Annotated in this window: 45 protein-coding genes (1 of these 45 running past the window's edge); 24 read left to right on the forward strand and 21 right to left on the reverse strand. The window is 60.2% G+C overall.

Annotated elements, in window-relative coordinates:
* Positions 1-108: 108 nt before the first annotated feature.
* From gyrA to DWV48_RS06595, 7 genes are all read right to left on the reverse strand, one after another.
* Positions 109-2,874, reverse strand: coding sequence for a DNA gyrase subunit A (gyrA, locus tag DWV48_RS06565; RefSeq protein WP_118654075.1), 2,766 nt, complete (start codon positions 2,872-2,874; stop codon positions 109-111).
* 21 nt (positions 2,875-2,895) lie between these two features.
* Positions 2,896-4,920: a DNA topoisomerase (ATP-hydrolyzing) subunit B gene (gene gyrB, locus DWV48_RS06570; protein WP_118654022.1), complete on the reverse strand. Its 2,025-nt coding sequence runs from the start codon at positions 4,918-4,920 to the stop codon at positions 2,896-2,898.
* Between the two features lie 237 nt (positions 4,921-5,157).
* Positions 5,158-5,529 (reverse strand): DciA family protein, encoded by a 372-nt coding sequence (locus DWV48_RS06575; protein WP_118654023.1) that lies wholly within the window; start codon positions 5,527-5,529, stop codon positions 5,158-5,160.
* Positions 5,530-5,604: 75 nt separating this feature from the next.
* Positions 5,605-6,690 (reverse strand): DNA replication/repair protein RecF, encoded by a 1,086-nt coding sequence (locus DWV48_RS06580; RefSeq protein ID WP_118654024.1) that lies wholly within the window; start codon positions 6,688-6,690, stop codon positions 5,605-5,607.
* Positions 6,691-6,854: 164 nt separating this feature from the next.
* Complete coding sequence (gene dnaN / locus DWV48_RS06585) at positions 6,855-7,958, reverse strand: DNA polymerase III subunit beta (RefSeq protein ID WP_118654025.1); 1,104 nt, start codon at positions 7,956-7,958, stop codon at positions 6,855-6,857.
* A 232-nt stretch (positions 7,959-8,190) separates the two neighbouring features.
* Positions 8,191-9,957, reverse strand: a complete 1,767-nt coding sequence (locus DWV48_RS06590) for a DnaA ATPase domain-containing protein (RefSeq protein WP_118654026.1) — start codon at positions 9,955-9,957, stop codon at positions 8,191-8,193.
* A gap of 53 nt (positions 9,958-10,010) precedes the next feature.
* Complete coding sequence (locus DWV48_RS06595) at positions 10,011-11,342, reverse strand: HAMP domain-containing sensor histidine kinase (RefSeq protein WP_118654027.1); 1,332 nt, start codon at positions 11,340-11,342, stop codon at positions 10,011-10,013.
* A gap of 334 nt (positions 11,343-11,676) precedes the next feature.
* Here DWV48_RS06595 and rpmH point away from each other — a divergent pair, with 334 nt between their 5' ends.
* The 9 genes from rpmH to DWV48_RS09110 all read left to right on the forward strand — a co-directional run bounded on the left by rpmH (position 11,677) and on the right by DWV48_RS09110 (position 17,312).
* Positions 11,677-11,820 (forward strand): 50S ribosomal protein L34, encoded by a 144-nt coding sequence (gene rpmH, locus DWV48_RS06600; RefSeq protein ID WP_039910401.1) that lies wholly within the window; start codon positions 11,677-11,679, stop codon positions 11,818-11,820.
* A 6-nt stretch (positions 11,821-11,826) separates the two neighbouring features.
* Positions 11,827-12,162 carry a ribonuclease P protein component gene (gene rnpA, locus DWV48_RS06605; protein ID WP_118654028.1) on the forward strand — a complete coding sequence of 112 codons (336 nt, stop codon included), beginning with the start codon at positions 11,827-11,829 and terminating at the stop codon, positions 12,160-12,162.
* Between the two features lie 20 nt (positions 12,163-12,182).
* A complete protein-coding gene (gene yidD / locus DWV48_RS06610) occupies positions 12,183-12,395 on the forward strand; it encodes a membrane protein insertion efficiency factor YidD (protein WP_233546205.1) in 213 nt (70 codons plus the stop codon).
* A gap of 30 nt (positions 12,396-12,425) precedes the next feature.
* Positions 12,426-13,205 (forward strand): YidC/Oxa1 family membrane protein insertase, encoded by a 780-nt coding sequence (locus DWV48_RS06615; protein ID WP_118654030.1) that lies wholly within the window; start codon positions 12,426-12,428, stop codon positions 13,203-13,205.
* 60 nt (positions 13,206-13,265) lie between these two features.
* On the forward strand, positions 13,266-13,847 hold the full coding sequence (locus DWV48_RS06620; RefSeq protein ID WP_199588913.1) for a R3H domain-containing nucleic acid-binding protein: 582 nt from the start codon (positions 13,266-13,268) through the stop codon (positions 13,845-13,847).
* Between the two features lie 102 nt (positions 13,848-13,949).
* On the forward strand, positions 13,950-14,723 hold the full coding sequence (rsmG, locus tag DWV48_RS06625) for a 16S rRNA (guanine(527)-N(7))-methyltransferase RsmG (protein WP_118654032.1): 774 nt from the start codon (positions 13,950-13,952) through the stop codon (positions 14,721-14,723).
* A 666-nt stretch (positions 14,724-15,389) separates the two neighbouring features.
* Positions 15,390-16,190: a ParA family protein gene (locus DWV48_RS06630; RefSeq protein ID WP_118654033.1), complete on the forward strand. Its 801-nt coding sequence runs from the start codon at positions 15,390-15,392 to the stop codon at positions 16,188-16,190.
* A 43-nt stretch (positions 16,191-16,233) separates the two neighbouring features.
* Complete coding sequence (locus DWV48_RS06635) at positions 16,234-17,052, forward strand: ParB/RepB/Spo0J family partition protein (protein ID WP_118654034.1); 819 nt, start codon at positions 16,234-16,236, stop codon at positions 17,050-17,052.
* An 8-nt stretch (positions 17,053-17,060) separates the two neighbouring features.
* Entirely contained in the window at positions 17,061-17,312 is a 252-nt protein-coding gene (locus DWV48_RS09110) for a hypothetical protein (RefSeq protein ID WP_147352852.1), read from the forward strand.
* A 311-nt stretch (positions 17,313-17,623) separates the two neighbouring features.
* On the opposite strand, the gene rlmN is transcribed toward DWV48_RS09110, so the two are convergent.
* Positions 17,624-18,670 (reverse strand): 23S rRNA (adenine(2503)-C(2))-methyltransferase RlmN, encoded by a 1,047-nt coding sequence (gene rlmN, locus DWV48_RS06640; protein WP_118654035.1) that lies wholly within the window; start codon positions 18,668-18,670, stop codon positions 17,624-17,626.
* A 170-nt stretch (positions 18,671-18,840) separates the two neighbouring features.
* Between rlmN and DWV48_RS06645 the strand changes: the two genes are divergently transcribed.
* Together DWV48_RS06645 and DWV48_RS06650 are read left to right on the forward strand one after the other, a co-directional pair.
* On the forward strand, positions 18,841-19,800 hold the full coding sequence (locus DWV48_RS06645) for a D-alanine--D-alanine ligase (RefSeq protein WP_118654036.1): 960 nt from the start codon (positions 18,841-18,843) through the stop codon (positions 19,798-19,800).
* Positions 19,797-22,724: a helicase C-terminal domain-containing protein gene (locus DWV48_RS06650; protein ID WP_118654037.1), complete on the forward strand. Its 2,928-nt coding sequence runs from the start codon at positions 19,797-19,799 to the stop codon at positions 22,722-22,724. The genes DWV48_RS06645 and DWV48_RS06650 overlap by 4 nt, the downstream gene beginning before the upstream one ends.
* A 21-nt stretch (positions 22,725-22,745) precedes the next feature.
* Here the strand turns inward: DWV48_RS06650 and DWV48_RS06655 are convergent, their stop codons facing one another.
* Both DWV48_RS06655 and DWV48_RS06660 read right to left on the reverse strand, forming a co-directional pair.
* On the reverse strand, positions 22,746-23,666 hold the full coding sequence (locus DWV48_RS06655; RefSeq protein ID WP_118654038.1) for a YafY family protein: 921 nt from the start codon (positions 23,664-23,666) through the stop codon (positions 22,746-22,748).
* On the reverse strand, positions 23,653-24,702 hold the full coding sequence (locus DWV48_RS06660; protein ID WP_118654039.1) for a YafY family protein: 1,050 nt from the start codon (positions 24,700-24,702) through the stop codon (positions 23,653-23,655). Before DWV48_RS06660 ends, DWV48_RS06655 begins: the two co-directional genes overlap by 14 nt.
* A 240-nt stretch (positions 24,703-24,942) precedes the next feature.
* Here DWV48_RS06660 and DWV48_RS06665 point away from each other — a divergent pair, with 240 nt between their 5' ends.
* On the forward strand, positions 24,943-27,822 hold the full coding sequence (locus DWV48_RS06665) for a M28 family peptidase (RefSeq protein WP_118654040.1): 2,880 nt from the start codon (positions 24,943-24,945) through the stop codon (positions 27,820-27,822).
* A 326-nt stretch (positions 27,823-28,148) separates the two neighbouring features.
* On the opposite strand, the gene DWV48_RS06675 is transcribed toward DWV48_RS06665, so the two are convergent.
* Both DWV48_RS06675 and DWV48_RS06680 read right to left on the reverse strand, forming a co-directional pair.
* Complete coding sequence (locus tag DWV48_RS06675) at positions 28,149-28,898, reverse strand: class B sortase (protein WP_158574842.1); 750 nt, start codon at positions 28,896-28,898, stop codon at positions 28,149-28,151.
* Positions 28,899-28,939: 41 nt separating this feature from the next.
* Entirely contained in the window at positions 28,940-33,271 is a 4,332-nt protein-coding gene (locus DWV48_RS06680; protein ID WP_118654043.1) for a SpaA isopeptide-forming pilin-related protein, read from the reverse strand.
* Between the two features lie 359 nt (positions 33,272-33,630).
* On the opposite strand from DWV48_RS06680, the gene purE reads away from it, so the two are divergent.
* The 5 genes from purE to DWV48_RS06705 all read left to right on the forward strand — a co-directional run bounded on the left by purE (position 33,631) and on the right by DWV48_RS06705 (position 37,809).
* Positions 33,631-34,104 (forward strand): 5-(carboxyamino)imidazole ribonucleotide mutase, encoded by a 474-nt coding sequence (gene purE / locus DWV48_RS06685; protein WP_118654044.1) that lies wholly within the window; start codon positions 33,631-33,633, stop codon positions 34,102-34,104.
* A gap of 339 nt (positions 34,105-34,443) precedes the next feature.
* Positions 34,444-35,187: a class B sortase gene (locus DWV48_RS06690; RefSeq protein WP_118654045.1), complete on the forward strand. Its 744-nt coding sequence runs from the start codon at positions 34,444-34,446 to the stop codon at positions 35,185-35,187.
* A 442-nt stretch (positions 35,188-35,629) separates the two neighbouring features.
* Positions 35,630-36,391: a type IV toxin-antitoxin system AbiEi family antitoxin domain-containing protein gene (locus DWV48_RS06695; RefSeq protein ID WP_118654046.1), complete on the forward strand. Its 762-nt coding sequence runs from the start codon at positions 35,630-35,632 to the stop codon at positions 36,389-36,391.
* Positions 36,379-37,305, forward strand: a complete 927-nt coding sequence (locus DWV48_RS06700; RefSeq protein ID WP_118654047.1) for a nucleotidyl transferase AbiEii/AbiGii toxin family protein — start codon at positions 36,379-36,381, stop codon at positions 37,303-37,305. The genes DWV48_RS06695 and DWV48_RS06700 overlap by 13 nt, the downstream gene beginning before the upstream one ends.
* A gap of 87 nt (positions 37,306-37,392) precedes the next feature.
* The gene (locus tag DWV48_RS06705; protein WP_118654048.1) at positions 37,393-37,809 is read left to right on the forward strand and encodes a molybdenum cofactor biosynthesis protein MoaE; all 417 of its coding nucleotides are present in this window, start codon (positions 37,393-37,395) and stop codon (positions 37,807-37,809) included.
* A 369-nt stretch (positions 37,810-38,178) separates the two neighbouring features.
* Here DWV48_RS06705 and DWV48_RS06710 read toward each other — a convergent pair whose 3' ends face one another.
* From DWV48_RS06710 to glmU, 7 genes are all read right to left on the reverse strand, one after another.
* Positions 38,179-39,483 (reverse strand): putative ABC transporter permease, encoded by a 1,305-nt coding sequence (locus DWV48_RS06710; protein WP_233546206.1) that lies wholly within the window; start codon positions 39,481-39,483, stop codon positions 38,179-38,181.
* A gap of 263 nt (positions 39,484-39,746) precedes the next feature.
* A complete protein-coding gene (gltA, locus tag DWV48_RS06715; protein WP_118654050.1) occupies positions 39,747-41,153 on the reverse strand; it encodes an NADPH-dependent glutamate synthase in 1,407 nt (468 codons plus the stop codon).
* Positions 41,141-41,977, reverse strand: coding sequence for a sulfide/dihydroorotate dehydrogenase-like FAD/NAD-binding protein (locus DWV48_RS06720; protein ID WP_118654051.1), 837 nt, complete (start codon positions 41,975-41,977; stop codon positions 41,141-41,143). Before DWV48_RS06720 ends, gltA begins: the two co-directional genes overlap by 13 nt.
* A gap of 288 nt (positions 41,978-42,265) precedes the next feature.
* Complete coding sequence (pth, locus tag DWV48_RS06725; protein WP_199588914.1) at positions 42,266-42,895, reverse strand: aminoacyl-tRNA hydrolase; 630 nt, start codon at positions 42,893-42,895, stop codon at positions 42,266-42,268.
* Between the two features lie 115 nt (positions 42,896-43,010).
* On the reverse strand, positions 43,011-43,961 hold the full coding sequence (locus tag DWV48_RS06730) for a hypothetical protein (protein ID WP_118654052.1): 951 nt from the start codon (positions 43,959-43,961) through the stop codon (positions 43,011-43,013).
* Between the two features lie 698 nt (positions 43,962-44,659).
* Positions 44,660-45,646, reverse strand: a complete 987-nt coding sequence (locus DWV48_RS06735) for a ribose-phosphate pyrophosphokinase (RefSeq protein WP_118654053.1) — start codon at positions 45,644-45,646, stop codon at positions 44,660-44,662.
* A 264-nt stretch (positions 45,647-45,910) separates the two neighbouring features.
* Positions 45,911-47,311 (reverse strand): bifunctional UDP-N-acetylglucosamine diphosphorylase/glucosamine-1-phosphate N-acetyltransferase GlmU, encoded by a 1,401-nt coding sequence (gene glmU / locus DWV48_RS06740; RefSeq protein WP_118654054.1) that lies wholly within the window; start codon positions 47,309-47,311, stop codon positions 45,911-45,913.
* Between the two features lie 131 nt (positions 47,312-47,442).
* On the opposite strand from glmU, the gene DWV48_RS06745 reads away from it, so the two are divergent.
* The 4 genes from DWV48_RS06745 (at position 47,443) to DWV48_RS06760 (ending at position 51,960) form a co-directional block, all read left to right on the forward strand.
* Positions 47,443-48,468 (forward strand): energy-coupling factor transporter transmembrane component T, encoded by a 1,026-nt coding sequence (locus tag DWV48_RS06745; RefSeq protein WP_233546207.1) that lies wholly within the window; start codon positions 47,443-47,445, stop codon positions 48,466-48,468.
* A complete protein-coding gene (locus tag DWV48_RS06750; protein ID WP_233546208.1) occupies positions 48,465-50,048 on the forward strand; it encodes an ABC transporter ATP-binding protein in 1,584 nt (527 codons plus the stop codon). Before DWV48_RS06745 ends, DWV48_RS06750 begins: the two co-directional genes overlap by 4 nt.
* The gene (locus tag DWV48_RS06755; protein ID WP_233546213.1) at positions 50,048-50,815 is read left to right on the forward strand and encodes an ECF transporter S component; all 768 of its coding nucleotides are present in this window, start codon (positions 50,048-50,050) and stop codon (positions 50,813-50,815) included. Before DWV48_RS06750 ends, DWV48_RS06755 begins: the two co-directional genes overlap by 1 nt.
* Positions 50,816-50,880: 65 nt before the next feature.
* Positions 50,881-51,960, forward strand: coding sequence for a cation:proton antiporter (locus tag DWV48_RS06760; RefSeq protein ID WP_118654055.1), 1,080 nt, complete (start codon positions 50,881-50,883; stop codon positions 51,958-51,960).
* On the opposite strand, the gene DWV48_RS06765 is transcribed toward DWV48_RS06760, so the two are convergent.
* Positions 51,852-52,694, reverse strand: a complete 843-nt coding sequence (locus DWV48_RS06765) for an exodeoxyribonuclease III (RefSeq protein ID WP_118654056.1) — start codon at positions 52,692-52,694, stop codon at positions 51,852-51,854. The genes DWV48_RS06760 and DWV48_RS06765 overlap by 109 nt on opposite strands.
* 331 nt (positions 52,695-53,025) lie before the next feature.
* On the opposite strand from DWV48_RS06765, the gene folP reads away from it, so the two are divergent.
* Complete coding sequence (gene folP / locus DWV48_RS06770; protein WP_118654057.1) at positions 53,026-54,750, forward strand: dihydropteroate synthase; 1,725 nt, start codon at positions 53,026-53,028, stop codon at positions 54,748-54,750.
* 111 nt (positions 54,751-54,861) lie between these two features.
* On the opposite strand, the gene DWV48_RS06775 is transcribed toward folP, so the two are convergent.
* A complete protein-coding gene (locus tag DWV48_RS06775) occupies positions 54,862-55,626 on the reverse strand; it encodes a type III pantothenate kinase (protein ID WP_118654058.1) in 765 nt (254 codons plus the stop codon).
* A gap of 153 nt (positions 55,627-55,779) precedes the next feature.
* Between DWV48_RS06775 and DWV48_RS06780 the strand changes: the two genes are divergently transcribed.
* On the forward strand, positions 55,780-56,463 hold the full coding sequence (locus tag DWV48_RS06780; RefSeq protein WP_118654059.1) for a cytochrome c maturation protein CcmE: 684 nt from the start codon (positions 55,780-55,782) through the stop codon (positions 56,461-56,463).
* An 81-nt stretch (positions 56,464-56,544) separates the two neighbouring features.
* Positions 56,545-57,671, forward strand: the 5' portion of a protein-coding gene (locus tag DWV48_RS06785) for a heme lyase CcmF/NrfE family subunit (RefSeq protein ID WP_118654060.1). 1,072 nt of this gene lie beyond the right edge of the window; the window shows 1,127 of its 2,199 coding nt (coding positions 1-1,127); it begins with the start codon at positions 56,545-56,547; its stop codon lies beyond the right edge, outside the window.

Here is a 57,671-nt window from a genome sequence, read left to right on the forward strand (position 1 = left end):
TCGAAATTTATCGATGGCCTATTTCAGACTGTAATGGGCGGGCACGCCACCCACCAGAAAGGCCCCTTTACGGGGCCTTTCTGGTGAAGTGCGCTGTGTCAAACGGGACTACTCGTCCATCGTGTCCTCAAGTGGCTCGCTGCCGGATCCGATGTCCACGCGGACCTCGCTGCCGGGAGCCTCGGCATCCGTCTCGCCTTCGGCCACCAAGTCGGATGAATCCCCGCCCTCTGTCTCGTCGGAATCCTCGGCCTCCTTCTTGGCGCTCGTCATGCGAGCCACAGCCGTCACGCGGTCGCCGTCATCCACGCTCATCATCTTCACTCCCTGTGTGGCACGACCGGTCTGGGAAATCTCGGCGGTCTTGACGCGAATGACCGTCGCGCCCTCGGTAATGATAAAGAGCTCATGCTGCGGACCCACGACCTTCATGGCCGCCAGTGCGCCCTTGCGCTCGGTCATCTGAATCGTGTAGACGCCTTGTCCGCCGCGGTTTTGCTCCGGGTAGTCGGAAACCGGGGTGCGCTTGCCGTAACCGCGCTCGGTGATCACGAAAAGCTCGCCCTGGCCGCTGGTGATCTCCATGCCCAGAACCTCGGCGTCGCCCTTCATGCTGATACCGCGCACGCCGCTCGTGTCGCGGCCAGTGGCGCGCACCTGGTCCTCGCAGAACATGATGGCCTTACCGGCGGTGGTCGCCATGATGATCTTGTCGCCAGGCTTCACGCGGCGCACGCCCAGCAGGCGGTCACCGCTCTTGATGTTGATGGCGATAATGCCGTCGCGGCGGGAACGGTCGTAGGCCGCCATAGCCGTCTTCTTTACCATGCCACCCGCCGTGGCGAACATGAGGTACTCGTCCTCAGGGAACTCGCGGCAAGAAATGACAGAAGCGATCTTCTCGCCGTCCTCAAACGGCAGTAGATTCACGATAGCGGTGCCGCGCGCCTGACGCGTGCCCTCGGGCAGCTCGTGCACCTTGAGGCGGTACACCTTGCCACGCGTGGAGAAGAACAGCACGTACTCATGGGTGCTGGCGATGAACATCTCGTCGATGACGTCGTCTTCCTTGAGGCTCACTCCCGAGACGCCCTTGCCGCCGCGTTTCTGCGCGCGATACGCGGCCACCGGGATGCGCTTGACGTAACCGGTGTGGGTGATGGTGACGACCATGTCCTCGTCGGCGATGAGGTCCTCGACATTCAGGTCCTTCTCGGCACCGGTGATCTGGGTGCGGCGCTTGTCGCCGAACTTGCGGGCGATCTCGCGCATCTCTTCCTTGATCACGCCGAGGATCTTCTCCTCGTGCGCGAGCAGGTCCTCGTAGTAGGCGATGGCGCGGCGCAGGCCGGCGAGCTCTTCCTCGATCTTGTCGCGTTCCAGGCCGGTGAGACGGCGGAGCTTCATCTCGAGGATGGCCGTGGTCTGCTCGGGCGTGAAGCCGAAGCGCTCGATGAGGCGCGCGGAGGCCTCCGCGTCCGTCTGCGAGGAGCGGATGATGGAGATGACCTCGTCGATGTGGTCGAGCGCGATGAGGTAGCCCTCGAGAATGTGAGCGCGGGCCTGGGCCTTCTTGAGGTCGAACCGGGTGCGGCGGGTCACGACGTCGACCTGGTGGTCGATGTAGTGCGAGAGCATCTCACGCAGCGACAGGCACTTGGGCACGCCGTTCACGAGCGCAAGGTTGTTTGCGCCGAAGGTCGTCTGCAGGGAGGTGTACTTGTACAGGTTGTTGAGCACGACCTGCGGGATGACGCCCTTCTTGAGCTCGATGACGAGGCGCAGGCCCTTTTGCGTGGACTCATCGCGCATATCGGAAATGCCCTCGATGCGCTTCTCGTTGACGAGGCTCGCGATCTTCTCCTGCAAGGTGCCCTTGTTCACCATGTACGGAATCTCGGTGAAAACGAGGCGACTGCGGCCGGTCTTGGTGGACTCCACATGTGCCTTGGCGCGCACCGTGATGGAGCCGCGTCCGGTCTCGTAGGACTGACGGATGCCGTCGGTACCCATGATGAGGGCGCCGGTGGGGAAGTCGGGGCCGGGCATGATCTGCATGAGCTCGTCGACCGTCGCGTCGGGATGGTCGATAAGGTAGCAGGTCGCCTCGACGGCCTCGTTCAAATTGTGCGGTGCGATGTTGGTCGCCATGCCGACCGCGATGCCCTGACTGCCGTTGACCAGCAAGTTGGGGAAGCGCGCGGGCAGGGCGGTGGGCTCAGCGAGGGACTCATCGTAGTTGGGCTGCCAGTCGACCGTATCCTTCTGCAAGTCGCGTAGGAGCTCCATGGCGGGCTTTGCCAGGCGGGACTCGGTATAACGCATGGCCGCCGCGCCGTCGCCGTCGATGTTGCCGAAATTGCCGTGACCGTCGATGAGCGGCGTGCGCATGGAGAACCACTGGGCAAGGCGAACCATCGTGTCGTAAACCGCGACGTCGCCGTGCGGGTGGTACTTACCGATAACTTCGCCGACCGTCCACGCGGACTTCTTGTGTGGGCGGTTGGGGAAGATGCCGCTCTCGTTCATCGCGTACAGGATGCGGCGATGGACCGGCTTGAGCCCATCGCGCACATCGGGCAGAGCACGGGCGGTAATGACCGACATGGAGTACTCGATGAAGGACTGCTTCATCTCGCGGCCGAACTCGCTGATCTGCAGGGAGCCGCCGTTAACATCGGTGCCGGCGTCCTCGCCGCGGTCGTTGGCGCCAAAGCTCTCCTCGAGCTCCTCGTCGTCGCCCTCTTCCTCGTCGGAGTCGGCATCGGGGTCGTATCCGCCGTCCTCGTCCTCGTTCGCGCGGGCGAGCAGGCGCTTGAGGTCCTCGGGCATGCCCTCGGATGCGCCTTCGAACTCGCGCTCGTCGTTGTTCATATCGTCAGCCACGTGTCCTCCTTAAGCGTCCAAGAATCGAGCATCATGAGCATGCTTTTCGATGTATTCGCGGCGGTACCCGACCTCAGAGCCCATGAGCTCGCGCACGGCGCGGTCGGCCACCACGGCGTCCTCGATGGTGACGCGCTGCAGGATGCGGGTCTTGGGGTCCATCGTGGTGCTCGCCAGCTGCTTGGGGTCCATCTCGCCGAGGCCCTTGTAGCGCTGGACGGTGTAGCCCTTGCGCTTTTTGGTGACCTTTCCGTTTGCCTGCTCGTCATCGCCCTCGTCGGGGTTGAGGCCGAGCGCGGCGATGGACTCGCGCAGAATCTCGTCCTCAGCCTGGCGTCCGTTGGGGTACACGTAGTGGATTTTGTTGCGGACCTTGATGCCGAAGATCGGCGGGCAGGCGACGTACACGTAGCCGGCATCGATGAGCGGGCGCATGTATTTGTAGAAGAACGTGAGCAGCAGGATGCGGATGTGCGCGCCGTCGACGTCGGCGTCGGTCATGATGATGATCTTGTGGTAGCGCGCCTTGGTGATGTCGAAGTCCCCGCCATCGCCGTTGCCGGTGGTCACGCCACAACCAATGGCGGTGATGAGGGACTGGATGGTATCACTCGAGAACGCGCGGTGGTCACCCACGCGCTCGACGTTCAGAATCTTGCCGCGCAGGGGCAGGATCGCTTGGATGTCTCGGCGGCGGCCGTCCTTGGCTGAGCCGCCCGCCGAGTCGCCCTCGACGATGAAGAGCTCGGTCAACTCAGCGTCACGCACCGAGCAGTCGGCGAGCTTGCCGGGCAGGCTCGCGGTCTCGAGCAGGGATTTGCGGCGCGTGGCCTCGCGGGCCTTGCGGGCGGCGTTGCGGGCCTTGCTCGCCTGCTGCGCCTTCTTGATAATCTCGCGCGCCTGCTTGGGGTGTTCTTCCATGTAATCGGTGAACTGCTCGGCCACGATCTTGCGAACGAGGGTGCGCATGAAGGAGCTGCCGAGTTTCGCCTTGGTCTGGCCCTCGAACTGGGGGTCGGCCAGTTTGACGGAGACCACAGCGGTAAGACCCTCGCGAACATCGTCGCCGGTAAGGTTGGCATCCTTCTCCCTGAGGATGTTGTTCTTACGTGCATAATCGTTGATCACGCTGGTGAGGGCGGTGCGGAAGCCCTCCATATGCATGCCGCCCTCGGGCGTGTTGATGTCATTCGCGAAGCTCATGACGGTCTCGGAGTACGAGGTGTTCCACTGCATCGCGATCTCGACCTCACCGGTCTTCTCCACCGGGGCGTCGGGCTCGGATGCGCCGGAAAGGTAGATGGGGTTCTTGAGACCGTCAGGCACGGTTTTGCCGTCGTTCAGGTACTTGACGAAGTCGATAATGCCGCCGGCGTAGCAGAACTCGTCCACCTGGGGGGTCGACGCGCGTTCGTCTTTAAGGACGATCTTGAGGTTCTTGTTGAGGAACGCCGTCTCCTGCAGGCGATCACGCAGGGTGTCGTAGTTGTAGACGGTGGTCTCGAAGATCTCCTCGTCGGGCCAGAAGGTGGTGGTGGTGCCCGTGGTGCCGCAGGTGCCGATCTCGCGCATCTTCTGGGTGGTCTTGCCGCGGCTGAACTCCATCTCGTAGATCTTGCCGTCGCGACGAACCTGAACGTTCATCTTCTTGGAGAGCGCGTTGACGACGGAGACGCCGACGCCGTGCAGGCCGCCGGAGACCTTGTAGGCAGCGTTGTCGAACTTGCCGCCGGCGTGCAGGATCGTCATGACGACCTCGAGCGTCGGAATCTTTTTGACCGGGTGCTCGGCGACAGGAATGCCGCGGCCGTTGTCCACAACGGTGATGGAGTTGTCGGGATGCACCGTGACCTCGATGGTGGTGCAGAAGCCGGCCATGGCCTCGTCCACCGAATTGTCCACGATTTCCCACACCAGATGGTGCAAACCGCTCACCGAGGTCGAACCAATGTACATGCCTGGGCGCTTGCGGACGGCCTCGAGGCCCTCGAGGATCTTAATCTCGCCCGCGCCGTATTCGTTCTGATCCGCCACGTAATCTCCCTCTATGCTGTGAAGTATGGCTAACCTTTACAGTTTATCGCATGAACCAATGGCAAAACGCGATATCGACCACATCACAAATACCCCTAGAAGCCAATGAGGGCTCATTTAGGGCGATAGAGGGCTCTTCTGCGTCCTTCCCGCCTCCTCATGAGAGAAGTGCGCTCAAGGGCGATGTGTCGGCTTGAACCTAAGAGTCCAAAGAGTCTCGCTCGGAGACCCCATGCGCTATGCGCGCTCAAACCCCGGGCGCGACGTCTTGACCACGATGTTGCCCACGGCGCCGCCCAAGCGCTCCATACGCGCGCGGATAATCTCACGCATCATGCTCAGCTCTTGCGTCCAGGAGGCGCCGTCCGTGTACACCACGAGCTCGTCCCGTTCGGGCACGTAATGCAGGCCGGTCACGTGCTTACCCTCGCGGGAGTTGGCGCACACCTGATTCCAGGCATGATAGACCTCATGCCGACGCTCCGCCTGCCGAAACTGCTGCCGGCGCTCGGGGGTCGCGCCGTCAAACAGACGGCTGCGTTCGGAATTGATAAAGTCCCCTAATCCGGCTGTGGCGTTAAGGCGCCCTTTCTCGGTCACACGACCCATCCGCTCCTCCTTCTGCGGGTCCGCACCAAGCTCGCGCGCCAAGGGGAAACACGCCCCCTGGCACGCGGCCACTCATCAATCGATGGACCCCACGCGTACGACCTTTGCGCCGTCGAGCACCTCATCCGAAAAATACCCGAGGTTCGTCGTGGTAATGACCGTTTGGACCTCCTGTGCCACGAATCCCATGATGGCCTCGCGGCGCGTGGCATCCAGCTCGCTCATCACGTCATCCAGCAGCAACAGGGGCGGGCGGCCCAAGATATCGCGCGTCACCTCCACCTCGGCGATCTTCCATGCCAGCACGATGGAGCGCTGCTGGCCTTGGCTCCCAAAGTCGCGCGCCGAGCGCCCATCTATGGTGAAGGATATCTCATCGCGGTGCGGGCCCACGAGCGTGAGCCCCCGGCGCACTTCATCCGTGCGGCGCTCGCGGAGTGCCCCTAGGAACTGGCTGGATACCTCCTCGCGCCCCTCCCCCAGCTCACCTATCGTGGACTCGTAGGCCACATCTGGCTCCTCATGCGGGGCAATGACGCGATAGACGTCAACAAAATGCATTCGAATGCGCGCGAGCAAGGCGCGCCGATGCATGAGAAGCTGAGCCCCGGTCGCCGCCAGGGATTCGTCCCAGGCCTCAAGCAGCTCCGATGCGGGGCAATCGCGCAGCAGGCTGTTTCGCTGCTCGACCGTGCGCTCATATGCCGAGAGCAGCTTGGCGTACTGAGCATTCAGCTGGACACCAAAGGAATCGAGAGCGGCGCGGCGAACCGAGGCCGAGCGTTTGACCATGTCAAGGTCATCCGGGCAAAACAGTACGCTCGGCAAAACGCCGCGCACCCCAGCGGCGGTGGTGCGCTTGCCGTTACGGGTGAATGCGCGCTTACCGTCCGCGAGTTCAAGCCCCATCTCGAGCGCTCTTCCGTCACCCGCAAGCGAGAGCCGAGCGCGGCCCGTCGATGCGCCCTCGCGCAGCAGCTCGGATGGAGACGGCTTGCGGAACGACGAACCGGCAGTGAGTAGCTGCAGCCCCTCGACGAGATTGGTCTTTCCCACGGCATTGCGGCCCACCAGTACCGTCACATGCGGGCTGAGCGCCAACACGCACTCATCGAAGCTGCGGTAATTGACAACGGAGAGCTCCGTCGCGGTGATGCTCATAGAACGAAAAACCTCAGATGGTCGGAATGGCGAAGGGACCGGGAATGTGGTGCGGTTGGTGCAGTTGGGGACGTAGCATGTCAACACAATGGCACGCCGGGTGGGCGCGGTGGGCACGCGCAGCCGGCGGGCGCGACGCGCTCGGCCACCGACCCGCGGCGGCGCTAAATACGCACCGGCATGACGAGGTACAGGTAGTTGATCTTGTCATACGACTTGAACACGCCTGCTTGGTTATAGCTCTGCAGCTCGAGCGTGATCTCCTTTTCGTGCGATAGAACGTTCAGGCAACCAAAGATGTAGTGGTAGTTGAACGCGATGACGCCCGATGCGCCCTCCGCCTCGACCTCGACGGTGGCGGTGGCGGCGTCCTGGTCGTTGGAAATCGCGGAAAGCACCATGGTGCCCGTCTCCGCGGAGATATCGAACTTGACCGCGGAGTTCGCCTGGGCGACAGTCGAAACGCGCTTGAGCGCCGAACTAAGGGCGGCAACGTCGATCTTAACCGTTGTGGCGCAGGCGGCGGGGAGGAGCGCCTTGTAATTGGGGTACGTGCCCTCGATACGACGGGCGACGTAGGTGGTGTTGCCCGCCACGAAGACGACCTGCGTATCGGTCGAGCCGATGAGGATCGAACCCTGGCCGCCGGTGATAGCCAGCGCGTCGTTGAAGGCGTCAGCGGGGACGTTCAGCTCGAAGCTGCCCTCCAGCGTAGAGGTCTCCACCTGCGTGTCGCACACGGCAAGGCGATACGAGTCGGTGGCAACCAGGCGAATCGTGTTGTTTTCAACCGTCATGTAGACGCCGTTGAGCACGGGGCGATTCTTGTCGGTCGAGGTGACGCGCCACACGCGGGAGACCATTTCACTCAAGATGTTCGCGGGGAGCTCGACGGAGCGCTCAAGGGCGAACGTGGGGAACTCGGGGAAATCGCCGGCGTCGAGCGTGTTCAGTCGGAACGTAGAGCGCTCGCACGTAATGCTCACCTGGTGTTCGGTCACATCGAAGGATACGGGCGCATCGGGTAGGGTCTTGCAGATGTTCGAGAGCATCTTGCATGGAATGACGACCTGCCCCTCTTCGTCCACACGCGCGGCGATGCGATGACGGATCGAGATGGTGTAGTTGGACGTCTGGAATTCGAGGACGCCGTCTGCTGCGCGCACGAGCACGCCGGAGAGGATGGGAAGGGTCGATGAGGGGGCAATGCCCTTCATGACGATGGCGATGGCATCAGAGAGCGCAGATTGGCTGACCGTGAACTTCATCTCTTTTTATTCCTCTCTTAAATATATATAAGTAACAACAGTAATAACCCGGTGGATGGTGTGGACTACGCTTGTTTGCCCAGTTACACCTGTTGATTTCTCTCAACAATCCATTGTAGACAACCGTTGAGTTTTGCCCATCGTGAGTCGACCCATATTTTTCTCAACATGGACGGCCGCGTTGTCCCCAACTTCTACCCCCACCTTCCAACAGGTTTTCCACAGGTGTCTTCTACGATTTGAGCATGATCGTGTTCTTGAGGTTTTGGACGTCTTCGTAGATCCGCCGGTCCTCGCGCATCTTGTTTTCCACGACCTTGAGCGAGTTGAGTACGGTTGAATGGTCGCGACCACCGAACTCGGCTCCGATGGCCGGTGTGGTCATCTCGCACAAGTTGTTGGCGAGATAGACCGCGACATGACGCGCGAAGGCGATGGTCGCGGTACGTCGGGGACCTATCAGCTCCTCGTGGCTCACGTGGTAGAACTCCTCGACCACCCGCTGGACCATATCGATGTGGATGATCTTGCGCGCGGTGTTGAAGTAGGTCTTTGCCGTCTCATCGATATCCGACGCCGAGAGTTCGAGCCCTGCCGCCTCGCGCTCGGCAGCGAGCCCCGCGCAGCGTTCGCAGAAACTTTCGAGGTTGCGGATGTTGTTGCCCGAGATCTCCGCCATGTGGCGCAGATGCTCGTCAGTGAGGTGCCCCTCGTGTTCGGGTAGCATTGACAGCAGGGACGTGTCGACGTTGAGTCCGTCGAGATTGCCCGAGCCGTTGATGATGTTCTCGTAATAGCGTTTGAGGATGACGTACTTCATCTCAAATCCCGGCTCGGAGACGAGGCACAGCATGCCGCGGCTAAAACGACTGGTGAGACGTTCGTCCATGGCGAGGTCCTTGGGCGCGCGGTCCGATGCGAACGCGACCTTTTTGCCATCGCGGATGAAGCTGTCGACGAGTTGGAAGAAGAACTCGACCGACGCCTGCTTGCCCACGATGTTCTGCACGTCATCGATGATGAGGATGTCCGCATCGCGATACTCGCGCATGATGAGGCTGCCCGGACCTCTTTGCCCACCGAGTTCGTTCATGTAGTCGTCGAGATATGCTTGGGAATTCGCGTATTTGACGCGGATATAGGGTTTTTCCTTGGCAAGGTAATTGCGCACGGCGAAGAGCAGGTGAGTCTTTCCAAGACCCGAGTTGCCATAGATGAACAGCGAGGGGCATTGCCCCGGCTCCTCGGCAAAGGCCGCGAAGCGCATGGCGCTGTTGAAGGCATGACGGTTCTCGTCGCCCGCGACAAAGCTATCGAACGTGTATTTGGCGTTGATGTCGCCCGCCGGGCCCCTGCCTGGCTGGGAGCCGTCCCCCGCCGCCGCGCGCACCATCGTGGGGTTGTTTCCGCCCGTGGCGGCTTCTCCCGTGGAGGGCTTCTTTGCACCTGGGTCGCCCGCGCGCATCTCCTGCATCATGCGGCGGAAGGTGTCGGGGGACACGGTGTTCACCACGCTGATGCCCGATCGACCGGTCTCGCCGCCCGTGGGAGTCGACGCCGCTGCGTCGAGGGGATGGGTTGCGGCCGGTACTCGCTCCTGGGGAGCCGCGCCGCTCTCGTTGGAGGGGAGGGGATCCTCCCTGCGTATGCTTTCGGTATCTGCGAGTATGCTCGCGAGGGGAGGATCCGCCTGTCGGCGTGGGGCCTCCCGCACACTTGCTGCGGTGGCCCTCGATTCTCCCGCGGCACCTCGTCCGTCGACGACGACCTCGAGCCTCATGGGCATGAAGGAGATCTCCTCGAGGTACGCTTCGATAGACTCGCGCTGTTTAACGAGGTAGGTATAGGCGAACCGGCTTGGCACCTGCACGGTGAGGGACTCGTCGTCGAATGCGACGGCCTGACACTGTTCCAGCATATGTATGAGGCGCGGCTCGCGCTCGTCGCGCCGGCAAAACTCGATGACGTCATCGAGGAGTATGCGCGCTTCGTTATCCATCTTCCCCATTCCTCATCTCTGCATCGAGGGGCGGTCCAACCGTCGTGCGTGGGCTATTGTTGCTGCGCCCATCCTTGACCCAATTCGGTGAGCACGTATTTCTGACCACGTTTATATATGAGCCCCGTCCCCGAGAGGGTGTCGAGCTCGCGCGACCACGTTGCATCTGAATTTCCGTAGGTGCGCGTGAGGTCGGTTGGGCCTCCCTTGCCGTTTTGTGCGATATAACGCAGAGCAAGGGCCCCACGCTCGCTCACATATGGTCTTGGTGCGAGCGAGGGCTGCTGCTCGCCGGGTATGGCATTCGTCGGCATGCCCGGCGTTGGCATTGCTACGGGCATGGCCGCGCCGGGCATGGCTGTCCCGGGTGCCATCGACGCGGGCGCCGTCTCTGCGCCGCCGGTCATGCCGCCGAGATTGGGCATTCCCATCATCTGCCCGCCCATCATCGCTTGATGCGACTGCTGCCCCAGTTGCCCCATCTGCATTGGGTATCCTTGCGGGATACCGCCGTATGGCTGTGTCATGCCGTACGGATTGCCATATGCCGGGTAACCCACACCCGCCCCCGGCGTCCATGGATACCCTTGTGGGTACGGCGGGGCCATCGTCCCCATGGATATCGCCCGCGGATCGGTTTCCGCCTGCATTCCCGTTCCCCAGTTCGGATTCGGACTTGTTTGCGCCCCCACGGCCCCGAATCCACTTGGCTGCGCGCCCGCCTGCATGGGTACCTCATCATGGTGCCCACTGCGCACGGCTGCTCCACGTGAAACGGCCCGCTCGATCTCCTCAACACGCACGGGATTCACGCTCACCGTGACCACCGTCCCCGCGCCCAGGTTATCTTCCACCGAGATGGCGCCCCCGGCGGCCTCGACATATTGCTGCACCATGGGGAGTCCCGCGCCGGTTCCTCGGATGTATCGCTTTTTAAATCGATCCGCACTCGTCACGCCGAATTCAAACGCGCGCTCCTTGTCGTCGATGCCGGGGCCCTGATCCGCAAAGCGAATCGTGTCGCCGTTGTCCAATATGGAAATGACCGGCTCGCTGAACTGCGCGTGTATGAAGTTTTCCACAAGTTCGCGGATGATCATGAGCGAGAGGTGACCGCCCTGTTCCTTCATGGTGCGATGGACGGTGTTGGTCACATCTTCCAGGTACGTACGTACATCCGCCTGTTCGACTACGATGACGCGCGGTGTGGACAACATGTCGTCGTACACCGAGATTCGCGTCGTGTATGCAGATTGCGACCGCTCCGTCGCCCCCGTTGAGGCGCCGCTACGGTTGGCTTCCTGTATTGGCGCTGCTCCCGTGAGGTGGGTGTTGTCCGGAGCCGGATCGCCGGAATCCACAAATGGGTAGAAGTCTTCTGACATGGTGCGTTCTTTCTACGTTTGCCGTGAACCTAGGATAGCAGGTCACGTTGGAAGCTTTCAAAACTTTTCAACAAGTTTTCCCATTGTGTTGAAAAGTGTTGGAAAGAACTGAAAAGTTATCCACATACTGCTAACAACCTGTTGATAAGTGCATGAAAAGTTATGAAAGAAACGGTTCGTGACGGGAGGCGCCAATGCCCTTGATCGCGCACCTTCGAAAAGTATGCGTATTTCATGGTTGCGAGATTGACATTCCCGCACCATATTCCCTACAATCTCTTAGCTCACGCGTATATTTTTCGAGTAGTCGAAACGCACCAGGAGGATGTTAACCATGAAGCGTACTTACCAGCCGAACAAGCGCAAGCGCGCCAAGACCCACGGCTTCCGCGCCCGTATGGCCACCAAGGCCGGTCGCGCCGTTCTCGCCCGTCGTCGCGCTAAGGGCCGCAAGCGTCTCACGGTGAGCGACAACTAAGCTCTCATGCAGACCATCAAGTCCCATCAGGACTTTGAGCGGGTGTTTACTCAGGGGAAGCGGCTCAACCATCCTCTGATTCGCATGGTTATATGTGATTGTGTCAGCGAAGGCGATCCGGCTCGGGTCGCCTTCGCTGCTGCCAAAAGGTTGGGAAATGCCGTGGTCCGCAACCGCTCCAAGCGTGTGCTGCGAGAAGCTGCGCGTTCCTGTGAGCTGCCCATCGAGGGCCACGAGATTATCCTCTTCGCGACGTCCCGCACTCGTACCGCTTCTCCTGAGGAGATGCGGCTGGCCCTGCTCGCTCTTTTGCGTCGGGCTCACGTTGTCCACAACAACTGAGCAGGATGTGGAGTACGGGGATGTTCAAGCGCTTTTGCCTTGCCGCGATTCGCGGGTACCAGCGGTATATTTCGCCCCTTTTACCCGATGCGTGTATATACATCCCCACCTGTTCTCAGTATGCTGTTGAGGCAATAGAGAAATATGGCGTGGTCAAAGGCTGTTGGCTGGGTGTGCGGCGTATTTTGCGCTGTCATCCGTTTCATGCCGGCGGGTATGACCCCGTGCCGTAAGTATTGGTTCCTACTGTAAGGATTATTGGTATGTGGGACTGGATTGTTCAGATTCTCTTCCAGGCGCTTCAGCTCATACAGGGCTTTGCGGGCGACTGGGGTCTTTCCATCATCATCTTGGTGGTGATTATTCGCCTCGCTTTGACGCCCATGATGCTCAAGTCGACCAAATCGACCGCTCGTATGCAGGTGCTGCAGCCTAAGCTCATGGAGATTCAAGAGCGCTACGCGGACGATCCCCAGCGGCAGGCAGAGGAGATGCAGAAGTTCTACTCTGAGAACAAGTTCAACCCCTTTGGCGGGTGCCTGCCCCTGCTCATCCAGATGCCGATCCTGATCGCGTTATTCAACCTCCTGCGCGACCTCGGTCATTACTTCCCCAGTGCTGCTGAGCAGGGCTTCTCCTTTTTCAACATCCTGCCCAACCTCGTCATGTCTCCCTCCCAGGCCTTTGCTGGTGGGTTTGCCGAGGCTCTGCCGTACCTGCTCGCCCTGATCCTGTTCGGTCTGCTGACGTTCATCCCGCAGCTGTACATGACGCGCAACCAGACGGGCGCCCAGGCGCAGAGCACCAAGATGATGATGGTCGTCATGACCGTTATGATGCTCTTCATGGGCTGGGGTCTTCCCGCCGGCGTCCTGTTGTACTATGACGTTTCCTCCGCATGGCAGGTCATCCAGCAGATCTTCGTCACCCAGAAGGTCATCGAGAAGGCCAAGGCCGAGGAGGAGGAGCGCATGGTGAACGCTCCCATCGAGGTCGATGTGGTTCGTCGCGAGCACAGGAAGCGCCCCCATAAAAGCCGCTAATGTCGCTAGCTCACGTAGCGGATTGTAATCTTATTTAGGTACCAAACTATGGAGAAGATCATGGCTGACGAACTTGTTGAAGAGATTATCGACGAGGCTGTAGAGTCTGCTGATGAGCAGATTGTCGGCCAGTATCCCGAGATTGCCGTCCATTATAAAGAAGGCGTCGCCTTAACTGATGAAGAGCTCGACACCATTGCCGATGTCGCCATTTCCGTGGTGCGCTCCATCCTTTCTCATTTCGATGCGGAAGGGTCTTCCATTGACGAGTACGAAGGTGATGAGGGTGAGCTCATTCTGGATATTACTGCCCCCGACTTAGCTGTCCTGATTGGCCGCCATGGTCGCACGCTTGAATCTCTTCAGACGCTTGTCTCCCTGCTTGTGAGTCGTAAGCTTGGATTCCGTTATCCGGTGTCTATTGACGTTGAGGGTTACAAGAGTCGACGCCACGACAAGGTTGTGAGCATGGCAAAGAACGCTGTTTCTCGTGCTGTTTCTCAGGGTCGTTCGGTTAACCTTCCTCCTATGTCGGCATATGAACGCCGTCTTGTTCACATCGCTCTTCGTGAAGACGATCGCATTGATACTCACTCCGAAGGTGTGGAACCTGAGCGTCGCGTGGTCATTACGCTTCGATAAGCTTCAAGGTATTTGCTTGCGAAAGGGCACCTTCGGGTGCCCTTTTCTTATGACTGAACTTCTTGATACACTAACCTCAGTCATTTTGATTGGATGGTGTCTATGTCGCAAGAGACGTCTCGCAGGATTCAACTACATGCACTCGGTGAATCCGAGGAGCAAATTTCAAACCTCGTAAATGAGCTTATCTCCTACTGTTTAGAGCTTGATATTGAGGTCAGTAGGGACGAAGCGGAAATGTGTATCAAGCATCTACTCATGGTCAATCAGGTCAATGAGTATATGAATCTCACAAGGATTCAAGATATTCACGATGCCTTGATTCTGCATATCGTCGATTCCCTTGCCCTTACCAGGGATCTGCCCATTGAACCGGAAAGATTCTTGGATATTGGTACCGGCGCCGGCTTCCCTGGTATTCCGTTCTGTGTTTACACCGGCTGTGATGGTGTGTTACTCGACTCGGTTGGCAAGAAGGTTCAAGCCGTTCAGGCATTTATAGAGGAACTTGGATTAGAAGGTGTCGAGGCTGTTCACGATCGCTGCGAATCATATGCTACCGCGCATCACCACGCTTTCGATATCGTCCTTGCGCGCGCAGTTGGACAGATGAATCTCATTGTTGAATATGCCACTCCATTTCTTGAAGAAGATGGCTATTTGATTGTTGCAAAGGCAAACCCCTCCAAAGATGAATGTCATATTGCAGATCAAACAGCTTCGATATGTGGATTGGAACTCATTGGTTCCGATGAGTTCGAGTTGCCTCGTGGGTTGGGTCATCGCACAGTGTTTCTTTACCAGAAAGTCTCGAATCCAAAGATTCATCTCCCTCGACCTGTTGGTCTTGCTAAGAAACAGCCCTTGGTTTCTTAGTCTCTTTTCCAATTCATGTCTGTTTTATCGTAACCACCTCATGTTTGGGGGTGGTTATTTCTTTATTCGTCTTGTCTTTTACGTTATGCGTTTCTAGTTTTGAGTTATGTTCGAAGTGTTGGTTATTGTGTTTTCCAACTGAACCAATCTAAATAGATCATCCATTCATGTCGAGAATGCTATTAAAAGAAGAAACAGGTATTGAAGGGTAACACAATCGCGTTTACCCTCAGTCTCCCGATCTTGTTTCACGTGAAACTGTGATTCATCTGGCTTGATGTAATGCAGATGATTGTTAAATTTCTAGCTAGTTCATGGCTGTTTGTTTCTTAAGAGATCTAATCCTCTGGCAACTAAGCATATAAGTACTATGTTCAAAACAATCACGAAGCATCGGTATTCAGTGCGCAAATAATGTTCGCTCAATTGGAATGGAAATTTCATTATTGATATCCCAATGTGAAGCCATAAGCAGCTTGAATTGACGGCATAGGTGAATTTAAAAACAAGATATCTCTTACTAGCTGTTTCACGTGAAACATATTAAGATTGTTAATGAGTTATATCGTTGGGACAAAAGGACGTTGTTGTGTCCGCAATGTTTCACGTGAAACTTGATCCCTATGGGAGTAATGCAGCATACATATTGAAGATCCAGGAGGGAATGTGGGATTTCGCGACGTTAAGCGCTCAAAAAGTGCTAAGCCATTGCACACAATTGCAATAATCAATCAAAAAGGTGGCGTCGGAAAATCGACAACAACGGTAAATCTTGCAGCAGCATTAGGAAAGCAGGGACGTAAGGTTCTGATTGTCGACTTTGATCCGCAAGGTAACAGTACGAGCGGAATCGGAGTCGATAAAGAGGAACTTTCGCAATGCATCTACGATGCGCTCCTGCATGATGTTCCCGCAGAACAACTCATTCACGATACGGTTAGTGAACGGGTATTCATCATTCCGGCAACTATTCAACTTGCCGGTGCCGAAATTGAGCTCGTTTCTGCTATGGCCAGAGAGACACGTCTGAAAGATCTTCTGGATCCCGTTAAAGAGGAATTCGATTTTATCCTCATAGATTGTCCACCCTCACTTGGCTTGTTAACGATTAATGCACTTGCTGCCGCAGACAGTGTACTCATTCCGATTCAATGCGAGTATTACGCACTTGAAGGCGTAACGAAACTCTTGGAGTCGATGCGTATGGTTAAAGGTCGCATTAATAAAGACCTTGATACCTATGGTGTGCTAATGACCATGTATGACTCGCGAACTTCTTTGTCGAATCAGGTCGTTGAGGAAGTACAGAACTATTTTGGAGATACCGCCTTCAAAACCTGCATTCCTCGTTCTGTAAAGGTGTCTGAGGCTCCTTCGTACGGTATGCCTGTGATTGAGTACGCGCCACATAACAAGGGCGCAATTGCCTATATGGATCTGGCTAAAGAGGTGATTCGTCGTGCCTAGTCCAAAGAAAAAGCCCGCGCTCGGACGTGGTCTGGGTTCTCTTATGGGGGAAGCTCAGTCTGAGACTGGATTTGCAGCCCCTGAGACGGAGATGCCGTTGGAGCAGATCGTTCCAAACCCCAATCAGCCACGAACTCATTTCAATGAATCTGAACTCGAGGAGTTGAGTGAGTCAATTCGCGAGAATGGTGTCCTGCAACCGCTCCTCGTGCGAAAGAATGGCTCTAAATATGAGATTATTGCCGGTGAACGTCGGTATCAGGCCTCGAAGATAGCGGGACTCGAAAAAGTTCCGGTTATTGTTAGGGACGTTGACGATCAGAAGATGCTCGAACTTGCGTTGATCGAAAATCTTCAGAGATCCGATCTTAACCCCATAGAAGAGGCAAAGGGTTACAAGCAGCTCATCAAGGCGAGTGGAATGACACAGGAGGCTCTCTCGAAAGCTGTCTCTAAGTCTCGTTCAGCGATAACGAATTCACTTCGTCTCCTTGACCTTCCAGAGTCGGTCCAGCAGATGATGTACGAGGGTAAGCTGACTGCTGGTCATGCGCGCGCCATTCTTGCTGTTCCCTTTGAGGATGCAAGGATTAAGCTTGCTGAAAAAGTTATTGCTGAAGGTTTGTCAGTTCGTGCGACTGAAAACCTTGCTCCGTTATTTTCAGTCGGAGATTCGCCGCGTGCACCTCGTCCGGTCACACCGCAGTCGTATAAAAAGGCAGCGCGTGTGCTGCGGCAGATCTTCAATACCAATGTTAAGGTGCGCGCGACACGGGGTAAGAATAAGATTGAAATCGAGTTCAAGGATGAGGATGACCTGCAACGCATCCTTGAATCTATGGTCGATGTAAATAATGATTGAGGTAAACGATGAGCAGGGCATCTGAGATTGCTTTAACTTTGTTGGCAGTGGGACTTGGAGCTGTTGTTGGATTCATTGTTGTGATGCGGCCCGAGTCCATCGAACGAATGAAAAATGGTGTGACCGATATCTTCTCAACTTCGAAAAAGAAGGTAGACGAGATGTCGGAAGAAGTTGCTCTGCGAACAGCACGGTTGACCAAGAATCCTCAAGTCAATCAGGACTGGGTGGAAAGACAGTGGGAGTCAATAGGTTATTAGGTACCTAACAATAAGTAGGTGTGAAATACTCGGGAAGACACCTCAATGCTTTTGATCCACCCAAAGCTAAGCATTAGCCTCGGGCGTTGAATAACACCTCCTTCATGTGGGTTGATGAGAGAGATATAAACATAGGGGTCGCGAACACAATTCGCGACCCCTACTTCGTTTCATGTGAAACACTTCACCCGTGGATTGATGGTCTCCCCTGGGTGGTGCCTCCTGTTCGCCCCATAGGAAGCGCTCTTGGACAGTTCTCCCGGCTGGACCCTTGAGTAACTACCTGGACGACGTCTCCTTGGCAGTGTCCCCTACTGAACGCGGAAGCGGCGCTGCTTGAGCTGGCCGCACGCGGCATCGATATCGCTGCCGCGAGAATTTCGAATAGTCGTCTCGACGCCGTGCATGGTTAAGCGGCGCTGCAGCGTTTCGACCTTCTCGATGGGAGAAGGACGGAACGGACTGTCGGGAATGTTGTTGAGCTGAATGAGATTGACGTGGCAGAGCGTCCCGGCGCAGAAGTCGATCAAAGCCTGCATCTCGGGATTGGTGTCGTTGATGCCGTCGATCATGGCAAACTCGTACGTTGGGCGGCGGCCGGTCTTCTCAACATAGAGCTGGATGGCCTCGTGGAGCCGGGGAAGCGTGTACTTCTTCACGCCGAGCATGAGCTGGTTGCGTGTTCCCTGGACGGCCGAGTGCAGAGAAATCGCAAGCGTAAACTGTTCGGGAAGCTCAGCGAATCTGCGAATGCCGGGGATAACGCCACAGGTGGAGACGGTGAGATGGCGCGCTCCGATGGCGAGTCCATCGGGATCGTTGAGCGCTCGCAACGCGTCGATCGTAGCGTCGAAGTTAGCGAAGGGCTCACCTTGACCCATGAAGACAACGCTCGTAACGCGCTCGCCGAAGTCACGGGAGACATGGAGCACCTGATCGACCATTTCTTGAGCCGTCAAAGAACGGGAAAGGCCGGCAAGGCCGGTCGCACAAAAGGCGCATCCCATGGCGCAGCCCGCCTGAGAAGAAATGCAGACGGCCAGCTTGTTTCGATTAGGCATGCCAACGGTCTCGACGGAGACGCCATCGGCAAATTGCAGGAGGTACTTGCGAGAGCCATCCTTGGAGATCTGTTTAGCAAGCTCAACCGGTACATTGAAGGAAAAGCGCTCTGATAGCTTCTCACGCATTGCCACAGGGAGATTGGTCATCTCATCAAACGAACATACGTTCTTCTCGTGAATCCATTCGTTCAATTGCTTGGCGCGAAAAGCAGGTTGACCGAGTTCTTTGACCAAATTCTGCAGTTCCTCTAAATCGAGGAGACGTATATCGCGTGCACGATCGGTGCGTTCCATTTGTCGCCTTTCGGGTGGTGAGATGCTCGTGCGTCTCAAGGGCATATATACCTATACAATAGGGTATTGTTGGGCATTTGCGATGCAGATGCGCAGCTATTGCGTGAAATGGACACCGCTCCCTCGCCATAACGGGCTTTGAGGGGGATTCGAGCCTGAAAGGTGACATCATGAGCGACAAGACGCGCCAGGACATGAAGATTGCAGTCCTTGCGGGAGGAATCTCGGATGAGCGCGAGATTTCCCTCGCTTCGGGTGCTCATGTCGTACAGGGGCTCGAGGAGGCGGGTTATGGAGCGGTGGAGCTGGTTGATCCCGCCGACCCGTCGTTTCTCAACACCATGTCCACGGGGTCGTTCGATGTGGCGTTTATCGCCCTCCATGGCCGCGGTGGCGAGGATGGCATGACCCAGCACGTGCTGGAATTCATGGGCATCCCTTATACGGCTTCGTCTCCCCTTGCGAGCGGCATCGCCATGGACAAGGACCTTTCCAAGCTGCTCTATCGCCGCGCCGGCCTGCCCGTCGCGCCGAGTGTGACGTTCGGCCGCGCCGATATGCCTTCGATAGAGGAGATCATCGAGGTTGTGGGGCCTCAGAGCTTCGTAAAGCCGGTGGTGAACGGCTCGAGCTACGGTATTTCCCTGGTGAAGGACCCCTCGGAGCTTGCCGCTGCTATTGAGTTCGCATTCGAGCACGGTGAGAAGGTCATGGTGGAGCGTCGGGTCTTTGGTACCGAGTGTTCAGTTGCCGCCGTTGGCGATGGCGACACCCTTCGCGCTCTGCCCGTGGTGGAGATCCTCATGCCCAAGCAGTCGGAGTTTTACGACCTCGAGGTGAAGTACGCCGACCCCGCCGAAATCCATCGGATTCCAGCCCAGCTGCCTGAGGATGTCTACGCACAGGTGCAGGATATCGCCTGTCGCGCGCATGAGGCGTTGGGTCTGTACGGTATCTCGCGTACAGACGTAATTGTCACGGAGGAAGGCCCCGTCATCCTCGAGACTAACAACATTCCCGGCATGACGCCTGAGTCTCTCGTGCCTGATGAGGCACGCCACGCCGGTATCGCGTTTAGCGATCTGTGTGCCGAACTGGTCGATCTGGCCCTCGAGCGAGCCGGTCGATGAGCGCCTCCGCCGCGGCATCACCGCTCGCGATGGCTGCGGCGGTGCTTCCGGGCACTCCGCAGCAGGTTATTGACGCATACGCAACGCTCGCCGCTCGTGCCGAGACGCGTTCGTTTGGCCTGATAGAAGATGACGTGGTGGTGCTCGATACCGAGACCACGGGGCTATCCCATCGTGAGAACGAGCTGATTGAGATCGCCGCCGCCCGTTTGCGCGGTCGCGAGATCGTCGATCGCTTTGATACGTTCGTCAAGCCCTCAGGGCTTATACCAGCCGAGATTACGGAGCTTACGAGTATCACGAATGTCGATGTTGCTCACGCCCCTTCCGCCGAAGGGGCGGTCGCCGCTCTTACGGAGTTCGTGGGTGGCGCGCCGGTGATTGCCCATAACTCAGCCTTCGACCGAGGGTTCATAGAAGCCGTGAGTGGCGGCTCGGAAGTGTCGGACATCTGGATTGATTCGCTCGCCCTCTCGCGCATTGCATTGCCGCGTTTGAGTTCACATAAGCTCGCGTCCATGGCCGAGCTGTTTGGGTGTGCGAGCGTGTCTCATCGTGCGAATGCCGATGTCGAGGCGCTGTGCGGTGTCTGGCGCATCCTGCTTTGCGGGCTTGATGACCTGCCGCTCGGCCTCATGCGCCGTTTGGCGGATATGCACCCCGATGTACCGTGGAGCTACCGGCCGATCTTTAGCTTCTTGGCCGGCAGCCATCCCGATGCGGTGTTTTCGATGGTAAGTGCCAGACATGATATTCTGGCCGCCGATTCTTCGTCTGCGGCGGGATCCTCTGCGCGTATCGATGCTGATGAGCTTCCAGGCCTTAATTTGCCCTCGCGCGAAGAGGTCGAAGCGTGCTTTGAGCCAGACGGGCTCGTCAACCGCATGTACCCTGGTTACGAACCGCGCGTGGAGCAGATGCAGATGGCGGCCGAGGTGCGCGATGCCCTGGCGACTTCTTCGCATCGCGTGATCGAAGCTGGTACCGGTGTGGGCAAGTCAATCGCCTATCTCGTGCCCTTCGCTCAGGCGGCAAAACGCAACAACATCACGGTTGGCATCGCCACGAAGTCGAATAATCTGGCGGATCAGCTGATGTATCACGAGCTGCCCCGTCTGGCCCGTGAAATCGAGGGCGGTCTGACGTATTGTGCCCTCAAGGGCTATGACCACTACCCATGCCTGCGAAAACTTGAGCGCTTGGCGCGCGCCAGCGAGGTCCACACCACGCGCGACCCGGCAGACACGCTCACCGCCATCGCCGTTATCTACGCCTACGCCTGCCAATCGCCCGCTGGCGATCTCGATGGGTTGGGCATTCGCTGGAGGAGTGTGCAAAAGGCAGATCTCACCACCTCCTCTCGCGAATGCGCTCGGCGGCTGTGCCCCTTTTACCCCGACAAATGTATGGTCCACGGATCTCGCCGGCGCGCCGCCCGCGCGGATGTGGTGGTAACCAACCATTCGCTGCTCTTCCGCAATGTCGCGGCGGACGGAAAGATCCTGCCGCCTATTCGTCATTGGGTGGTTGACGAGGCCCATTCGATCGAAGGTGAGGCTCGCAGGCAGTGGGCGGTCACGGTCTCTGCGGACGAGAGCCGATCGATTTTTGAGCGGTTGGGCGGTGCGCGCACCGGTTCGCTGGGGAGGATCACCCGAGACCTCGCAGCTTCTGACGCCGCCACGTTGTTCATGGGTTTGACCGCCAAGGCCACCTCGAGCACGCAACGTGCATCCCTGGCCATGGCCGATCTTTTCGATGCCGTGCGCGATCTCGCGCGATCTGCCCGCTCGGATAGCGGATACGATACCGCCAACATGTGGATTGGCCGCGAGGTGCGGGAAAGTGCCGCATGGGGTGTGTTCGCCGAGGTCGCGAATACGGCCATCGACGCACTCGATGAGGCATCAAAGAACCTCGCCTCACTCGTTGAGACTGTGGCGGAGGAAAAGCCGGAGCTTGTCGCAGACGTCGCAGATGGGCAACGCCGTCTCAAGGAGCTGAACGACGGACTCAAGCTGGTGGTGGAAGGCACCAACGACCGTTATGTCTACTCGTGCCAGGTCAACCGCCGCATCAAGGCGGGTGGGGAGAGCCTAAGCGCCGAGCGCCTTGATATTGGTGAGGCTCTTGCTGAAAATTGGCTGCCCGAGATGCACACGGCGATATTCGCCTCGGCGACCATGACAGTTTCGGGCAGTTTTGATCACTTCACCCATGCCGTGGGGTTGGATCGCTTGGGACGCGAGTCCTTCCAGACTCTACACCTCGATTCGAGCTACGATTTCGAGCGAAATATGGCAGTGGTGGTTGCGGGCGATATCCCCGATCCGCGTAATCGGGCGGCATACCTCGATGCTTTGGAAAACCTGCTGGTAGACGTACATATGGCAATGGGGGGCTCAACGCTCACTCTCTTTACGAATAGGCGTGACATGGAGGAGTTGTTCGACCGCGTGTCTCCCCGCCTGTCAAAGGAGGGCCTCGCTCTCGATTGCCAGAAGAAGAACACGTCCGCCAAGATCCTGCGCGATCGATTCCTCTCCGACGAGACGAGTTCCCTGTTTGCTCTCAAGGCGTTTTGGGAGGGTTTTGACGCCGCCGGTGACACCCTGCGCTGCGTGGTGATTCCCAAGTTGCCGTTCTCGAGCCCGACGGACCCGCTCTCGTGCGAACGCGGTGTGCGCGAGGATCGCGCATGGGCCCGCTACTCGCTGCCCGAGGCGGTGTTGGAGGTCAAACAGGCCGCTGGCAGACTGATTCGCACGTCGACCGACGCCGGCGTTTTGGTGTTGGCGGATTCGCGTTTGGTGACCAAGGGGTATGGCAAGAAGTTCCTCTCGTCTCTGCCCGCCGCGTACCAGCGTATCGAAAGCCCACAGGTAGGTCGCTATCTTGAGCTTTGGCGTGCCAGCCACCGGTAGTTTGGTCGCCGCGCCCCGTGTCTATCGTGCGTAGGTGATGAGAGCAGCTCTGAGCTCATCCGGCGCCTCGATGATGAGCTCTCCACCGGCAGCGAGCACCTGGTCGAAGAGCCATGGCGTTGAGGTATAACTCACGTTCGCCTCGACCGTGCCATCGTCGTTGCGCTTCGCGCTATCGCGGTCGATACCCGCCCATGTGGACGCGTCGAATGCCTCCTGGGTGCTCCACCGCATCTTGGCGGTGTTTCCATGCTTTTGCAGGCTTTCCGCGGCGGAGAGGCGGACAAAGGGATGGTCGATTACGGAATCCTCGGTCAACTCGACTGAATCGATGCGATCGAGCCGGTAGCTGCGCTGCCCACCCTTCACGACATTCCACGCCACGAGGTATGCGGCATCACCCGCGACCTCGATGTACCCGGGGTCGATGATTCGTTCGCACGGGGCATCTTCGGATGCGGCGCGATACTTCATGCGCAGACGCACCCCATAGGCGATTGCCTCGGCGACGGCGGGATAGAATCCGCCGAAGAGGGCATCGCCGGAGAGGAGGCGCTTGCCTGTGGCCTCATGCGTGATGGGGGCGAGTGCCGCCGCGATTCGTTCCCGCACGCGGTTGTCGAGGTTGCAGCGTTCAAGCGCCTGGTTGAGCGCAAGTGCCTCGGGAGCGGTGAGGCGAACGGGTTCTATTGCTCCGGCGTTACCCATGAGGGAGACGCGATCTTCGTCCCGCACGATGGCGATGCGCGCACCCGTGCGTTCGTCGGCGATTGACTGGAGCAGTTCAAAAACGCGCTCGAACTGGGATGAACTGATGCCGAACTTGCGGCAAAAATCCGTGACGCGTATATGGCCTCCTGTCGATGCGGTGAGGGAAGTGAGAAGAATTAAGCACAGATTCGTCATCTCGTCCCTACCCAGGGGCTTATCATTGCTGTTCATGCGCCATTACCGCCTTTTGTTTTATAAGGTTCACGCAGTCGACGAGCACCTTGGGTCCACGAACGGAAAGGCCGATATGAGCGTGCTCGAGGGCAAATCGCGCTGCGGCATCAACGTCCCGTACGTCGACGGACCATTGCGTCGACCCGTCCTCCTCATCGCGTGTCTCTCCCCTGCCTTTGGTGATGAGTTCGATCTCGTGAGCGCCCACGCCGGGCGAAAAGGAGAATTCCGCCAAGACGGGGTTGCATGCGGAGAAGTCAAAGGGGAGGAATTGAGAGCCGGTGATGTCGAACTCGGAGGGAATCGCGTAGGGCCTGCTCGATTCCGGTGAGCTTTTCGCGGAGACAACGCGGTCGGTTCTAAAGGTGCGCAGCCCGTTTGCCCCATGGTCGCGTCCGACAAGATATACGTAGCTCCCCCGTTCAAAAGATCCGTAGAGGTCGACGGTGTGGATGTTCTCGTTTCCGCGTGCATCGCGATAGGTAAACGACGCCGGCCTTCTGCGCGAAAAAGCGTTCCACAAGTTGGTGAGATCGCGCTTGATGTTCAGCGGCTGCGTGCTGGAGCCCTCCGGGGAGATGCCCGCGGTTTCACACAGTTTGGTGCGGGCCATTTGGAGGGGCCAACGCGCTGGATCATCGGCGTGAAGTGCAAATATCTGGTCGATTGCCGCAACTGCCTCCTCCGCATCGTACGGCGAGAGCGCGGCAGTGTCGGCATGCGTGGAAGTTCGGTCTATCTCCCAGCTCCGCTGCTCGTTTTTGGCGTTGTGGGAGTCGGACGCCTCTCGAATATGGACGCCGAGAGAGGCCAAAGATTCGCGATCGCGGGCAAACGCCTTGATGCGCGATTCGCGAGATGGACTGGTGTAGCCGATCTCGGGGTCGTTGATGATGTGCTCAGTGGTGAGGGGTTCTTGTGCCACGCTGAGGGAGAACGTGAGGTTGAGCATGCGCCGCGCGATGTCTTCGGACTTCGTCCACGCACGCGGTTTCACCTCGTCATGTGCGGCATTCGAAGTTCCGTTCTGCATGCGCACCCTCCCGTTTCCCACTTGGTCAACACCTGCTCGTTGGTTACCTCATTCTAGTGTAAGGAGGTGGGGTGTTCTGCTCATGTTCGCCGTGTGTTAATGGGGAATTGCGACTGCAGGAACCATATTGAGGGGTTGAAATTCTGCAGGTAAAGCATAAGTAAGGGTATACTTGCGACTATACATGCGCATCGTGAATTCGATGCGTTTGCACATAAGCGAGTTCGATGTGGAGCCCACATGGCGAATACGAAACAATACCTGAGCCACCTACTGCAGAACACGGGTATCACTCCGGCGTGTAGTGAAGAGGAGCGCGAGGCGGCCAACGTCATCGCGAAGATCTTTGCCGATCACGGATTCACGCCCGAGATGCAAGAGTTCAGCGCGAGTGGCATGACCAAGGTTGCCCAGGCCATCTTGGGTATCGTCGCTTTCGTCGGTGCCGTGCTTTGCGGCATTGGAGGGGCCCTTGGCGTGGTCGGCCTGCTTTTGGCCCTCGCCGCCGCCGTTGTCTACGTGCTCGAGCGCACGGGTCGCCCCGTGATCTCCGGTTTGGGCTCTGGTGGTTTGAGCCAGAATGTCATCGCCTACCATCGTGCTTCCGGCCCGCTCGCCTCGCCCCGCAACCGCCCTGTCGTGGTGGTCGCCCATTACGATTCGCCGCGTGAGGACCTGCTTGCCCGTGAGCCGTTCGCGGCGTACAAGCCCCTCATCGTCAAGTTGCTGCCCTTTGCGATGGTCGCGCCCGCGGTTCTCGCGTTCATTCGCCTGTTCCCCGTTCCGGGTGCCGCCAAAGCGGTGCTTTGGGTTCTCGCCATTCTTGCTGCTTTGGTTCCGCTGGCGAACGGCGTTGCGATTATTGCCAATCGTTTCGTGTTGCCGTATACCACGGGTGCCGTGTCGAACAAGTCTTCCGTTGCCGCGATGCTCGGCGTGATGGATGCCGTTTCGCCGTACGAGCTTGGTGAGGAATTCCCGCATGATACGCCGGCGGACGAGTATTTCGCCGAGCAGCAGCGCATCCTCGAAGACGCGATCGCCGCGGCAGAGGCGGCTGCTGCCGCTGAGGCGGAGGCTGCCATGGCTTACCCCCACGAGGTTGAGGGGCAAGACGAGCAGAATGGCGAGGCGGACGAGGTTACCGAGACCGCCGAGGTTGGTAAGGTTGTCGAGCAGGTTCCCGAGGTGCCTGTGGTGCTCGAGCCCGTCGACGTGCTCGGCGCGACGGCTACCGATCTTCCTGCTGTTGATCTTGGGTCGACGGTGACCATGAATGTCGAGAACGATGTCGCTCCCGCGGAGGATGAGGTCGAGGAGCAGCTCGACGCCGATGCCACGGTCGCCACCATGCCCGCTATTGATAGCGCGCCTGTTGTCGAAGAGGACCTGGAGAGCGAGGAAGAAGATCTCGGTGCCGGGACGCAGTCCGAGCTTGATTTGGATGCCGCCGCCCCCGAGCCCAAGCTTCCCTTCTACTTGAACAGCGCGGGCAACGTTCGTTTTGGCGCTGACGTGATTCGCGGTTTGGGTATGCTTCCCGAGAGCTGCGTCGTGCTGTACGAACCGGGTGATGAGCCCGAGCCCGAGACCCCAACCGCGTTTGAGGTTGAGCATGAGGAGGAGGCTCCCGCCGCCGACGCGTATGACGCATACGACACCTACGACGAGGATGTTGAGCTCGAGCAGGATTATTCCGAAGAGGACACTAACGATGAGAGCGAGCTCGCCGAGGCCTACGATGAGGCTGAGGATGAGGACGGATTTGAAGAAGCGTTCGCCCCTCAGGAAGAGGTCGAGGAAGAAGACGACTTCGACGTCGTGATGGAAGCTGAGTATGAGGTCATCGAGGACGAGGCTGAGGACGAAGCTGCTGAGGAGACGGCCATGGCGGCGAGCGACGAGACTCCTTCTGAGGATGGGAACGCCGCCGTTGACGCTGCTGCAGAGGAGGCCCCTGCGGGGCAGCCCGTTGAGGAAGAGCATCACGTGGAGGAGGATCACGAGGATCAGGACGCAGCTGGCGCTACTGAGGTGTTCGCGATGCCCTCTGCCACGCCTCGCGGAGAAGCCGACATGTCCGGCACGATTGCCATGCCCGTCCAGCCCTCCGTCCAGCCTGTGGAGACGGTTGACTCCCTCATGGCCCAGATAGACTCTGCGGTGCCGGCACGCCCCAAGCGCACCATCAACGTGCCGAGCACGGCGGACGCCCCTGTGCCCCGGGTACCCCAGACGGCGAACCGCGCCTCCTTGTTCGATTTACCTGATCCTTCCGCCGCCCCGGCCGATCCGTTTGGCGTTCAGGGTGTCCCAAATGTTCCGAACCAAAGCGGGACCGCTGATGTCGCCTCCGAGGCCCGCAGTGCCTTTACGGTCATCAGTTCTCCCGAGCCCGTTGCAGCTCCTGAGCAGTCGTTTGAGACCATCAGCGCCCCGGCGCCCGCTCAAGAGAAGCCGCACCGTGGAATCAGCCGCCTCTTTGGACGCAAGAGGAAGAACGATGACAGCATGAGTGAGTGGCTTGGTGTCGATGACTCGTTTGATGCCAAGTCCACGGGGAACGACATCGGTTCCTGGGACAACTTCGACGACGGATGGAAGGGCGGCGCCGCTGGCTACGACGGCGCAACCGAGGAGGAGCTGCGCGAGGCCGTTGCCGACATGGGCGATGACGAGCTTTTGGGACACGACATCTGGTTCGTGGCCACGGGCGCATCCGAAAACGGCAACGCCGGCATCCGCGCCTTCCTCGATGCCCATCGTGACAAGCTTCGCGGTGTGTTCCTCATCAACCTCGAGAGCGTGGGTGCGGGTCAGCTCGCCATGCTCGCCACCGAAGGTGAGCAACGCGTCTTCAAGGGTGACAAGCGCATCATGAAGTTGGTCCAGCAGGTGAGCAGCGACTTCCATCGCGAGTGTGCGACGGTCGACATGCCGTACGTGACAACCGATGCCCATGTCGCCATGGGTATGAGCTTGCGCTCCCTGACCATCGGTGGTGTTGAGGGCACCGGCTTCGCCCTCGCCCATACGGAGGAGGATCAGCCGTACAACGTGGATACGGACAACGTTGCCTTCGTGTCCGATGTGGTCACCGAGGTCATCCGCCGCTCGTAAAAGCGGTACACATGCTATAGGGGAGAGACCGTGTTCAGGTACATCAAGGAACATTGGGTTCAGTATTTGATCGGGGCGACCATCGCCGTCTTGCTCGGGTTGGGCTTGTCGTACTATCTGGGAGAGAAATGGTCTACACCTGATAGCGTGCGCGCTCAGCGAGCTGAGGAGAATCAGGCTGTAACCCAGGAGGACGAGGAGCTAACCGAGTGGGTCTCTAGCTAACCGAGTAGGCCTCTGGCGCCCGCCCTTGTCGTTTGCCCCCGGCCCTAGCGATATGCCTGAACTGCCTCCCATTTCTTGGACACAAGAAATGGGAGGCCCTTTTATGGCTGGAAATGCTTTGTACGAAGTGGTCGCGATCGTGCTTGCAGTTGGACAAAGATCACGATGGTTCTTGTGCACTCTCCTTCATGGGGTGACGGGCAGGTCACCAAGCTGAGTACACGGCGAGCCCGTTCGATAAGTTCCTCCTTGTTTTCGGCGCAGCATGAGGCGTCTTTGGAAAGGGAGCGCAAAAAGGAGCGCAGACCACTGTTGCTGGCGAATCGGAACTGCTGGATGTCTGGGTATAAGGCATCGACGTTGATTGCCATGAGAGGCTTAAACGTTGCATCTCCATGCTCGGTGGTTGACCAATGCGCGTCTCCGATGAGTGAAAAGGTCTGCTGTTCATAGGCGTGCGAAAGCGGCGTGAACATCGAGTCTGGCGCATCCACGGTGTGTCCATAGATGAGGATATGGGAAGCTTCCGTAGTGCAACGGGGGTCGATATAGGGACAGCCCAAGGTGCTTGCCCTCCCCCAGAAATCGTGTTTCAAATACCATCCGCCAGCATGCTCTCCCCGTTCTGATGTAACGGGGTAGCTGATGCTCGTGCCCTCAACCGTTAGCCATCCGACTACATCGGGGTTCTCCTTCCTCAGAGAGGGCCAGTCGATGCCCTCTTTTGCCGCGTTGTTTGGGGAATCGCCAATCACCTCGACCTCAAGCGTGCTATATCGAGATAGTGAGCGTGACGTGCCGGCGGCCATGATGCCCGCCGTCGCGGCGAGCAGCGTTGCAGTGAGCATCATGGCGCGCTTGAAGAGCGGTCGAATACGTCGTCCTCCAACGCTCATGATCGCCGTTTGAGATAAGGGCGCTGCGGCCGAACACGTGCTCTCCTGCCGCAGGCGAGGCCCACACCGCCGGCGGCTAGTGCCCCGGCAAGCAGGAAGGCCGCCGGTGATGCCCACCCCGTTTGGGCGAGCGGGCCCTTGGGTTCATTGCCCGGCGTTTGGGTTACGTAGTCTTCGTCATGGTCTTCGAGTCCGGTACCGCCTCCGTTGCGATACAAATCCACGTGGGCTGAATTAGACAAATCGGTGCCGGCGAGATATTCGCCGGTCGCGCGCATGTGAATGACTGCGGGGGACAACGACTGTTCCGCTGGATTATCCCCCTCGCTCTTTGAGCTTTGCGCGCGCTCGATACGGTCTAGATCATCGTGCGGATCTTTAAGGTCATCACGCTTCCAAGAATCGCGCCGTGACGTAAACGACTGCTCCACTCGACCATACTCAAGGCGAATACCCGTGATGTATTCCCCCTCACCTAGGCCAAGGTCCTTTGCGAACAACATGTGGGCTTCGTCTGCCGGCAGGTCTTGTGTCCACAGGGCCCAGCCCGCATAAGAGACCGCGCGACCATCATCGCCTAGATGCACCGTGGCGGGGTCGGTGAGCCAGGGGTTGTCGTGCCCATCGTCACGCGTCGCGTTTGCACCACTTTCATCCATATGGTCATCATCGATGTTGTTCGTGGTGTACCACACGTTGAGCTTGCCGTCGAAGTCCTCGCGCGCAACCGGCGTCGTGATTCCCTCGAATATCGCCAGCCCCTCGCGCACGGCATCCAGGTCATCGGTGACGGTGAACTCGTCGACCCAGGTGGAGCTTGTGTTTCTAAAGTCGATGCTGTAGTCGAATCGGCCTTCGGGGGAGACCGTGACGTTCGCTTGATTAAGACCGTCTCCGTTTTCGACGGTATCGGGTGCCGTTGGGTCGGCGATTTCCTGACGCTTGTCGATTTCCCCTTGAACGGTAACGGGCTCGTCGTACATGGTGACGGTCTGCACCGCCCCCGTTTCCTCAACGGTGAACGCGACACTCTTGGCCTTGTCGTACCCGCGTGGGGTCATATCCTCAACGAGCGTGTAGGTACCCGGTGCGAGTCGATCGATACGATGGGCCTCACTTCCGCTCGTCCACTGCTCAACGACTTCACCCTTATTGTTGAGGATGCTCAACTTGGCTCCTTCCACCTCCTCTTCGTTGGTGATATCCCTTTTGGAGATCTCGACTTTTGTGTAGTCGTTTTCTACGGTCACGGTGTGGGTTTGCTTACCCTCAATCTGGCCATGTGCGTCGACTGAGAAGAAGATAGGAAGGTATGGGCCAATAAAACCAGGGGGAGCCCCCGTTTCTCGCAGGCCATACGCCCCCTCCTCCAGGTGCTTTACGGTCAGAGTTCCGCTCGCATCCGTGGAGGCGTCGAACGTTGTGGCGCCGCCGGTAAGAAGGATGGGGAGATCTGTCCACGTCCCCGAATCGAACATGGCGTATGAGGCGGTGGTTCCCAAGGTTGCGGTGTGCGCCTCACCTCCATCGACGGTTAGCTCGTAACGCCCGGCAGAAAGATCGCTTGCTGTGTAAGCGTTGTCTTCTTTCCGATACGTGAGCTCAACCGGCTTGCACGCATCTCCCGCATGCGCGAGTGTCGCGCTCGTACCGAACACCCCTTGTGTGATGGAAAGAACATATCTCTGGTTTTCGACGATGTCGAGTTCCTTGAGGTCGATGTCGAGTTGCTTGCCATCGCGAATAACGGAAAGCGCGTATAAGCCGGGCTCGAGGTTGGTTTGGGATGTTGTGAGTTCGAGGGGAGAGCTTCCCTCACGCTGGAGGGAGACGGATATGGCGTCTGGCTTGACGAGCTCGATGACGGCGTAGGGAACGCGCTGCTGGGCGCAGACGGTTGATCCCTCGGGAGCACGCACCGCGATCGCGCCGCCCTCGTTCGGAGAGACGGAGATCTCGTCTCGTCTATCCCACAAGGAGAAGGACGCACCTTCCAAAGGAGCACCGTTGCCCGTGATGTTCTTATCGACTTCAAGATGCGTGGGTTCATTGGCCGCTTCGACATCCGCATACACGAGGTTCGTGGAGCTGTCTTGGTATGTGAGGGTGAATTCGAGCGGCGTCGCGTCAAGAACGTGCCCATCTGGAGCCTTCGTTTCAACGAAGGCATAGCGCGCGCTGCCCATCCCTAAGGGCAGTTCTCTGGACTGTGCCCAGCCGCCTTCCTGCGTCACCACGTGATCGACGATCTGTCCGGCGGTTGCCTGAATGGTTCCATCGGGGCTGATAACGTCATCGAGGGCCACCACATCGAACTCGGCGCCTGCAAGGCCATAGGCTGCATCATATTTGCTCTGGGATGATATTTTCCCTGTTTGAAGCGATTTGCTGGGCTCCTGAAACTCGGTAAGGTGTGGACAATCATCCTTTTCAGAGCAGGTCTTGTGGATGGATGCGACTCCCCGTGCCTGCTCGTCCGCCACACGGACAACAGTCACCGGGCCGGTTTCATGCTCGTCTGAAATGACGACCTTGACATCCTTGTTTGGAAGAAGATATGGCTCCCGCGCCGCCACCTCGCGAAGATAATACGTTCCCGACCTGAGTGCCTCGGGAAACGTGACGGTTCCCGTCTCGTCGGTTTCGAATATGGAGACTTCACTGTGGTTGGGATACCAAACCTCTTGGGTAATAGGCTTGAGATCTTTGTCCAAGAGTTGGAAGGAGAAGCCGGCGAGCGGTACGGTTTGCCCGCTTTCGGCATCGGCCTTGACCACCTGGATGCGCGAGGTGATGAGGTCGTTATCGACGATGTAATGTAGGCTCGCCCCGTCTGCCATGGCGTCCACGCCGATGGTCCAATCGGGACAGGGACGATAGCCCTCAGGTGTGGTGGAAGGATCTTCGCGGACCGTATAGCCCTTGGCATCATAAGGGAGCGCGCCGGATATGCCCTCCACGCGTTTTCCCTCGCCCATCCAGGGTTTCTGCGGGTCATCCGTCTTGTCGGCGGCAATCGCCTCCCGATTCACCGTCTCGGCGCGATCGGTGGACGCTTTGCCGTTCTCGTCGGTGATGAGGGAGCCAACGGTTTTGCCGGTTGTGTTCGAGATGATCTCGAATCGGATGCCCGGCCCGGCATGTTGCAGCCCCGATCCCTCGGCCCCGGTGTCACGGTATTTGACGATGTCGATGTCGAACGCGATGACATGCTCGATGAAATCATCGGGCTCAAGGGTGATGACCTCGGCATCTCCCAGCTGATCGGCGCCGACCGTGTAGGTATGGGCGTTTGGATCAAGCTTGTATCCCGCAGGTGCCTTGGTCTCGGTGACGACGATGTTTCCGAGCGGCACCGCGTCGAACACGACTGACCCCTCTTTGTTTGTGGTTCCCGTTGCGCTCCAGCCGGATGTGGAGGTTGATGTCACGCGAAACTCAGCACCCTCGAGCGATGCTCCCACCTGCGCTTTCCCGCCCGTGGCGGAATCCTTTTTGGCGATGATGAGCCGTACGGTCCCCGCCTTGTCGGAGAGGGGGACCGAGCCCTCGGAATCACCGGTGGAGAATTCGACGCGCTGATTGTTGAGGCTGAACCCTGCCGGCGCTTTGACCTCTATGGCGTAGTATGAGGTGTTGGGCGTGAGCTCGCAGGAGGCGTGCCCATGCTCGTCCGTTGTTATTGAGGTGACTTTTGCCCCATCGGACGCTCGATAGATGTCGTAAACGGCGCCTTTGAGGGAGTACGTCCCGTTTCCCTTGGTGATTTCGACATCCGCCGACGTCTTGGTAAACCGTACTGTTGCCTTGGGGTTGTAGCGCAGGTGAATCTCTCCCATCTGCTGCGTTCCCCACATCTCGCCTTCGAGGAATGTATCGGCGTTTGCGCCGCCGCTCGTATTGGAATGGATGACGATGGAATACGTGCCGTCCTGCTGGAGAGTTCCCACATAGTCATAGGTTCCGTCGTAGGGGACGGCGTAATGAATGCCCGAGATGCAGCGCCCATAGGCGATCTGCGTCGACCCATCGGGAAGATGGATCGTTGCCTTGCATTGGGCCACGGCACCTTCATAGTATGCCTGCTGTTTGTTCGTAATGACGATGTCCGCCTTGCCGGTGATCGTGCTGGGTGCCGCATATGCGGTAGGTGTAGCCTTGCCGCCCTCCATCGTTCCAGCCAGCATGCCCAGCGCGACAACGGCGGCCACGGCGAGCGCGGCGAGTAGCTTGGGAGCGGGACGTCGCGGTTTTGCACGCGGCCCTCTCGATGCGATGAAGTGATCGTGTCGCCGGCGCGCGGCGAGGTGTGTCCGAAAGCGTTTCACCGTTCCTCCCGTTCTCCCGTGTTGTATGGGGAGGAAAGCGTAGGGGACGCTTTTGTCCCTTTTTCCCGCATGATGCCCGGATTGTCTGGCCTGGGCACCGGTAACATCTGACAGCACGCAAAAATTCAAGCTAGGAGGTAATACGCTGCCAAAGGAGCGAAGGCAACGGGGACAACCGCCCTCGGAATCATCGGATAATCTCCCCATATCCGCACGGCCCGTCACCCTTCGGCCAAGGTTTCGACCAGCCGGTGAACGCACATGCGGATACCCGAGAAACAAGTAGGCTAATAGCTGGCATTTCGCCGGTCTCGGCTATACTTTGAAGCGTTGTAGACACAAGACCGAGAGGTACTACCATGGATAACGCTTCCGAGAAGACCCCGCTCGTCGGAATCATCATGGGTTCCAAATCCGATATGCCCGTCATGGAGGGCTGCACGGCCGAGCTCGACGCCCTCGGCGTGCCCTACGAGCTCGTCATTGCGAGCGCCCACCGCAATCCCGCGAAGGTCCACGAGTGGGCGGAGACCGCTGCCGACCGCGGCATCAAGGTCATCGTCGCCGCGGCTGGCAAGGCGGCCCACCTGGGTGGTGTCGTGGCGGCATTCACCCCGTTGCCGGTGATCGGCGTCCCCATGAAGACAAGCGACCTGGGCGGACTCGACTCCCTGCTTTCTATGGTTCAGATGCCTTCCGGCGTGCCGGTTGCCTGCGTGGCCATCAATGGCGCCAAGAACGCCGCAATTTACGCCACGCAGATTCTCGGCGCCACCATGCCCGAGTACCGTGATGCGATCGCGCAGCTCAAGCGCGATATGGCCGAAGCGTAGCCCGGTATGGCAACCGGAGGAAGGCACTTTAAGCCCAGTGGTGCCGCGCCCCAGCCGAATACGACCTCAATGGGAGGCGCCGCCGCCTCTCAGAACCGGGGGTCACATACCGCCTCGCCGCCTCGCCAGATGTCGCACGTCACCGCGCCGCAGAACCGGGCGACGTACAATGCCGCGCCCTCAAGCGGGGCGCGGGTGTCCCAGCCTATTCGGCCGCCCCGCGTAGCTCAGGCTTCTCCTTATGCGCGCCCCCAAGGTTCGACGGGCACGCGCGGCGGTAGGCCCGGGTCGACGTCGAGCGCGCCACGACCCCGCCGTGGTCGCAATATCGCGTCGTACGTGCTCATCGCCATAGGGGTCGTGCTTTTGCTCGTGGCCGGCGGTCTGTTCGTTCATGCGCAGATTGGTTACAAGCAGGCGGCGGATTTTTACGATGGCCTTACCAAAGAGGCGGTTACGCTCTCCGATGAGGGCGGCGATGGTGTGCCGGTCATCGACTTCGATGCGCTCAAAAAGGTGAACGAGGACGTGGTGGGCTGGATCTACATCCCCGGCACGAACATCAACTACGTCGTCGTCCAAGGCAAAACCAATGACACCTATCTGCGTACGCTGATTTCGGGCGACTATAACGCCAACGGCACCGTCTTCCTCGATTCCGAAGGAACCGCGCCGGGTCTTGTTGACCAGCAGACAACGTTGTACGGTCACCACATGAACGACGGCTCGATGTTCACGCAGGTGTACGACTCGCTTGATCAGGAGAAGTTCGACTCGATAGAGAAGGTCTACTACATCACGCCCGAGAAGACCTATGAGCTTACGCCCCTGTTTACGATGCGTGTTGATGATGACTACGTCGAGGCGCGACAGACGACGTTCGCGGGCGATGGCGGCCTGGCTCAGTATCTCTCTGATTCCATTAAGCACGCCGAGGCGAAGGCGACGGACGCCGACACGGAGTTGAGCAACGCAACCAAGGTGCTCACGCTGGTGACCTGCGACGATGCTTTCTTGGCGCAGACCAAGCGCGCCGCAATGGTGTGCACGCTCATCGCCGAGTACGACACCGTCCAGCCCTAAGCGTAAAACCGCGCGCTCCAAAAATCCGTCCCCGCTCCAAAGGGGGTACGTTCCCAAACGCCAAACCGACCGGCGTGCCATTTGGGGACGTACCCCTTTTGGCACGCCGGGACCCTGTTGCGGGTGGAGTGCCACGAATCGGGCGTTTTTGTAACGAGTTTTGAGGCGTGCCGAGTAGAGGGACATTTTTGGCATCATCGCCGCAGATAAAATCTTTTATCATTGTCCCTCTACTCGGGGTGTTCGGAAACTCGTTACAAAATCGGCCGATTCGTGGCTTTAAGAAGTTGAGGAATGGCCTCGGGACGCGTCCGAGGGTCTGCGATAAATCCCACACTTTTTGATTGAGGTACTCGTTTCTGGAGGCTGTTAATATGGAATACTGACAATAATCACTAGAAAAGTATACAAAGTGTAGTTGTTTCTACTATAATTTGTCAGTATGAAGTTCAGAGACTACATAGAAAGAAATCAAGTCTTCACCGTTGAGCAGCTTATGTCGGAGTCTGGTATGTCTGCCGCATCGGTGAGGACAACTTTGGATCGCGCGATAAAGCATGGAAGCATCGAGAGAATTCGACGCGGCGCATACGTTTCAAAGATTGGCGATTATTCTGGCGCGGGCGTGAGTGCGCTGGATGTCCTTGCGGCGATCGATTTAGATGCAGTCATTTCTTTTCACTCTGCCCTTGAGGTCCACGGCGTTGCTCATAATGTATCAAGCATGTGTCAGTTTAGGTCGAGAACAATAAAGACCAAGTTCTCCTATGGCGGTGTTTTGTATGTACCATACGCTTGCGACAGATCGATTCGCTATCAGTTGATAGGAGCGGTTGGCGCTAATGGGGCCGGAGTTACCACGCGCGAGCAAACGCTAGTCGATTGTTTGCGCTATACAGATAGGGCGGGTGGCGTAGAGGAGGCGCTGCGATCCCTTTCGCTTTTTCCCTACCTTGATGTTGATGAGCTGCTTGCTCTTGTGGAGCAAGGGTCAGCCTCGCTTGCTGCGAGGGTTGGCTGGTTGTTAGAGCAAAAGCAGCGCGATTGGCGTGTGCTAGATGAGCAGCTCGACCGACTAGAGACCATGGTGACGGGCGGACCATACAGGTTGGACAAAAGACAAACGCGAAGCCCGGGTTGGTCAAAACGCTGGAACCTGTGTTTGCCTGCGGATCAAGAGGAGCTGCGCTCATGGGTCCTATAGATATTGAAAGCTTCCGACCGGAAACGCTCGACAAGGTCAACCGCCTTTTGGAGCTGCTGGCAGAAATGGGTCGCCACCCAGATTTAAAGGGCAAGCTTGCGATGCATGGTGGTACAGCGATCAACCTGTTCATGTTTGGTCTTCCGCGTTTGTCGGTTGATATAGACATGTCGTACGTGGGGAGTCTTTCACGGGCGGAAATGATGAGAGAGCGTCCAGGGATCGAGCGCGGCATACAGGAAGTTGCAAGCTATTTAGGATATAGAGTTGACGCTCGCGAAGGCGGGCATGCGGGACGGACATTTGTATTGAGGTATAGGGGAAACTGGGGAAATGATCATGTAAAGATCGATTGCATTTACATGAATAGGTCGCCCCTGATTCCGCTCCGAGTGAGGCAGTCTCCGCTGCGCCCCGATTTGGATGTTTTGATGTTTGACGATTATGAATTGGCAGGGGGCAAGGTCAAGGCGTATTTTGACAGGGTCAAAATACGCGATTTGTACGACATCGGAAATCTGGCGGAGCACTGTAGCGGCGTAGAGGCGCCAGACGAGCTGCTTCACAAGGTGCTGCTGTACTATGCTTCGCTGTCCGCTCATTTTCCAAACAGCTTTATTGGCAGGTCACTTCGTTTTGAAAAATGTGAAAAGGAGGTCGAAGAGCAGCTCGTCCCCATGTTGCGCCAGCTTGAAAAACCCCCGACTCTCGATAGTCTTATGCAAAAGGCGGAGAGGTTTGTCGAGAGTTTCGTCCTTCCCAAAAACGATTTAGAAAAAGAATACCTGGAGCGATTGTCCCAAGGGGACTACTGCCCAGAGCTTCTTTTTGGAGATGGTGAAGTTACGCAGCGCGCCGCGCAGAGTCCTGAGGCACAATGGAAACTGCTCAATCTAAAGAAGATGGGTGGTTGATGTGCTGGCGGCGTGATGTCCGCGCTTGCCATGCGAGTCGTCTCAGGTGTTCCAACAAGGGCCATATGGCAGAAAGCGAGTTTACCCATGGCAGATATACCCTCTATCGACGCGTGGTTGCGCGAGGCCAAAGCGGACCCGTCGTTCCGCGCGTGCGGCATGTACCTTGTCCACAACGGCACCGTGCGTGAGACCCCCAAAGCCGAAGCACGCGGAATCGAAACCGATGGTGTCCAGCCCGGCGACAAAGTCACCAGCATGCACTTTTCCTACGACGAGGACAAGGTCGCCGCTGCGGTAGAGGAGGCGCGCACCCTGCCCGGCATTGGGTACGTGCGCGTATGGCTCAACTCCGGTGAGCTTGCGGTGGGCGACGACATCATGCTCGTGCTCATCGGCGGCGACATCCGCCCGCGTGTGATCGACGGCCTGCAGCATCTCGTGGCAACCATCAAAAACGAGTGCGTCAACGAGATTGAACATGGGGAGGGGCGGGCGCAGTGACGCTCGATTGCGTTCTGCCCGGAAGTTCAATGGATGTGGATCGTATATATCCCCGAAGTGGCTAAAAACTACCGTTTTGTATCGCTCGTCCCGCCAAGGACACCTCGGCCAAAGGACCGAGATTGGAAAAACGCCTGTTCACGTGGGTGTAGTGTTTCCACGAATCGTTTTCGCGACATGATGCACCCCGGTTAGGGGCGCGTTTAGGGTGAAATGGGCAGCATGGCGCCGCGCTTATGGATACAAATCGGTATTTTTTAGCCAGTTTTGGCGCGCCTGCAGATATGAGGTGTCTCGGGTCATTCTCCTTCGCCAAGGCTCGCGTGTCAAGGGGCTCGCCCCCCCCCTTTTGGCATGTTGCGGCTGATCCTACGCCTCCGTCTTGGGCGAATCCACGCGGCTCGAGGTCTTGGGGTGGATCGTCATGCTCTGGAAGCGATGCTCCATGTACGCGTTGTCGAAGTGCTCGGCGTAGAACTCCTCGACGGGCGAGCTCGGCGCGATGCCGCTCTCACGGCAGAACCAACAATCGAGCGCCTGCAGCGTCATGACGCCGTTCGTCAACATGAGCGCGGCCACTACCGTGGTGAGTGAATAGCGCATCTTCCAGGGGATCAGGTTGATGAGCTTGAGAAGCCTGGGCAGGCACAGCTTGATCCAGAATAGGCCGAGCGTGCCCCACATGAGCATGAACGGCGTAGACGTGCGCCCGGCGAATAGGATCGCCATCGGATCGGGCACGCCGGGCAGCAGCTCATAGGAGTAGCTCCATGCGATGGCGCCGAACGACGTCTGCATCCACCAACTCACAGCAGCCTCGAACACGCCGCCGATAACGGCACTCACTAGGAAGATAATGACGAAGCTCTTCTTGTAAAACCGGTTGAGCGCGATGGTGAGCAGCACGGCGCCAAAGCCGTAGATGGGACTGAACGGCCCGAACAGAAGGCCGGCTCGATCCTGGTAGACGCCCGGTTCGACGTACACCATATGGAAGATGACCTCGATGATGAGACCGAGCACGCAGCACACCATGAAGACCCAGAACAGGTTGAAGAAGTTCAGCTTAATGTAACCCTCACCTGTAAGATCGCGGCCGAGCATGCCGCCTGCCGCGGCAACGCGGTCTTCCAGGTCGCGCAAGTGACGCTGGAGTTCGCGTTCCTCGCGCAAGGTGGGGTCGATGGTGGTCGACAGACCGGTGAGGATGGCGAGCTGGATGGCGGGGCGGATGAGGTGCACGCCGATGCCCTGGAGCATGACGTCGATGAGGATTTGCCCCACGGTCATGACGATGAGCGCGTATGCCCAGCGTCCGGCGTCGCGGCGGTAGCTTTTGAGAAGCGTCCAGCCAAAGATGATGAGCGCGACGGAGGAGATGAAGGTCAGCACCGATCCGATGGCCGTCATGGTGAAGGTGAGCGTGAGGTCGGAGCCAATCAGTGCGCTTTCCTGTCCAATGGCGAGTCGGTACAGGATGATTCCGAAGTACGCGCCCATAAGCGGGAGCGCGATGATGCCGTCGAGTGCGCAAAGCGCCCCGTACACGCGGATGATGAGCGGGATGGTCTTGCGCTGCTCGGCGGTGAGGTTGTTGGGATCGAGGTCGTTACCGGGCAGGTCGTAGTCGGGGTTGGATGCTGTACCGGCCGCGGCGCTCGTGCTGCTGGTCACGTGCTGCTCCTTGCGTGCGTTCGAAATGGGCTGTGTACTCATGGTACCCGTTTTGGCATGCAAGGGGGGAGCGGGCGGCCTGCGGGCATGGCGTGCACAAAGGGACGCGTACGCATCGGTCGGCGCCGGGGTCGGCTGCGCAGTTCATGCCCAATGGCACGCACGATGGCGTCCTGCCCGGGCTCCGCAATCGCCGCGGCGCAAAACGGCCCGCCGACCGTGTGGTCGACGGGCCGGATGCCGTTATGGGAATCGCGGAGCGCTTACTCGCCCAGCAGCTCCTTCTTGATGGAGGCGGCGGCCTTCTTGCCGGCGCCCATGGCGAGGATGACGGTGGCGGCACCGGTCACGATGTCACCGCCGGCCCACACCTTGGGGTTGCTCGTGCGGCCGTCCTCGTCGGCCTCGATGAGGCCCCAGCGGTTGAGCTCGACGTCGGCGCAGAGCTTGGCGAAGGGGTTGGCCATGGTGCCGATGGCGGTGATGGCCACATCGCAGGGGATCTCAAAGGCGGAGTCGGCCACGGGGACCGGTCGGCGACGGCCGGAGGCGTCGGGCTCGCCGAGCTCCATGCGCTCCAGCTTGACTGCGGACACAAAGCCGTCCTCGCCCTTGATGAACTCGAGCGGGTTGACGGGCTCCAGGATGTGCACGCCTTCTTCCTTGGCGTGATGGACCTCGGCCAGTCGCGCGGGCATCTCGGCCTCGGTGCGGCGGTAGGCCAGCGTCACGCTGTCGGCGCCCAGGCGCAGAGCGGTGCGGGCGGCGTCCATGGCAACGTTGCCGCCGCCGAACACCACGACGTTCTTGCCCTGGCGGATCGGGGTGTCGTAGACGGGGAAGTCGTACGCGTGCATGAGGTTGGTGCGGGTGAGGTACTCGTTGGCACAGTACACGCCGGGCAGGTTCTCGCCCGGGACCTTGAGGAAGCGGGGGAGACCGGCGCCCACGGCGAGGTACAGGGCGTCGAAGCCCTCCTCGTTGAAGAGCTCGTCGGCGTCGAACAGGCGGCCGGCGACGGAATTGTACTCGAAGTGCACGCCGAGCTGCTCCAGGCCGTCGATCTCGCGCTTGACGATCTTCTTGGGCAGGCGGAACTCGGGGATGCCGTAGGTCAGCACGCCGCCGCCGGTGAAGAAGGCCTCGAACACGGTGACGTCGAAGCCCTCGCGTGCGAGCTCGCCGGCGCAGGCGATGCCGGAGGGGCCGGAGCCCACGATGGCGACCTTCTTGCCGTTCTTGGGCTTGCACGCCGGGGCGCGGCCGACCTCGTCGGCCATGTCGCCCACCATGCGCTCGAGTTGGCCGATGGCCACGGCCTCGCCCTTGCGGCCGAGGATGCACTTGCCCTCGCACTGGTTCTCCTGCGGGCACACGCGGCCGCAGACGGAGGGCAGCAGGTTGTCGCCCTTGATGGTTTCGAGGGCGCCCGCCCAGTCTTCATCGCGGATCTTGGAGATGAAGCCGGGGATGTTCACGCCGACGGGGCAACCCTGCATGCACAGGGGCTTCTTGCAGTCGAGGCAGCGGTTGGCCTCGGCGATGGCGTCTTCCTTGGTGAAGCCCGTGTCGACCGGGCGGAAATCGCACGCGCGCTCAGCGGCCGGCTCCTCGTTCGGAGCAGTGCGGGGAGCGCCGATGTTCGGGCGATACTTCTTTACTTCTGGCATGCGCAGGCCTCCTCATGACGCTTGGTGGAAACGGCCTCTTCGCCGCGGTAGCTGGCCTGGCGCGCGGACAGGTCGTCCCAGTCGACGGCGCTGGCGTCGAAATCGGGGCCGTCGACGCAGGCGAACTTGGTCTCGCCGCCCACCTCGACACGGCAGCAACCACACATGCCGGTGCCGTCGACCATGATGGGGTTGAGGCTGGCGATGATCGGGATGTTGTGCTCGTGGCAGGTGAGGGAGGAGAACTTCATCATCGGCACGGGGCCAACGCAGAAGGCGTGGTCGATTGCGTCCGTCTCGCACAGGCGCGCGAGCGGCAGAGTCACGACGCCCTTCTCGCCCATGGTGCCGTCGTCCGTGGTGACGTATAGGCCGGCGAGCGGCAGTGCGTCGAACTGCTCATGCAGGATGAGGAGGTCCTTGGTGCGGGCACCCATGATGACGTAGACGTTCTTGCCCTGCTCGCAGAGCATGCGGGCTACGGGGTAGGCGATGGCCAGGCCCACGCCGCCGCCGATGACGGCCACGGAGTCGCCCTCGATCTCGGTGGGCTTGCCCAGCGGTCCGGTGATGTCGCGGATGAAGTCACCCTCGTTGAGTTCGGAGAGGCACTTGGTGGTCTTGCCGATCACCATGAAGATGAACTCGATCCAGCCCTCCTCCGCATTCCAGTTGGCGAAGGTGAATGGCACGCGCTCGCCGGTCTCGTCGATGCGCACCATGAGGAACTGGCCGGCGTGAGCCTTCTTGGCCATCCTCGGGGCGTGGACGCGGAACTCGAACACCTTGTCCGAGAACTGCGTCTTTTTCAGGATTTCAAACATAGAACCCCTCTCTGATTGGTCGGGGGCGTTTGCGCAGGTAGCGCGCACGAGTGCCCCGATGAAGCCTAAGCGGCATATGCGCATGGCGAATATGCGCATACGGTGTTCAGTATACCGCGCGTTTCCCATTCGGGGTTCGAACCGATGTGCTATCGGGCCAATGGTGGGCCGTTGTTCGGTGGGCGTTGCTGGGAAGCAGCTAGGGATAGTTTTACAACGACTGCCCGGCGGTGTTCGTTGGCGTCTCCATCTCAATTCGGTGCCTGTCCCTAAATTGAGGTTGGGCTCCTAGTGCTTGCCGTTGGATCCCGCGCCGCCGTTGACGTGGTCGCGGGCAAAGATGACGCCGCGCGTCACGGCCAGCGCGGCGGCCTCAGCGGCGGCTTGCGTCATAAAGCCGAAATCCTCGGCCTCCTTGGCGCGCAGTTGCTTGAGCACGAAATCGGCCACGGGCATACGTCCCGGAGGGTCGCCAATGCCGGCGCGGACGCGCGAGAAGTCGCGACTGCCGAGTTTGTCGATGATGGAGCGCAGGCCGTTGTGGCCGGCGTGCCCGCCGCCGACCTTAACGCGTACGTCGCCCGCTGGGATGTCCAGCTCGTCGTGGATCACGAGCAGCTCTTCGGGCTTCACTTTGTACTGCGCGCAGAGCTTGGAGATGGGCCCGCCGCTCGTGTTCATGTACGACTGGGGCTTGACCAGCACGACTTCGCGCTTGCCGCCCTCCTCTTCGGGGTCGTTCACGCTGATGAGCGCGACCTCGGCGCCCGCCTGGTTCTTCCAATAGCTTACGCCCGCCTGCCGAGCGAGGATGTCGATGGCGCAAAAGCCGGCGTTGTGGCGGGTAGCGGCGTACTCGTCGCCGGGGTTGCCGAGGCCGGCGACCATACGGATTTTCTTGGGCTGTGCTGCGGCCATGAGGTCTCCTTGCTGTTGATACTTCCCGCAGAACATGGTGCGTGTGCCGTGCGGCGCTGTCAACGACCCCCGCAGGGAGAGCATAAGTTGCTGGTATCCCGAGCAACATGTAGCGCTACACGGGCTTAAGCCCCACCGCACCTCGAAGGGCGTTGAGCAGGTTTGCCTGCTTGGCGCGATGGCCTTTTCCTTGGTACCTAAACCGCATGTGGGCAAAGCGGTATATGGTGCGCGCGATGGCCTCGAGCGCTTGGATGTCGCGCATTTGGTCGCGTTGAATAACGATAACGTTGATGCCCATGCAGCGAAGGCCGTTGTTGCGGTTGCCGTCGTGGATGCGAGCGGGGAGCTCCTCGTGTCCCGTGCCGTTGTATTCGACGTCGACATTGGCTGCGGGAATGAAACAATCGGCAACGGCATAGGGCATACCCGATGACATGAGCACCGCGTCATGCGTAAAGTCGATGCGGTGGTTGAGCAACATGCCGTCGGGTAGCGCGGCGCAATTAAAGCCTCCGTACTGCATGGGGAATCCGAGCATGCAGTACTGGATGGTTTCTGCCGGCGAGGCGGAATTGGGTGCGACGAGGTCGACCGCTCGGCGAAAGGCATGGTCACGGCTGCTTTTGGTCCACTTCGCGATTGCCCTGAGTTGCTTTTTGGTGGCGGCCGGCTCGCATGAATAATGGGTCTGTTCAATCTTGACCTGCTGGTTGCCGTGTGTGCGGTGCGTTGCTGTTCCATCGGGCGCGCCAAGGGGCGTATCGGAGACGTCGTTAATCTCGGGGTCGGTCTCGGCGGAGGTGTCGAGGCCGCTGAGGTGCGTTTCGGCTGACGCGGAATTGGGGAGCCGGATGCCGTCCATTGACGACCACGTTTTGCCCCTCGCAATGGAAAGCGTTGCATTGTGAGGCAGGGAATACGTTCCAAGAAGCTCCATGAGGAGCGCGGCGATTTCTGGGACGGAGCGGCCACGCGAATAGAGATATGCGGTGAACGCGGGGGAGGTGCAGTAAAGACCGCGCTCGATTTCGAGGATGGATCCAGCGGGAAGATCGCGCGACATAACATGGCACGTCAGGGGCTTTCTGGCTCGGCGACATGTTGGGTCAGATACGAGAACGTCAAGGCGCTCACCGTCCTCGCCATTCCAAAGGGCATGGCGACCAAGATAATCAAAATCGAGTGTCGAGAGGTTGGGCTTGCAATTCGCCAGAACTCGGCGTTGTTCGGCGACGGTAAGCGACCTCCACGGAACGGCAGAATACGCCCCTCGTGCACGCCTGATTGCGCGCAAGGCCGAGATATGTGAGAAAACAAGTGCGTCCATGTAAAGAAGCTACATCAAGGCGCGCGCCCGTGGCACGAGAAACGTGAATTGAGAAAAATGGCTAAAAATTACCGTTTTGTATCGTCCGTCGGCTGCTGGCGGACGATTCAGACGGTCTTGAGCTCTTGTAGTTAAAGAAAACGCGGCGAAACTGCTTAAAAATGGGCACAAACAGGCGAATATAGCCAAATGAGGGTGGTTGATGGCACCAAGAACTGCTTCTAGGGTCATTTGGGGGATACAAAACGGTAATAATTAGCCATTTTTCTAGAACCTAGATGCTTCTTAGCTGGAGCACCATGGAGGTAAGGTTCTCCATGGACGAAAACGGAGTTGATCGGAAAGAAAAAGCCCCCGTTTCCCAGACTCTAGCCTGGAAGACGGGGGCAACCTACCGCAGAACTCTGCTTGGTGCAGCTATGAGCGCGGCTACCTTACATGGCGAAGTCGCCGCCCACGAGCGTGCTTACGGACTGCTCGTAGTACACGGCGGAGATGGTCTCGGCGAACTCACCGGCGACGGAGATGGTCTTGATCTTGCCGCCTTCCTCAACGGGGATGGCGTCGGTGACCAGGCACTCGACGATAGGCGCATCGTTCAGGCGCTGGATGGCCTGGCCGGAGAAGATGCCGTGGGTTGCGCACACGTAGATGTCGCCAGCGCCGAGAGCCTTGAGCTCGCGCACGTTGGCGCACAGGGTGCCGGCGGTGTCGATCATGTCGTCGTTGATGATGCAGGTCTTGCCCTCAATATCGCCAATGATGCCCATGACTTCGGCCGCGTTGTGGCGCGGACGGCCCTTGTGCGCGATGGCGAGGCTGCAGCCGAGCATGTCAGAGAGCTTCTTGGCGGCCTTGGCGCGACCCACGTCGGGGGAGACAACGACCAGATTGTCGGTATCGAAGCCCTTGGCGTCATAGTAATCGGCAAAGAGCGGCAACGCGGAAAGGTGGTTCACCGGGATGTCGAAGAAGCCCTGGATCTGGCCCTGGTGCAGGTCGAGCGTGATGATGCGGTCGACGCCGGCGCACTCGAGCAGGTTGGCGACGAGGCGGGCGGTGATGGGCTCACGCGGGCCGGCCTTGCGGTCCTGACGGGCGTAACCGTAGTGGGTGATGACGGCGGTGATGGAGCGGGCGGAGGCGCGCTTGGCGGCGTCGGTGGCGATGAGGAGTTCCATCAGCATGTCGTTGACGTTGCCGCCAGCGACGGATTGGATGAGGAACACATCGGCGCCACGGACGGTCTCGTCGTAGCGCGCGTAGATCTCGCCGTTGGCGAACTGCTTGAGGGTGAGTCCGGAGAGCTCAACGCCGAGCTGGTTGGCGATCTTCTGGGCAAGCGGACGGTTGGAGGAACCGGAGTACACTCGCAGGATCTTGCTCATATCAACGGTCTTTTTGGGATCGGTTGTTGGCATGACTTCTCCTTTATACGCCACAACATCCATACACGCTCTATATATTAGCCACTTTGCCAGCTATTTGACCATCGATAATCCGCCCAAGGAAACTTCATCGGTGAGAGGAGCGGTGTTTCAATTGGGGACAGGTACAAATTGAAAATATGCTGGGCTTGCGGCGTTCATGAAAAAGCCGGCCTTCCGAAGTGACGGATGGCCGGCGGACCCTTGGCGAAGCACCTCGGGCGGCATGTTCAATTTGTGCCTGTCCCCAATTGAAACTTAGAGGCGAGCGCGGCGCTTCTCGGTGTAGCCCTCGATGATGCGCTGGTCGTTACGCTCGACGGCGAGCGCGCCGCTGGGCACGTCACGTGTGATGCAGCTGCTCGCGCCGGTGATCGCGTCGTCGCCGATGTTCACGGGGGCGACCATCATGGTGTCCGAGCCAATGAACGTGCGGTCGCCGATGGTGGTGGCGTGTTTGTTCTTGCCGTCGTAGTTGCAGGTGATGGAGCCCGCGCCCACGTTGACGCCGGCGCCCATGGTGGTGTCGCCAATGTAGGAGAGGTGCGGCACCTTGGAGCCCACGCCAATGGTGGACTTCTTGATCTCCACGTGCGTGCCCACGTGCGCGCGGTCGAGCAGGTGCGTACCCGGGCGCAGGTAGCAGCGGGGGCCGCAAGTGACGCCGTTCTCGATCGCGACGTCGATGGCCACGGTTTCGTCGAGCGAACAGTTGTCGCCGGCGACCACGTTGGTGAGGCGGGTGTTGGGGCCGAGCTGGCAGCCCTCTCCGATGCGGCAGGTGCCGATGAGGTGCGTCTGCGGCCACACGACCGTGTCGCGACCGATTGTCGCGTCGGGGGAAATCCACGCCTGGGCGGGATCGATGAACGTGACGCCCTCGGTCATGAGGTGCTCGTTGATGCGGTCGCGCGCGATGGCGGTGAGCTCGGCGAGCTGCGCGCGGCTGTTCACGCCCAGGCCGTCGCGGTAGTCATCGCAGTGGAAGATGGTGACGGCATGGCCGTGGTCCTTGAGGATCTCGACCATGTCGGGCAAGTAGTACTCAGCCTGCGCGTTGTCGTTGCCGATTTCGCCGATGTGGGCGGCGAGCAGCGCACCGTCGAAGGCGTAGCAGCCGGCATTGCATTCCAGCAGCTCGGCATCCTGCTCGGGCGTGCAGTCCTTCTGCTCGATGATGCGGTTGACCGAGCCGTCTGCGGCGAGCTCGATGCGGCCGTAGCCGAAGGGCGCAGGCGGAGTGAAGGTGAGCACCGCACCGGCGTGTGTGCCGTTGGCGACCGTGTTGGCGAAGGTGCGGATGGTGTCGGCCTGGATGAGCGGCAGGTCGCCGTTGAGGACCACGATGGGTCCGGCATCGATGCCGGTGGCCTCCAGCGCGCAGCGGACGGCGTGACCGGTGCCGAGGCGCTCGGCCTGCTCGACGCACTCGACGACACCGGCGGCAGGCGTGCCCTCATAGGCACTGGCGATCATGGCGCGGACCTCATCGGAGTGGCTACCCACAACAACGATGACGCGGTTGCAGCCCGCCGCGAGCGCGGAGTCGATGACCCAACAGGCCATGGGCTTTCCCAAAATCTTGTGAGACACTTTGGCATGGTTTGACTTCATGCGCGTGCCCTCGCCGGCGGCCATTACAATCGCGGTAACATCCATATATGGCTCCCAAAGATTGGTTGCAGGTTCCACGCGCGCATGGCGCGCGTAATGCGATGATACCGCAGCGTGGGAGGCGGATGGTGCGCACCGGGGGATGCGCGTGCAATTGTCACAGGGGAGGTGCGCTCTTGGCTCAGGCAGTACGACACACGGCGTTCGACGCCATGCACCCCGTGGTGCCCGCGGTGTTCATCACGATCACGCTCGCTCTCACCATGTTTTCGATGCATCCGGTCTTGGTGGCTATCTCGTTCGCCGGCGGATTTGCATACGCGGCGTGCGCGCGCGGCATCTGGGCGGCGCTGAGCTCACTGCGCTGGCAGCTGCCGGTGGTTCTCGTGATCACCCTGGTAAACCCCCTGTTCGTCCACATGGGGTCGACCGAGCTGTTCGTGTTCTTTGGGCGACCGGTCTTTATGGAGAGCTTGCTCTACGGCTGCGCGATGGCGCTTTTGTTCCTCGCGAGCGTTCAGTGGTTCGCCGCCGCCTCCGCGATGCTTTCGTATGACAAGGTTTTGGGCTTGTTGGGAAATTCGATTCCCGTTGTGGCACTTATGGTCTCGATGACGATGCGCCTGGTGCCGAGGTTTTTGAGGCGGGGTCGCGCGATTGCGTCAGCGCAGGATGTGGCGCGGAGCTGCGCGGTGTCTGCGGGGGGCGGTGTCGAGAACGGTGCAGAGGCGAGGTCGAAGGAGCATGGTTCGCAGGGGCCGCGTGCGTCGCGGGCGAGCGCGGAGGCCGTTGTCGGCGCGTCGGCGCGGCGCCTGCCGTTGAGATCGGGGGGACGCGCTGCCCGGGGTCGAGGGCTGCCCGCCGGCGTTGCGAGCCGGTTGCGTCAGAGCTCCGTGCTCATGGGGTGGGCTATGGAGGACTCGCTTGAGACGGCCGACGCCATGCGCGCCCGGGGCTGGGGCGCCTGCAAGCACAGGACGACCTACATGCCGTATCGGTTCACGCCGCGCGATGCCGCCGCGGCGGCGATGCTGCTGATGGGAGGGCTCCTGTGCGCGTGGGTCTCCTGGACGTTGACCGCGCCCTACGCGTTCTACCCGCGTCTTAGCCCTATTGATATGTGGTGGGGGTACCTGCCGTACGCAGCCTGGATGTTCACGCCCGCCGTGCTCCATATATATGAGATGAGGAGATTCGCATGAGCGATTGCCAAGCCGGTATGGGCGGCGGAGGGCTCGGCGTGGATGACGGAGGGCCCTGTGCGGACGATGGGCTTTGCACGGGCGGCACGGGGTGTCGTGCGGACGACGGCGGAGCTCGCGCGCAGGCCGAAGCCCCCGCACATGCGCTTGCCCCGGCGCTCTCTTTCCAAGGTCTGTCTTTTTCCTATCCCGATTCGCCCGCGCCTGTTCTAGAGGATGTCTGCCTGAGTATCGAGCCGGGCGCGTTTGCCCTTTTGGTGGGTGATACCGGTTCGGGCAAGTCCACCCTGCTGTCGCTGGTGAAGCCGCAGATTGCGCCAGCTGGGTGCCGGGCAGGATCGGTTCGGGTGTTCGGACGTCCGGTGGGGGGCCTTTCGGACGAGGAATCTGCCCGTACGGTGGGGTTTGTCTTTCAGGATCCCGACAACCAGATTGTGTGCGACAGCGTGTGGCACGAGATGGCGTTTGGCCTGGAGAACCTGGGCGTTCCCCAGGCCGAGATGCGGCGTCGCGTGGCGGAGGCGGGGTATTTTTTTGGCATGGGCGACTGGTTTCGCTGCGCCACGGACGCGCTCTCGGGCGGGCGCAAACAACTTCTGGCCTTGGCATCCACGCTGGTGATGCAGCCGCGCCTGCTGCTGCTCGACGAGCCCACGGCGCAGCTTGATCCCATTGCGACCAAGAATTTCCTGCATGCGCTGTTTCGCGTGAATCGCGAGCTGGGCTGTACGGTGATCGTGGCCACCCATGCGCCGGAGCTCATGGCAGATTACGCCACGTGCGCGTTCGAGCTGCGGAGCGGCCGCGTGCACGAGGTGGCGCTCGAGGAGTTTGGCCGCCGCGTTTCCATGCGAGGAGCTGCAGGCGAGGCGGCTGCTACGACCGCGCACGCTGGTCGGATGCGCGCCGGTGCCGCGAACGGCGGCACTGCCGTCGAGGTGCGTGGTGCGTGGTTTCGCTATGGACGCGACGAAGATTGGGTCCTGCGCGGCACCGAGCTGTCCGTGCGCACGGGCGAGCTGCACGCACTGGTGGGTGGCAATGGCTGCGGAAAGTCCACGCTGCTGGCGCTGATGGCGGGAACGAAACGCGTGCAGAAGGGTGCCGTTTGCATCGATGTGCGCGAGAGGGCCCTACTGCCGCAGAACCCCAAGGCATTGTTCGCCGAGGAGTGCGCGCTAGACGAGCTTATGGAATGGTCGAGCGTTGGAGCTTACGGGCCGCAAGAGGTCGAGGCCATGCTTTCGAGGCTCGGCCTTGCCGACCGCGCTGCTGCGCATCCGTATGATTTGTCGGGCGGTCAGCGTCAGCTGCTTGCCTTGGGCAAGGTGCTCCTGGTACGGCCGCGCTTGCTGCTGCTCGATGAGCCCACCAAGGGGCTCGACCGCGCGGCTCGCCGCAGGGTCGCGGAGGTGCTCGAGGAGGAACGCGCGCGGGGTGCCACCATCGTTATGGCGACGCACGACCTGGAGCTCGTCTCGGGCCTTGCCAACAGCGTCTCGCTGCTGTTTGACGGCGAGGTTGCCTGCACGGAGCCTGCCGACGAGTTCTTCCGCAACAACATCTTCTACCGGCTGTGATGTACATGAGGTTTGACGACGAGAAACAGCGTGCTGCGGCATCGCCTGACGGGCTGGCCGCCTATCCCGGAGGAGCCCTGCTCGAGGTCGTGCTCCTCGCTGCGGTTCCGCTTGCGATGGGATTGGCCCTCGTTGCGGGCTTTGCCCAAACGGCGCTGCTCATGTTGCTGGTGGTGACGGTGGTGCTCGCCTTGTTCTTCGCGGGGTACGAGGCGGGTCGTCCGGCGCTGAGGCAGATTATGCCCACGCTTGTGCTCTCCGCCCTTGCGGCCGCCGGGCGTATCTTGTTCGCCGCGGTGCCGGACTTCAAGCCGGTCTCGGCCATCGCGATCATCGCCGGAGCCACCCTGGGCCGCCGAAACGGCTTCATGGTTGGGGCCCTCGCCGCGCTCGCCAGTAACTTCTTCTTTGGTCAGGGCATGTGGAGTCCGTGGCAGATGTACGCCTGGGGCATGGTCGGATACCTGGGCGGAGTGCTCGCAAGCGCCGGCGTATTCGACAACCGCGCCACGGGTAAGCCGCGTATGGTGACACTCGTCACATGCGGACTTGCTTCTGGGGCCCTCTACGGCGTGATCATCAACGCCTACGGCGTCTTGGGGTTCGTGCGCCCGTTTACCTGGCCTGGCACTCTGGCGTATGTGGCGGCATCTCTGCCGTTCGACGTCATTCACGGTGTGGCGACCGCGGTGTTTCTTGCGGTCCTGTATGGCCCGTGGACGCGCCGCATCAACCGCGTGGTGCGCAAATACGGCCTGCGTGGGTAGACTGATATCATGCAAACATCGTATGTAGCTGATTCGACCGGGCGCGTGCCCACCCGGAGGTCCACATGCACGGAGACAGCATTCTCCTCGCCACGTTTGTCATCGCCCTCGTCGCGGCGTTTTTGGGCGGCATCCTCGCCCGTGCCGCGCGCCTCCCACCGGTTGTGGGTTACCTGCTCGGCGGTCTTGCGGTAGGGCCGTTCACCCCGGGCTTCATCGGAGATTCGCATGCGATGAGCCAGCTTGCCGAGGTGGGCGTCATGTTCATGATGTTCGGCACCGGCCTGCACTTCTCCTTCGACGACCTCGTGGCCGTGCGTCGCGTTGCGGTGCCGGGTGCCTTGCTGCAAACAGCCCTCGGCACACTCACCGGCTGTGGGCTGGGCCTTGCTCTGGGCTGGCCGATCGAGGCGGGCATCATGCTCGGCCTGTCCGTATCCATCGCTTCGACGGTCGTGCTCATCAAAAACCTGGCCGACGCGGGCCTCGCCGACACCGAGGGCGGTCGCATCGCGACGGGATGGCTCATCGTGGAGGACCTGATCACGGTGGTTATTTTGGTGGTGCTCCCGGTGGCGTTTCGCGCGGGGCTCGCAAGCTCGCTCACCATTGCGGCAGGTTTGTCGCAGATTGGCGAGTTCTCGTTTCTCATTGGACAGACGGGCATGGCGCTCGGCGTGCTCACGCAGGATCAGTACAGCCTGATTCTTGGCGCGGCGGTGCTGTCTATTGCGCTGAACAGTTTTGTGTTCAAGGCGCGCATGCCGCTTGAGCACGCGTTGGGTGGGGTTCCCGCTCTTGCGCGGCTGTATGGCGAGGCCGTCGGCACTGATGCGCCCGGCGCGGGCGCGCTGGATGGGTTCTCGTCCGGCAAGGTCTTGCTCGATGGTGCCGCGCCCGAGGGGGTCGATGCTGGCGGATTGCGGGATTCGGTGCCGCGCGCGGATAACGCGCTTCGCGGCGGTACGGAGACGCGCGGGAGTCGACGGCAAAGGTGCGCGCCATGCGCCCGCCCGCCCGCGATTGCCGTCGTTGCTTACAGCTCGATCTCCAGCGTGACGGGGCAATGGTCCGAGCCGAAGATGTCGCTGCGGATGCCCGTGGCGCGCACGCGGTCGGCGATGGAATCGCTCACCAGGAAGTAGTCGATGCGCCAGCCCGCATTGTTCTTGCGTGCGTTGAAGCGGTAGCTCCACCAGCTGTAGGCGCCCTCGAGGCCGGGGTTGGCGGCGCGGAAGGTGTCGGTGTAGCCGGCGTCGAGCAGCTCGCCGAACTTGGCCCGCTCCTCATCGGAGAAGCCCGCGTTGCCGCGGTTCGACTTGGGGTTCTTGAGGTCGATCTCGTTATGGGCGACGTTGAAATCCCCGCAGGTCACGACGGGTTTGCCGGTCTCGTCCTCGAGGGAGCGCAGAAAGGCGCGGTAGGCGTCGTCCCATGCCATGCGCACGTTCAGGCGGGCGAGCTCGTTTTGGGCGTTGGGCGTGTAGACGTCCACGAACCAATAGTGCTCGAACTCGAGCGCGCACACGCGGCCCTCGGTTGCCGCCGCGGCAACCAGCTCGAGGCGGTCGTCGTCGAGTCCCGCCCCGCGGCCCGCGTCGAGCACGGCGTCTGCGTGACGTACGGAAAGGGGCTCCTCGCGGCAGAACACGGCCGTGCCGGAGTAACCCTTGCGCTCAGCGTAGCTCCACACCTGGTGATAACCGGGAAGGTCGAGCTCGACCTGACCCTCCTGCAGTTTGGTCTCCTGCAGGCCGAGGACGTCGGCGTCGAGTTCGGCCACGATGTCGGTGAAGCTCGGGTCCTTTTTGAGCACGGCGCGCAGGCCGTTGACGTTCCACGAGGCGAGCTTGAGCGTGCGGGAAGCGGTGTCGGTCATGATGGTCTCCTTCGGCGGCGCACAGCGCCGGATATGTCGAAGGGCCCGTTCGGCGCTGCGTGCGCCGACGAAATGGGCCCAGTAGGGTATCGCATGGCTAACTATACTAGATGGCGGTGGCGCTGCGATTGCGGTTCGGCGAAAGCCTCGCCTGGTTGCCGACGCTCCAGGATGAGCGCGCCGCCCTGCTCATCTGCTGCGATATCGCGCGGGCATTCGAGGTTTAGGGCGTTCTCGGCCTCTCTATCCCCGCGTGCCACGACATTCGCGCAACGTAAAACGAGTGGGCTGGATACAATAGAACGAGTTTGTCTGTTTCGAAAGGATCCTCATGGCACGCGATTCCAAAGTTTGGCGCTGCGGAAAATACGAGCTGAAGTTCGACCGCCCGCGCATCATGGGCGTCCTCAACGTCACGCCCGATTCCATCAGCGACGGTGGCGAGTACCTCGACACCGACGCCGCAATCGCGCACGGCCTCAAGATGCTCGACGATGGCGCCGATATCATCGACGTCGGCGGCGAGTCGACCCGTCCCGGTTTCACCCCGGTCGATCCCGACACCGAGGCGCGCCGCGTGCTGCCGGTCGTGCAGGCGCTCGCCAAAGCCGGCGCCGTTGTGTCTATCGATACCCGCCATGTGGAAGTCGCCAAGGCGGCCGTCCGCGTGGGAGCCTCCATCGTCAACGACGTGACGGGCTTCACCGACCCGCGCATGGTCGATTTCGTCAAGGAGAGCGACTGCGGCCTGGTGGTCATGCATGCCGGCGAGGTTGCCGACGTCGAGCGTCCCCGCACGCACACCGAGGTCCAGCTCGACACCTCCGCCGCCGCATTCATGGCGCAGAAGGCTCGCGAGGCCGAGGAGGCCGCTCGCGCGCTGGGCGCCACCGGCAAGTCCAAGCGCGCCGCCAAGGCAAAGCTCATCTCCGGCATGGTGCAGCCCCTGCAGCCGCAGCTGCCGTTCGACGCGCCGGCTCCCGCAGCCGATGCCGAGCAGGCCGCGCCGGCCCCCGGCGCATCTGCCGCCGTGGCGTTCGATGCGACCGACGCGGATGCCGTGAGCGCATCGGTCGAAGACGCACCTTCCAGCGACGATCTTGCGTCCGTGATGGCGCGCTCCGGGGCCACCGCATACAACGGCAGCCGCTCCGCGCAGCTCCGCCGCTTCACCCTGCCCGATTCGGCCCCGATCATGCGTCGCGTCATGGGCTTCCTGTCCGACCAGGCCCGCGCGCTCATACACGCAGGCGTGGCCCGCGAGCGCATCTGCCTGGATCCGGGCTCGGGTTTTGGCAAGGTGGCCAACGAGGACATCGTTATCCAACGCGAGCTGGGCAAGATCGCCTCGCTGGGCTATCCCACGCTGTGTGCCGTATCGCGCAAGCGCCTGGTGGGCGCCATCTCGGGCGTGGCAAACGCCAGGGAGCGCGACATCGCCACGTTCGGCGTGTGCCTGGGCGCCATCGAGCAGGGCGCAAACATCGTGCGCGTGCACAACGTTGCCGGGTTCGCCCAGTTCCTGAATGGTTTTTGGGCGATCGCCCGCCCGCAGCCGCGCCGCGCCTACGTGGCGCTCGGCTCCAACGAGGGCGACCGTTTGGAGAACATCCGCACCGCGCGCGACCTCATTGCCCAGATCCCCATGACGTGTGTGTCGAGCTGCTCGCGCATTTACGAGAGCGAGCCCGCCTACGAAACGGATCAGGATGCCTTTGCCAATGCGGTGATCGAGATCAAGACCGAGCTGGCGCCGCTCATCCTGCTCGAAGAGCTCATGAAGATCGAGCAGAAGCTCGGCCGCACGCGCGGCAAGGGTACACGCCCCAACGGCCCGCGCGTTATCGACTGCGATCTGCTGTGGATGGATAACGAGATCCATGGCGGCGAAAAGCTACGCCTCCCGCATCCCGGCCTGGGCGAGCGCGATTTCGTGTTGGTTCCGCTTGAGGACCTCATGCATAACCCGGCGCGCTTCTTCCGCTACGAGGGCCTCGACGTCAAGGAGCCCGAGGACCGCGTGGGCCACGTAGTGGCGGAGCTCGGCACCCTGTAAGCCGCCCGCTCGCGTCCGCGGTGGGGGAGCGCATGCAGGCCCCGCGCTGGGCTGAACTGGGTCAGGCTGAACGGACCCAGCCCAGGCCAGCCTGACCCAGTTTGGGCCGGGTTAGGCCAGGCGGCGGTAGATCTCGCAGATGCCCTTGATGGTGAGTTGGGTGTCGACCACATCGAAGACGTCGGTGGCCTCGGAGACGATGCCCGCAAGTCCGCCCGTGGCTATGACGCACGCGTCGTCGCGCCCCAGCTCGCGCTTGATGCGCGCGACCAGCCCCTCCGCCATCGCGGCGGCACCCACCACCGTGCCGCTCTGCACCGCCTCGACGGTGTTGCGCCCGATGGCATGCGCCGGAGCTTCGAGGGGCACGCTGGCCAAACGGGCCGCGCGGGCGGTAAGGGCATCGAGTGACACGCGGATCCCGGGGGCGATACACCCGCCGATATACGCTCCATGTTCGTTCACCACGTCGATGTTGGTCGCTGTGCCAAAGTCCACCACGATGCTCGGGCTGCCATAGAGCGCCGCTGCCGCGGTGGCGTTGGCAATGCGGTCGGCGCCGACCTCGGCAGGTGAGGCTGCCTCAATTGCGGTTACGGCGGAGGTTTGCGCCCCGACCACGATAAGACGCGCGCCAATCACTTCGGCCACGCCCTCCCATTCGCGCATGAGCTGAGGGACGACTCCGGCGAAGGCAATGGCATCCACGCAGGAGAGCTCGAGTCCGTCTTTGCGGAAATAGCCGAGCAGGCGCACGTGTATCTCGTCTTTGGTGAAGGCGCGGTCGGTGGGCATGCGCCAGGCATGCAGGAGCTCGTTGCCGTCAAACAGGCCGAGGGCGGTTTGCGTGTTACCCGTGTCGATGGCTAGCAGCATGATGATGAACCTTCCGTTAACGGGGAGGAATTGCCGCACGATGCGGCCTGCCAGCGCACATTGTATACTTATTGGCTGTCAAAAACGCAAAGAGCGCCGCCATGGGCTCCCGCCGCGTCGGGGCGTCCGCGTGGCGAGGGCATGAGGAGCGACATGAACAAGAAGGCCAAGCGTCGTTTAGTGGTGATGGGCGGCATCATTGCCATTGCCATGCTGGTGATCGTGGCGATTGCGGGGGCGGGTGGTTCCGCTTCGTCGGTTACGGTCGCCGACGTCGCAACTGGGTCGTACCAAGGTAAAAAAGTCCAGGTGAGCGGCGTGGTCGTGGCAGATTCCATCGAGAAGGACGGCGCGCGTGTGACCTTTGACATCGCGCCTGAGGATGAGTCGGGCGCGCCGAACCCCTCGGTTCGTCTGCGCGTTGGCTACGAGGGGGCGCTGCCCGCGACGTTTGGCGCGGGTGTTGTGGCCATCTGCACGGGTGACGTGGACAACCCGCCGTTCCTCAACTGCACGGAGATGGTCACCAAGTGCCCGTCCAAGTACGAGAGCGCCGAGGGATCCCTCACGGTGAAGGGTCTGCTCGACCAGGCGGACGCCATGCTGTTCGAGGACACCAAGGTGTGCGGTTATGTTGAGGGTGACGTCAACGATGCCAGCTCCGCCATTCGATTCACCATCGAATCCCAGGGCGCTACGCTCAACGTGGTGTATAACGGAGGGCTTGATGAGCAGATCGCGGACGGCGTCGCCGTGGTCGTGTCCGGTCATCTTGATTCCGATGGCAACTTCGTGGCGACGGAGCAGCCTGCAATTGATGCCTCCATCACCAAGTAGGGACGTAAAGGACAACGAAATGGGCCCGTGGGCGCGCATGGCGTCGACGCGCGGGATGTCGAGATACGGGAAAGGTGCTGCATGGTATCGACGATAGGTAATGTATTCCAGGCGCTCGCCCTGGTATTCGCGCTGGTGTCGGCAGTGCTGCTCGTGGCGAGCGGCAAAGTGGCAAGTACGGGGGCGGCAGGCTCCGGCGCCGCACCCTCAACGGCCCCGGAACCCTCGGTGCCGATTGCGCGCATGCGCCACGCTGGTCAGGCGTTCGTCTACGCGAGCTTTGCCCTGCTGACGGCATGTGTGGGCATCATCCTCGTGTGCATGCTCACGGAGAATTACAGCCTAGCGTATGTGGTTTCGAATTACCCCGCGACGGACAGCCCCCTGCAGCCGCTCTACCGGGTGAGTGCCGTGTGGGCCGGTCGCCAGGGATCGCTGCTGTTGTGGACGTGGCTCATCTCCGCCTTCGTTGCCGTGCAGGCGTGCCGTCGCCGCCGCGCACATGAGGACCTCACGTTGGTGGCCCTGGGCGTGGCGCAGGTCATCGTCGCCCTGTTCGTCGCAGCGCTCGTGTTCTCGAGCTCCAACAATCCGTTCATGCCCACCGCCGCCGAGCACCTCAACGCCGACGGCACGCTCGCCAGCAAGATCGGCGGCATGAACCCGTTGCTCATGCATTGGGCGATGATTCTCCACCCGCCGGCGACCTTCATCGGCTACGCCGCCATGACGTTGCCGTTCGCGTACGCCATGGCGGCTCTTATCACGGGCGATCTTTCGGCCCGCTGGGTCGAACTGTGCGACCGCGTTGCGGTGTTCGGTTTTATCTTCCTGTCCATCGGCATGGGCCTGGGTGCCGTGTGGGCGTACGTGGTCCTGGGCTGGGGCGGTTTTTGGGCATGGGACGCCGTGGAGAATGCGAGCCTTATGAGCTGGCTCACCTGCGTGGCGATGATCCACAGCTTTACGATGTACCGCAAGCACGGCATCTTCAAGCGTTGGAGCATGTTCACTGCCACCATCACGTTCATTTTCGTGGTGCTTGGCACGTTCATCACGCGCTCGGGCTTGGTCCAAAGTGTGCATGCGTTTGCCGAGGACCCGGTGTCCACATATTTCTTCCTGGCGATTATGGTGGCAAGTGGCCTAGCGTTTTTGCTTGGCCTGCTGTACCGTCACGGCGAGATCGGCGAGGATGACGACCAGAT

The sequence above is a fragment of the Collinsella sp. AF08-23 genome, from assembly GCF_003479805.1.
GTDB lineage: Bacteria > Actinomycetota > Coriobacteriia > Coriobacteriales > Coriobacteriaceae > Collinsella.

Coding starts and splice junctions, on each gene's coding strand:
- DWV48_RS06645 (WP_118654036.1), top strand. CDS start 18,841: ATGAGCGACAAGACGCGCCAGGACATGAAGATTGCAGTCCTTGCGGGA.
- DWV48_RS06675 (WP_158574842.1), bottom strand. CDS start 28,898: ATGATGCTCACTGCAACGCTGCTCGCCGCGACGGCGGGCATCATGGCC.
- DWV48_RS06580 (WP_118654024.1), bottom strand. CDS start 6,690: ATGAGCATCACCGCGACGGAGCTCTCCGTTGTCAATTACCGCAGCTTC.
- DWV48_RS06730 (WP_118654052.1), bottom strand. CDS start 43,961: ATGTCGCGCGATCTTCCCGCTGGATCCATCCTCGAAATCGAGCGCGGT.
- DWV48_RS06695 (WP_118654046.1), top strand. CDS start 35,630: ATGAAGTTCAGAGACTACATAGAAAGAAATCAAGTCTTCACCGTTGAG.
- DWV48_RS06590 (WP_118654026.1), bottom strand. CDS start 9,957: ATGGATAACGAAGCGCGCATACTCCTCGATGACGTCATCGAGTTTTGC.
- pth (WP_199588914.1), bottom strand. CDS start 42,895: ATGGCCGCAGCACAGCCCAAGAAAATCCGTATGGTCGCCGGCCTCGGC.
- yidD (WP_233546205.1), top strand. CDS start 12,183: ATGTTCAAGCGCTTTTGCCTTGCCGCGATTCGCGGGTACCAGCGGTAT.
- rnpA (WP_118654028.1), top strand. CDS start 11,827: ATGCAGACCATCAAGTCCCATCAGGACTTTGAGCGGGTGTTTACTCAG.
- dnaN (WP_118654025.1), bottom strand. CDS start 7,958: ATGAAGTTCACGGTCAGCCAATCTGCGCTCTCTGATGCCATCGCCATC.
- gyrA (WP_118654075.1), bottom strand. CDS start 2,874: ATGAACAACGACGAGCGCGAGTTCGAAGGCGCATCCGAGGGCATGCCC.
- DWV48_RS06705 (WP_118654048.1), top strand. CDS start 37,393: ATGGCAGATATACCCTCTATCGACGCGTGGTTGCGCGAGGCCAAAGCG.
- DWV48_RS06660 (WP_118654039.1), bottom strand. CDS start 24,702: ATGCAGAACGGAACTTCGAATGCCGCACATGACGAGGTGAAACCGCGT.
- DWV48_RS06775 (WP_118654058.1), bottom strand. CDS start 55,626: ATGCTGCTAGCCATCGACACGGGTAACACGCAAACCGCCCTCGGCCTG.
- DWV48_RS06595 (WP_118654027.1), bottom strand. CDS start 11,342: ATGTCAGAAGACTTCTACCCATTTGTGGATTCCGGCGATCCGGCTCCG.
- DWV48_RS06620 (WP_199588913.1), top strand. CDS start 13,266: ATGGCTGACGAACTTGTTGAAGAGATTATCGACGAGGCTGTAGAGTCT.
- DWV48_RS06780 (WP_118654059.1), top strand. CDS start 55,780: ATGAACAAGAAGGCCAAGCGTCGTTTAGTGGTGATGGGCGGCATCATT.
- DWV48_RS06720 (WP_118654051.1), bottom strand. CDS start 41,977: ATGTTTGAAATCCTGAAAAAGACGCAGTTCTCGGACAAGGTGTTCGAG.
- glmU (WP_118654054.1), bottom strand. CDS start 47,311: ATGGATGTTACCGCGATTGTAATGGCCGCCGGCGAGGGCACGCGCATG.
- rsmG (WP_118654032.1), top strand. CDS start 13,950: ATGTCGCAAGAGACGTCTCGCAGGATTCAACTACATGCACTCGGTGAA.
- DWV48_RS06615 (WP_118654030.1), top strand. CDS start 12,426: ATGTGGGACTGGATTGTTCAGATTCTCTTCCAGGCGCTTCAGCTCATA.
- gltA (WP_118654050.1), bottom strand. CDS start 41,153: ATGCCAGAAGTAAAGAAGTATCGCCCGAACATCGGCGCTCCCCGCACT.
- DWV48_RS06700 (WP_118654047.1), top strand. CDS start 36,379: ATGGGTCCTATAGATATTGAAAGCTTCCGACCGGAAACGCTCGACAAG.
- purE (WP_118654044.1), top strand. CDS start 33,631: ATGGATAACGCTTCCGAGAAGACCCCGCTCGTCGGAATCATCATGGGT.
- DWV48_RS09110 (WP_147352852.1), top strand. CDS start 17,061: ATGAGCAGGGCATCTGAGATTGCTTTAACTTTGTTGGCAGTGGGACTT.
- DWV48_RS06635 (WP_118654034.1), top strand. CDS start 16,234: ATGGGGGAAGCTCAGTCTGAGACTGGATTTGCAGCCCCTGAGACGGAG.
- DWV48_RS06665 (WP_118654040.1), top strand. CDS start 24,943: ATGGCGAATACGAAACAATACCTGAGCCACCTACTGCAGAACACGGGT.
- DWV48_RS06735 (WP_118654053.1), bottom strand. CDS start 45,646: ATGCCAACAACCGATCCCAAAAAGACCGTTGATATGAGCAAGATCCTG.
- DWV48_RS06755 (WP_233546213.1), top strand. CDS start 50,048: ATGTACATGAGGTTTGACGACGAGAAACAGCGTGCTGCGGCATCGCCT.
- DWV48_RS06765 (WP_118654056.1), bottom strand. CDS start 52,694: ATGACCGACACCGCTTCCCGCACGCTCAAGCTCGCCTCGTGGAACGTC.
- folP (WP_118654057.1), top strand. CDS start 53,026: ATGGCACGCGATTCCAAAGTTTGGCGCTGCGGAAAATACGAGCTGAAG.
- rpmH (WP_039910401.1), top strand. CDS start 11,677: ATGAAGCGTACTTACCAGCCGAACAAGCGCAAGCGCGCCAAGACCCAC.
- DWV48_RS06650 (WP_118654037.1), top strand. CDS start 19,797: ATGAGCGCCTCCGCCGCGGCATCACCGCTCGCGATGGCTGCGGCGGTG.
- DWV48_RS06750 (WP_233546208.1), top strand. CDS start 48,465: ATGAGCGATTGCCAAGCCGGTATGGGCGGCGGAGGGCTCGGCGTGGAT.
- DWV48_RS06760 (WP_118654055.1), top strand. CDS start 50,881: ATGCACGGAGACAGCATTCTCCTCGCCACGTTTGTCATCGCCCTCGTC.
- DWV48_RS06655 (WP_118654038.1), bottom strand. CDS start 23,666: ATGAACAGCAATGATAAGCCCCTGGGTAGGGACGAGATGACGAATCTG.
- rlmN (WP_118654035.1), bottom strand. CDS start 18,670: ATGGAACGCACCGATCGTGCACGCGATATACGTCTCCTCGATTTAGAG.
- DWV48_RS06575 (WP_118654023.1), bottom strand. CDS start 5,529: ATGGGTCGTGTGACCGAGAAAGGGCGCCTTAACGCCACAGCCGGATTA.